The sequence below is a fragment of the Paenibacillus sp. MMS20-IR301 genome, from assembly GCF_032302195.1.
Lineage (GTDB): Bacteria > Bacillota > Bacilli > Paenibacillales > Paenibacillaceae > Paenibacillus_AQ.
Map to the genome: position 1 here is coordinate 3,055,644 of NZ_CP135275.1, position 57,671 is coordinate 3,113,314.

Sequence of the window (57,671 nt, forward strand, 5' to 3'; positions counted from 1 at the left end):
CTACACCCTTCCGCCTTGTTCTGATCTACTGGTTCATCTCAAGCTGAAACTGTAATATTTATTACAATTACTATCGGATTTCCCTTGAAAATAATTAATATTTTACGACGAATTTTTGAAAACAATATCGAATTTTGTCGAACTTTGCTTTTTGTTTCTAGGCAAAAAAGCCCGTACTCTCTGCTGCAAGCAGAGGCTGCGGACTTAAGCCGGATCATTATAAATAGGCGCGGTGTTCTGCAGCCCGGACTTTAGGCCCCCCGCTTCGCTGCCAGCTGCTCCGCTGCCGCTCCCGCCTGCAGCAGGCGTCTCGCCCGGCTGCGGATGAACATGCCGGAGCAGGCAGCGAGAATCTGCTGGAACAGCATCCCGGAGATAACCGGCAGGGCAACGGCCGGCGGGAAATATTTGACGGCCAGCACCGCACCTGCACTGAGGTTGCGCATACCCGAATTAAACTGTACAGCTACGGCATCTTCATCATTCCAGCGGAAACGGCGGGAAACTGCCGCGCCGATGACATAACCGAGAATTACCGTTACAAAGGTGACAGCAATAATCAGCGCCAGCTTCCCGTCCGGATGCTTCAGATAGCGGGCAATGCTGGCGCCATTGATGGACACCACGATGAACAGGCCGACTTTGACAAACGGCGCCAGCGGCGGGCCAAGCACGGCAGTGATTTTACCCTTGGAGAACTGGTTGAGCAGCATCCCGGCGACAGAAGGCAGCACTACCATCCAGAGCAGGCCGGTCATCATCTCGCCAATCTCCATCTGCACGCTTGCTCCCATCAGCAGATACAGCGTACCGGGCACAATCAGCGGGGAGAGTAAGGTATCAATCAGGATTAATGCCAGCGTAAGCGCCACATTCCCGCCATGCATCGACACCCAGACAACACTTACCACTCCTGTCGGGATTGCGAACAGCAGCACATATCCGGTCACTGTATACGGATCTCCCGGGAAGAAGAGCATTGCCGCCAGCCAGCCGATCAGCGGCATAGCTACATGCAGTATAATCAGCAGAATCATCAGCTTCTGCGGTCTTGCCAGCACGGCCAGCACATCACGGAAATTCGATTTCAGGCTGCCGATCAGCGTCATGAAAGCAAATATCCACGGCACGAGCCATGTAAACGGCAGCAGCGCCTTTTCATTCAGTACGCCAACCGCAATGGCTGCCGGAGTGAGCAATGGCATTATTTTCTCAAGGACAACGTTTGATGCGATTAACCCGCGTCTGATGGACCCAAGCATAATGTATACCTGTCTGTATGGCGTGCCATACATTCCTTTTCAGTAAATTACAGAGTCCCCTCCGGTACAGTGTTGATTATACCTCAATAAGCAGTGAACCCCCCACAAAGCGGAGAAAAAAAAGCAGAACAACAGCGGTTAGGCTGCAGTCCTGCTTCTTAACATCATACGCCTTGCGGGAATAAAGCATCAAGCGCCGGGCAAGGGCGCTTCTCCAGATATTTCTCAAGCGGTGCAGGCATATTGCTGTACAGATCTTTTAGCGAGGTGCCGTTATAAATATTGCCGATAATAACCGGATGGCACAGCTCGGAGATCAGAATATCGCCGTTGCCGTGCAGGTGAAGCTGCTTCATGCCCTCAATGCAGTGCGGGAAGTAGACACCAGGCTGCTCCTCGAAGCCCATCGCCTCCATGAACCGGTCCATACATGTGAAGTAGAGTGTTGTATCCTCGGGCTTCCGGGTAATCAGCTCATTCACGGCATTCTTCAGTTGTTCACGGGCCGCAATCGCCTTCCAGCCGGTGTGTCCCATAATGATGCTGTTCTGGATTTCGTGGGTTCTTACGCCCATCGAATATACATGCTCGCTGATCTCCCGCATATTATCCTGCGTTTCGTTGAACAGCAGCGTTTCGAGTACGACATTGACATCTGTTTTGGCGAACATGGTGATGTTCTCTCTGATTTTGTGATACACGCTGGTGTGAATATTGTAATACCGCGAGAAATCCTCAGCGTTGGTGAAATTAAAGGAGATATGGATCGTCGTCAGTCCGGCCTCAACCAGCTGTCCGATCCGTTCTTCATTCAGCAGGCTGCCGTTTGAATTCAACTGGGTCTGAATGCCACGCGAGCTGCAGTAAGCCACAATCTCCACGCAATCCTGGAATTTCAGCGTCACTTCACCGCCGGAGAGGCGGACACGCTTCAAATTAGGCAGATCCTCCAGAATGCGGATTACCTCCTTGCTGTTAATCATCTGTCCGTCATTTCTATTGTAGGCGCAGCAGTAGTCGCAGCGGAAATTGCAGTTTGAGGTGACCCCGACTTCAAGCCCTTCCAGCTCATATGTCATCGGCTTATCCAGTTCCAGTGCTTTGTATTTTGTGCTCATGCTCTATATTCCTCCCCTAAAATGAGATACTCAGTTCAAAAGTCAACCTTTAAAATTATACAGGTTAACCCGCCGGCTTAATGTGACATTTGGCATCGCCAGCCTGGCGCACGCAAAAAAGACCGCAGCAGAGCCGCAGTCTTCAAGCAGATATTTATATTAGTGATTATAGCTTATAATTCAATAGCTTCGCCCATCTTGCTCATTACCGGCTGGCCGATCAGGCCGAGGCGCCAGATCGCGATTCCCTTCAGGCCATAACGTTTGGCCAGGCCAATCTTCGTGTTCACGGAGGATTCATTCTCGCTGAACACGGAAATACCGAGAATCAGCTTGTCCTTGCTGACCTGCTGCAGGGCAAGCCGGATGCCTTCATCGACCTTGGCGGTAGGCTCAGGTCCCTTCTCACCTTCGTAAGCATAAGCCATAATTACAAGATCATCGGCAAGTGAACCCAGCGTCTTGTAATCGTAACCTTTGTAAGAGCTGTTGAGCGGATGCAGGATGACTGTCAGCTTCAGGCTGGCGGCACGTGCGGCGGCTGAGAGGTTCTTGACAAAAGCATTATACTGGCTCTGCACAGCTCCCTTGTCTCCGGTCAGGCCCAGCCCTTCCAGGTCCAGGCCGATGCCCTGAAAGCCCTTGGACGCTGCCAGATCAACGATACTTGCAATGGTCTGCGCCTGCAGCTGCGGGTCCTCCAGATTCTTGCTCAGCTCAAGCGAAGAGTCACTGGAATAGACCATCAGATAAGGCGCCGTACCGGTGGCGGCAGCATTCTGCACAATAGATTCCGGTGTAACGTCACCTGCAGCCTCCGGCCACCAGAAATCGGTTCCGGTTGTGGTGAACTGGCCGGTCTTATCAATCCGGCTCCAGCCGAAGGCTACAGCGTCAAAGCTCGGAATCAGGGAAACCTCGCTGTAGGCTTTCTGAGCGTAGAAGCCCAAAGTGTATATATCCCGCTTAGGTGAAGTAATCGACACCGTCTTGGCTGCCTGATTCCAGGCTACGGCTGCACCGAACTGCTGGCTGAAAAATTTGAGCGGAACCATCGTTGTGCCGCGGATATTTTGCGGCGCAGCCTCCAGCTTCACAGCCGTTCCGTTCACAGACGCATTAGTATTGCCGAGGGTCAGAATGACTACAGTCTTAGCCGCATCAGCCGCAGATTGCTGAGTAGCTGTGATCCGGCGCGCTGCCTGGTTCCACTCCACCTGTATGCCCAGTGCTTCAGAGATGGCCCGGAACGGCACCATGGTCGTTCCGCTCATTACCGCCGGCTCAACCGGGAAGGGCAGCGGATAGCCGTCCAGCTGAATGCTGACACTGGCAGGTGCAGCAGCCTGCGCACCGTTTACGGGCAGAGCAGACATGCCGCCAATTGAAATGGCAGCACATAACACAATTTTAGCCAAAGCTTTCATATCTATAATCCCCATTCTTCTGATAGTTTATGAGTCTCTCAGCCGTACATTCTCTACCATTTTACCAAAATAGATATTTTTAGCAAATTAAGAGATTGTCACTTTTGAGAGTACAGCTGCCAGTTGAACGTGGGAAGAACCTGCTGATGCCTGCTATAATCCGCTTAATTCCTGCTACATAAATGCACTCAAAAAGACGCCGACTGCACGTTCCGCCTCGACATCCACTGCAACTTCAATGAACGTCCCTTCCTTGGGCTGTGCCCGCAGATCGGCTACGACCATCCCGGCAGTGAATTCGCCCTGCCGCTCTACACGGACCTTCATCCGCCGCGTTGTCACCAGATCAGGATGCAGAGCCGCCATCAGTGCCAGCGGATCATGCAGCGGTGCACTGTTGATGAGATAATTGGCTTCCCGGTAAAATTTGAAATAGTAGCCGAGCGACTGTTCCATGAAATCAATAATCGCAGTATTCTCTTCCCGGCCGCAGCGCTTCAACAGCTCCAGATGCTCTGAAGTTATCCTTGTCTTCAGCGTAACATCGAGTCCGATCATCAGCACAGGCAGGCCTGAAGTGAATACCCGGTCAGCCGCTTCCGGGTCTCCCCACAGATTAGCTTCAGCCACCGGTGTCACATTGCCCGGTTTGAAGATCGTACCGCCCATAACAACTACCTTCTTCAGCTTAGAGACCAGTAGCGGGTCCATATCCAGCGCCAGCGACAGATTGGTCAGGCGCCCGAGAGTAACCAGTACGATCTCACCCGGATTCTCGTCAGCCATCCGCACAATAAATTCTGCCGCCGTCTCCTGAACCGGAGCCTGCCGGGAAGGTGCCAGCTGAACATCGCCAATGCCGTTACCGCCATGCACATGAGTGGAGAAGCCCGTAAGCTCCCGCACCAGCGCCCGTGAAGCCCCAAGCGCAACCGGGATATCATAGCCCGGATCAGCAAGCGCCAGCAGTCTGAGTGTGTTGTCCGCCGCCTGCTGCACATCAATATTGCCGAATACCGTAGTAATACCCTCCACTACGACATCCGGGGTCCGCAGGGCGTATAGAATGGCGAGCGCATCGTCAATCCCTGTATCACAATCAATAATCATCCGCGTTATACTCATTTCTTGTCTCTCCTACTCTCTGTTTCTTCTCTGTTGATCTTCAGCTTGCCGTAATGCCCATCTTAACACGGGCCGGGAAACGGCTCAATAAGCAGGCAGAATTATTCATTGTTAGCCAGACATGAATTTAGCACGGGATACTTTAAGGTGTATTTGCGGGAAAGAACGCCCATAGATAGAAATGAGTAATTGTATTTTGTGCATTAGACTCCTTGCTAAACGGCCGAAAAATCCATTCTATTGTATTTTGTACAATGATTTTCAGGGAAATGAGCATAAAATGCCTAAATCCAAAAAAACTATTGTACAAAATACAGTAGATTCAACTTCCAGGCGGTTTTAACCGTGTTCTACTGCACAAAGTGCAATAGAACACGCTACTCCCTCACCAATGATATTGTTGGATCAATTGCAGGCTGTCATTGACCAAAAACGCAAAGGGGCCGTCCCATAAGCCATAAAAACAGCTTTTGGGACGGCCCCATTCAGTGGATCACCCATCAATATATAGAAATTCAATGGTGAAGCAAATCCTAGATCTTGGCGGTATGCGCAGACGCGGCCCGGGTGAAATTCTCCAGTGCCCGGGTCAGCAGCGAACGCGGGCAGGCCAGATTAATCCGCAAATGGCCTTGGCCTTCGGTGCCGAAGACAGAGCCTTCGTTAAAAGCCACCCCGGCCTCAGCATACATCAGCTGCTTCAGCCCTGCCGCATCGAGGCCAAGCGCAGTGCAATCCATCCGCAGCAGATATGTCGCTTGCGGCTTCATCACCCGGATTGCCGGAAGCTTCTCCTGTAAGTATGCTATTGCATACTCTGCATTACCGGCAACATGCTGAACCAATTGCTCCAGCCACTCGTCTCCTTCGTTATAGGCAGCTTCCACCGCTTCCTGTGCGAAGAATGAAGCCATATGCAGGCTTAACGCCTTCAGCTTGCGTTCGAATTTGAGCCGCAGCGCAGGGTTCGAAGCTACAATATACGAGGTTTGCAGCCCCGGTAAATTGAACGTTTTGGTCGCAGCCAGCGTCGTGACTGTAATATCAGACAGTTCTGCTGACAAGGAGGCAAACGGAATATGCTTGTAACCGGGCATTGCCAGATCGCAATGAATCTCATCTGAAATGACCGTTACGCCATACTGCAGGCATAATCCGCCGAGTCTCAGCAGTTCCTCGCGTTCCCATACTCTGCCGCCGGGATTATGCGGACTGCACAGCAGCAGCAGCTTGGCCCCGTCCTTCATCAGCTCCTCAAGTCCCGCATAATCCATCTCATACCTGCCGCCCTTCAGCAGCAGCGGGTTCTTGGCTACCTTGCGGTCATTCATCTGAATGACATCATAGAACGGATAGTACACCGGCGACTGAATAATGACCGGATCTCCGGGTGCAGTGAACAGCTCAACCGCCAGGCTGAGTGAGGTCACGATACCGGGTGAATCTGTAATCCATTCCTTTTCGATCTTCCAGTCATGATGTCTGCCGTACCAGCTAAGGATAGCTTCTTTATAGGAATCGCTAGGCACACTATAGCCGTAGATTCCTTCCTGCGCACGGCGCAGCAGCACTTCCTTGACTGCCGGCGGACTTTCGAAATCCATATCTGCTACCCAAAGCGGCAGAATATCCTTGCGGCCGAACAGCTTCTCGGACTGGTCCCATTTGTAAGAGCGGGTATTGCTGCGGTCAATGATACGTTCGAAATCATATTTCAAAACAAGAATCACCTCATCCTTTCAGCTTGTCCGACTATTGTAACATGAGACGGGCTGATCCGGCAGCCTTCATGCCTGCCGATTCTTTAATTGTTCAAGACGTAGATTCATCCGCCCAGCAGCCCTTGCGCAGCCTTTCTAATGAATGGCCCAGCCGGACCTCCTCCAGCGGCTTCATGAGATAGTCCGCAATATTCTGGTCGAAGGCCCATAACGCATGCTGCTTGCTCTCTGTGACAACGACAATCTGGATCTCCGGCAGCTGTTTTTTTACATATTCAGCAATAATTACTCCTTGCATTCCAGGCAGCTGCAGATCCAGAAACAGTACATCGGGACGGAGCAGCGCAATTCTGTCTGTAACATTCTGCGCATGGACTGACATACCGATCACGCTGACCTTACCTGTGCGCTGCAGCATGGACGACAGCTTATAGAGATCCTTCTGGTTCACGTCCAGCAGGAATGCCTTAATCATGGGTTCCCTCCTTCCGTTCAAGTGACTTTAGCGGCAATTTCTTTAAAAAAAGTGCTGTCCCCGCGTTTACTCAACGTTAGAGGACAGCCATGGTCATCTTCATCCTGCAGCCATTATTTATCCAAGCCGCATTGCTGCCTGGAAGTTCTGTTACTTGAAGGAGGCCGGCAGCAGGCTGCGCAGGTCCTCCATGTTCACAATCAAGTGGATGTTATTCATCGTCCGCAGTGAACCGGAGATTACTCCGGCGAGCTGTCCATGCGTATCCAGCAGCGGACCGCCGGACATCCCGCTTGCCACCTGGGCCGATGTCAGAATCCGGCTTCTGCCATTGATCTCTGCATCCGGCGTGTTGACGATGCCCTCTGTGATGATTGCTGTGTTCTTCAGCGGATAACCGAGTGCAAATACAGCTTCTCCATGCTTCAGGGCAGCCGAGCGCAGCGGAAGATAAGCATACGCATTACCTTTCTGCTTCGCTGCTGCAGGACTTGGCAGTTCAAGGACTGCCAAGTCCTTAAGCTCATCGAATTTCGTGACTTTGATCGGACTGATGATGCTCCCGTCCGCCATAACCCCCTCCATCCGCTCCGCGCCTTTGACCACATGGTAAGCCGTTGCCGCTGTTCCGGCCGGGGACAGGATAATTCCTGTCCCCGTGGAACTTGCCGTGCCGTCACTTTTCAGCACCCGCAAATAGAACATAGCTTCACTGGCCAATTCATAGCTCTGCTCAGCATTATAGATGCCGGGGGCTTCAGCGCTGGTAGTTCCTTCATAGAAGAGAACCGCAGAGATCAGCGTGAAGATCAGGCTCACGGCCAGCAGTTTAACTCTCATCCGCCTTATCTCCCTTCTTCAAGTAACGCGATTATTTTACAGCTGCCATGATGTCTTTATAAGCCCAGTGTGTAGCAGGCAGGTCTTTGAAACGTACGGATGTTACAACCAGCTTCTTCGTGCCGGCAATCCGGTTGATCAGTACAACCGCCTGTGCACGGGTAATTGGTGTCCCCGGCTTGAAGGTGCCGTCAGGGAAGCCTTGGACATAACCTGCTTTGGAGAGGGCATTCACATATTTCTCTGCCCAGTGTCCCTTCAGATCTGATTGCTTCGTCACTCCGGCCTCCGTAACATCCAGCTTCAGCACGGTCGTCATGATTTTGGAGAACTCGGCTCTCGTCAGACCCTTCGTTCCTCCGAAGCCGCCGTCCGGATAACCTTCAATAATGCCTGCCGAAGCAAAGAATCCGGTCAGTGCTTCATTGCCGGCACTCACATCATTAAACAGATTGCCGACATTAACTTCTTCCATATCAAGCAGCGGTGCAAGGGCTTCAATCAGCTCATATCTTGTAATGGCTGCGTTAGGCATGAACAGCCCGTTCGGATAGGCAGCAATGTACTTGATCTCCCCGGCGTTGCTCTTCAGGCTGTACTTTGCATTCTCAACAACATACTCGATAGTAATGACTGTGTCATCCTTATCCGTAATTGCTTTGATCGTCGTATTCTTGGTAATCAACAGCTCACCGCTGAATTTCGGACTGTCCAGTGTCGGTATGCTGCCGTCCGTTGTGTAATAGACCGTTTGTCCTTCCGGAGCCGTCAGCTTCAGCTTGCTGTTCTTGGCAATCTTCACTGGCGCCTCGCTGTCTCCGTTCACTGTCGTTGTGCCGGCAACCGCAGTAACCGCTGGTACCGGGGCCGGGGTTGGGGTAGGAGACGGAGCCGGTGCAGTACCGCCACCACCACCGCCACCGCCGCCTGAAGGCATCCGCGTCCAGATCCACTCAGAGACTCCGCTGTACTCTTTGCCCGCAGCGATAGTGACCGCTTTAACAGTTGTCGTATTGTTTAATACGATAGCTTCTTTATATTGCTGTGATGTTTCGTTAGGCACCGTGCCATCGAGCGTGTAGTAGATAACGCCGCCCGGCTCCACTGTTGTCAGCTCTACTCTTACTTCAGAGGAGAAACTCAGTTCTGACGGAGTTGCAGCAGGTGCAATTGCTGATCCCGGATATTTCAGCGCTGCCGCATTAATAATAATGCTTCTGCTCTGTCCTCCGGCTGTTGCTCTCAGCTCAGCGCTGCCGCCTGTTGTCAGGCTCCCCGCAGCACCATTCACCTGTACTCCGGTTGAACCTACGCTCCAGCTAAGCGAGCTGCTGTTGCTTAGAGTAAACCCGTGGCCCACACGGTTAATCAGATCCTGCGGGCTTAAGATCAATGCTGCAGAAGCCAGTGTTCCTTCACTGGTTCCATCAAAGGCAGTTAGTACCGGGTAGAAGCTGCTTACAGCTTTCCATACTCCGGCATCCAGACCTGCTGGAACACTAGAGCCGGTAAGCTCCGCAGCCGTAAGACCTCTAACGCCATTATTATTACTGTCTACGGCTAAGCCATTTACATTGAAGTACGCAATATTATTCTTCAGCATCTGTCTGTTGAACAAGGACTGGCTGATTGCTGCATGATCCGACTTCTGTCCGGCAATTCCTCCGAAGAAGGCCTGCAGCGGCACAATTTTGCCCTTCACTCCGGCCTTAACTTCTCCGGTATTCAAGGAAGAAGTAATTGTTCCGCTCTCCGCCAGACCGGCGATACCGCCAGCCCATGCGGTAGACATGCCATCAGCAGAGACTGATCCGCCGGAATAGCTGTTCTTGATCTCTCCTGCGTTCAGGCCGCTGATCCCGCCGGCTATAGCCTGGGCCGAAGCCACATAGATATCGCCATAGGACATCGATTCAGTGATGGTGCCTTCCGCACTGTTCTCCCCGGCAATTCCGCCGGCTGCCAGTGTGGCGGTAACATCAATAATGCCTTTAGACACTGCCTGGTGAATAGCTCCGGCGTTGCGTCCGGCAATTCCGCCAATGCGGCTCTGCCCCGAAAGCCTAACTCCTTCATTAGTCACCTGCTCAATGGTTCCCTGATTCACACCTGCTGCACCGCCTGCTGCGCTGCTGCCGGCTACGGAGCCGCTGACTTTAACATTCTGGATTACTGCACCTTTGTGGTTAATCCCTGCAGCAATACCGGAATTTACTGCGCCGGAAAGTTCCGCTCCGGTAAAGGTTACATTCAGAATCCGGCCGTGGTTTTCTTTAACAAAACCGGCTGTCTGCTGTTCTGCCGTCTTCAGTGACAGTCCGCTGACTGTATGTCCTTGACCGTCAAATACGCCCTGGAAGCTATCGAAAGCGATCCATCTGCTTCCGGCAAGATTGATATCTGCCCCTAGCAGGATGGTACCCAGCTCCGGTTTGTTCTCAGCTGTTCTGTTGAACAGCTTGTAATAATTCAATCCTGTCTCGTTATAGAACATGACTGCACCCGCGAGCTGCAGCGGAGTCTGCACCGTAATCGTTCCGTCCGTCAATTCATTCAGGAATGTAGTGTCATAGTCCATGAGCCAAGTGTCTGCACTCAGCGGATTAAGCGCTTCTGTCTTAACCGCACCTGCCGCTGTGCCCGGGTTACGGCCTACAGCGCCCAATCCTGCCGTCAGCGTACCTGTCGTATATGACGAGCCGGATATTTTGCCATCCCGGAAGTTATAGCCGACGAGTGCGCCCGTGGAGACATTGCTGCCTGTTACACTCACTGAAATCTCCGGAACATTGGCGTATACGCCTGTCAGAGTCCCGTCGTTATACCCTGCGAAGCCGCCATTATACGAGCGGGTCGAAGATTTCACTCCAATTGTAGAGATCTTGCTCTGCAATGCATAAGAATTGCTGATGCTGCCGCTTCTCTCCACCTCTGCTGCGAAACCGCCGCTGCGGGTGTCGAAGCCTGTGTTGCTGATGTCACCGGATGCATAGGAATCTGTGATCAAGAAATGATCGACCGAACCTGCGAAGCCGCCGACATAGGAGCCCAGTCTGCCGCTGACATTCAGCTTGCCTGTTGCATAGGATTTCTGAATTTGTCCGCTGCGGGTATCGGTATCCCCCAGAAGTCCGGCAAATCCGCCTGCATAGATCGTATTGTCCTGATTGGTATCTGTAATCAGTACCGGAATATCCGTGTGGCTATGCGTGATTGTAATGACATCACCCAATCCAACAGCTCCGCCGGCACGGGTTGCCGGTACCGATTGCCCTAGCGTTAAAGCCGAGCCTACTGTAATAGCTTGTCCGGAGCCGGAGATTACTTTGCTGTAGTGAATTTCACCGCCGAATCCCCAGCCGACGAGTCCGCCGACATTGTACACTCTGCTGGTATCCGCCTGCAGACCGCTCCTCACGATTGTATCTACAATGATACCACTGCTGTATCCGGCAACTCCGCCGGCATTTGCAGTGTTTCCGCCGCTTACCTTCAGACCGGAAGCAATTTCCGAGCTGTAGATCGAAGCATGGGTGTTCTTGCCCGCGATACCGCCTGCATAAAGATCAGCAGTATTGTCTGTTCCTGCTACTGAAATATTGCCGTTATGAACTTTAGCCATGTAAATGCCGCTGTACAGCGGATAACCTTTACCGAAGTCGAAGCCCCGGTTAATGTCATCCGCGGAAATGGCACCGGCAATACCGCCGACTGAGACATCGCCATTTTTTGCCGCCGCCTGAAGATCAGATGACGCGTCCGCATTATACAGAATTGAATTATGTCCTTCACCCAGAATACCACCGGCTAAGATAGTTTCACCGGCTGCCTGAACAGCAGCATCTGAACGGACATCATTGATTGCTGTCTCTAATGTTCTGCCGGCGAGTCCGCCGATAACAGCCTTTAGGCTGTCACTGGTTGTAACCAGCTTCACACCTTGAACTACAGCATGATCAATATCAAAGCTGTTAGACTCTATAGAACGGGCCAGCTTGTTCCCGCCCAGTTTGCCTTCTTTAGCACCGACAACCCCACCGACAGTACCGTTAGCAGTCAGTTGAATACCGCTGTAGGACCCGCTCACTGTGACATTGCTGATGCTGTTCTCTCTATCTGACTGACCAATGATTCCGCCGAGGATGGAGTCGAGTCCGCTTGCCCCGATCGTGCCATCAGCGAAGGTCAGTTTCAGATCCGCAGCCCGGCCGGAAATGAACTGTCCGATCATTCCTCCGGTAACAGATTCCACACCTGTAGTAGAAATCTTATATCTGGAATTCACTTCGAAGCTCAGACCCGTTACATCGCCGGTCTGGACGCCGATAAGTCCTCCAACCAACGCATTGTCTGCTGCGGAACCGATACTGCCTTCTTTATCATGGAATACATAGTCGGCAGCTGTAAGATCCACGTTGTTCTCACCGATTAATCCTCCGGCAATACCGCCGTCAGCAATCGTCTCAATCCGGCTTCCGCCGTCCAGCGTAAGATTCAGGCCGGAGATTGGCCCTGAATTGCTGCCGATCAGCCCGCCGACAATGCCTCCGCTGACTTTCAGACCATTCAGCAGCTTCAGATCAGCATTCTTCACTGTACCGAGGTTTATTCCGGCAAGGACCCCGGTTTCCCCGTTACCCGCTACAGAGAGCGGCTCAAGATTGATGTTCTGCACAACAGCCTTTGTTCCGATCACTCCGAATAATCCGGAATAAGTGTATACAGGCTGCAGCGTCAAACCGTCGATCAAATGATTGCTTCCTTCAAAGGTTCCCTCAAAAGGATTCTCTTTCTTATCGCCGATAGGTACCCACTGTTTGGACTGGATATGGATCGGATTCATGATCGTCACTGTTCTGTCCGCAAAGTCGAATTTGCCTGCTCCGGCGATGGAGCCGTTGACGATGCCTGCAAGACCTGCAAGCTCCGCTTCCGTTGTAATCTGGAAGTTGATGGCGTTCTTATCTTTCATATACCAGTTGATATTGGCATTGACCTCATTGCCGATTTCGCCGCCGGTATTAGCTGTACGGTTTACTTCAGGATATTGATAGACTGCGTTCAGTGAGCCGTATTTCCAGGCGCTATCAAAGTCCCAGCCCGACAATCCCGGGAAGACCGTTCTGTCCTTGAGTGTCTCAGACAGGATGGTTGTCAGCCGGACATGCACGTTCAGCCAGCGGTGATTGCCTTCAGCGAAATCCGGCAAGTCGCTGTTGATGTTCAGTGCTTCATCTTTAATGTAGTAAGACTTGTAGAGCAGTTCCTTGCTTGCATTATCATAACGTCCGGCGAAACCGCCGGCATAAGCGCCGGAACCGGCGGTAACTTCCGCCGCCGAGTATACATTGCTTACTTTACCGTCTGTAATTCTGCCGATGAAGCCGCCGACGTAAGAATTAGCTTTAGTAGCCGCTACGCTTTTTGCAACATAAGAGTTCTTGATTGTCCCGCCGGAGAGTTCCCCGACCAGACCACCGACAATGGTGTAGGTGTTATTTCCTGTAACCTTGGAGGAAGAGTACGACTGCTCCACCGTCCCGGCCGTATTTCTGCCGATCAGTCCGCCCAGGTAGACCGGATTGGCTGATGTTCCTTTCGCATTACTGGTAACATCAATATCGACATAAGAGCCGATAACCACTCCTGCATTCTCACCGGCCAAGCCGCCGGCATGGGTACCGGTATTCTCAACGGTCAAGTTGGCATTGGAATACGTGTAGTAGAGCGTTCCTGATGAAGTATTTACACCGGTATGGCCGCCGATGATGGAGTTATTGCCTCTTGAAATAACTGTAATCTTATCAGTAATGCTGTTATTGGCAATCAGACTGTTGTTCTCCCCGACCATACCGCCCACGATCGAATTCAAGGATTCAGCGGATACAGAGCCGAGCGTACGTGTATTCTGAATAGTGCTGATTGCAGCAGCGGGATTCAGTACAGGGCCAATGGACTGGGCAGCATTGAGACCCACAATCCCCCCGATTTTGGAAGAAACCGCTCCTGCATTGGCTTTCAGATTCAGAGTACTGATATAACTGTTCGCAATAATTCCGGAAGCACTGCCATGGTTGTAGCCTGCAACCCCGCCGGCAACCGCGCGCGGTGCATTAATCGCCAGGTTAATTGTTGTTCCTACCAGACCCTCAAGTTTGGAAGCTTCATTATAACCTACCATACCGCCAATATAAGCATCCGTAGCGGCAGACTCGACCAGAATATTTGCACCCTCCAGATTGACTATTTTACTGTCGCTGGTGATACTGCTGTCCGTAAGCGTCCCTGCCAGGCCGCCGACAGATGGTTTAGCAGCCAGAACACGGATGTACATTTCAGACCCGTCCTCTGCGTTCACTTCCGGATTTTTAATATCGGTAGTTGTGGCAGTCCCTGCGATAGCTCCTGCTTTGGAATCTGCAGCGCTCAGAGTAATCATCGGGTCGAACCCTGGAACATTCAGCACAGCAGTTCTCACTAATGCCCGGTCTGCCGCTCCTTCTGAATGTCCGATAATCCCGCCGACTTCAGCGCGTACACCCTTCGCTTCAATAGACAGCTGGGTAACTGTAGCGTTAATCAGTTGTCCGGTACTCAGACCCGTGTTGCCGCCAAGCTGATTATCCGCACCTGTTGCAGTGATGATTACATTCTCGGCATGGTTGTATGGCTCTGCCGCTTCTGCTGAATGATTCTCACCGAACATCCCTCCGGCTTTTACCGAAGCGCCAGCAGCTTTAATATCAATACGGTTCGTGTGTCCGTTGAACTTGGCAGCCGAGTTATTCCCTGCACCGCCGCCGAAGCTTACCTTGTCAGCCTTCAGCTCAACCTTAATATCCTGGACCTCCACCGGTACGGCAACAGTGCCGATTACAGCATCTTTAGTAAGCGTTCCTGCTGCACCGCCGATCGTATATCCGCTTGTGCCCGTTTCATTCAGGAAGCTGATCCGCGCCGCCTTGCCGCCGGTCAGCGTCAGAGGTTTGGTGTTCACACCCACAAGACCGCCGAATGTGATATTATCCTGGCCTTCTGCCGGAGTGGTTACCGCAGCCTTCAGAATTAATGTGCTGTAGCTTTGCGAAGCAGAATCACCAGCGGTTACCCCGTTGATTGATCCCTGTGCATTCCCGGCAATCCCGCCGATCACACCGCCTGCTGAAGTTACTTGCAGCGTTGCATTTTTAACTGCGGCACCATTCACTGTGCCCTCCAGATAACCTGCAATACCACCGATGGTCCCTGGAGAAGTAATCGCCAGCAGAACATCTGCAGTCTTACCTGCCGTTGCCGAAGCAATCGTTCCGCCGAGCTCATAGCCGGCTATCCCGCCGGTATAGACTTCGGAAGAACCTTGTACAGTCAGCGCTCCCTTGGAGGAGACCTGATTCAGGTTGCCATCCTTATCGTAACCGGCAATCCCGCCGGTGTAGACTTTAGTGCTCCCGCTCGCAGTTATTGCAGCTGTATTCTCAAATGCCGCCGCATTGGCATGGGTAAGCACCAGTCCTTCTGCAGCGTATCCGACAAAACCGCCTGTCGCTACATTCTGCGTTCCTGTTGCTGAAACCGGCTGGGTATTCACGTAAGCATGAGTCCAGGTGAACTTGCTGCCTGTGTATCCGGCAATCCCTCCGGTGTAGACATTGTTCCGGCCATTATTGGTTACCGGAGCTGTATTTACAAACGTAATAGCAACCTCTTGGCTGGCAACAGTCCCGGTTGCGCCAACAAGTGCACCGGCTGCTGTGCCCTCTCCAGCAGGCGCATTAACCGTAACTGCACCAGTATTGGTAGTCATGTTGGAGAAAACTACCTTGCTGTCTATTTTACCGGCAATTCCGCCTGCCGCCGCCTGGCTGCCGCCAGTTATGGTAACAGCCGCATTATTGATGATTGGAGTATCCTCATCATTCAATTTAAGCAGACCTGCTGCATGACCAATGATCCCGCCTGCAGCAGCAAGGGTACCGCTTCCCCCCTGTGCTAGAACCGCACCGTTATTCGTAATTTTCTTGATGATGATGCCTTGGGAATCACCATAACCCAAAATCCCGCCGACATCAGCAGAACCTTGCGCCGCTGTAACGGCTCCATTATTAATAGAGTTGGAAATCATCCCTTCGCCCATTCCGACAATCCCGCCTGTATAGGAATGGTACGGAGCAGCGTGTGTGGTGATATTGATGTTGTTGGTAATGTCAAACACAATACTGCTGCCGCTCATTTTCCCTACTGCAGCCCCTGCATATACATCATAAGTAACTCCGGTGACGGAAATTGAGCCTGAGTTAAAGCTCAGACCGCCTACGGTACCGCCTTCCATATTCCCTACCAGACCCTGGTAAGATGAGTTCTCTACTACATTCATTCCTGAGATGGTCTTAATCAACCCGTCTTTAGTAATCAGCGTTCCCCGAAAGGGATGCTCAGCTGTACCGATAGGTATCCATACATGCTCCCCAAGATCAAGGTTATCTGTAATCTCGAGAATTTTCCCTTGCAGACCATCACCGGTACCTTCGTTCACCAGCTTGGCCACACCTGCAAGCTCAGCAGCCTTAGTGATTTGGTAGGTGTCGTTGGTTGGGACATACCATTTCGTGTCCGCTGAGCTTGTCCAGGTTTGTGAATCAGCCTTGGCCATGATTCCTCCGGTGACCGCCGCAACGGCAATTACCGCAAGTGCTATCAGATAACCTATTAATGATTTTCGTTTCAAAGCCATGATGACACCACCTAATAGTATTGTTAATTCCAGCAGAGTGCGCCCGTGCTTCACCTGGAAGCACGGGCGGCATTCTTTTATTGGCCGGCTGTAATTAATTGATCAAGTCTGATGGCAATTGCTGCCGCCTGCTCACGCGTAAGCGGATTGGACGGATTCACTTTATTGCCTTCACCAAGGATAATGCCATTCTTGATGCTCAGTGCTACTGCTTGTCTGGCCCAGGCCGGAATCTTATCCTTGTCGGCAAAACCTCCGAGAATCGTAGTGATTTCAGCCTCGCTGATCTCACTGCCTGCATTGACCAGATTCAGCAGTCTGCCCAGCATCGTCATCGCTTCAATCCGTGTCAGTGTATCCTGCGGCGCATATTTGCCGCCCGCGAATCCGGTGACAATACCCAGCTCTGCCGCAATAGATACGCTGCGGTTATACCAGCTGCTGCTGCTGACATCGCTGAACCCGGCTGCTGCTGCCTGCTTATTCATCAGACCTGCAACACGCAAGAGGATCGTCGGATACTCTGCTCTGGTCACTTTGCCTGCCGGATCGAAGGTGTCCGCTGATTTCCCTAAGACGAACAGCTTAGCAGAAGCTGCTGTAATTCCTTCTTTGCCCCAGCCTGCTGGCATATCCTTGAAGGTCTTCTCGTTGCGGATGAAGAAGAGACTTCCTTCTCCGGTCAGCTGTACATTAACTGCTGTACCGCTGCTGTCCAGTTTCCATGGCACTGTAGTCCAGTTGCCTGCTGCATCCTTCAGCACGATTGCTGTAATTTCCTTGCCGGAAACCGGCGACGGAATAGCAATCTTCGCTGCAAGTGCCGGTGTCCAGCTGCCTGCCGGCAGGTTGGCCGTAACCGATACACCCTGACCTGACGCTATTAACGAGAAGCCTTGCTGATCTGCAATAACCTTCATTGCCTGCTGGTCTGTACTACCGTTCTTCCCAATGCCTACCACAAGCTCGCCTTTCACTGCGGCAAGATTCTCAGGAGCAAGTACCAGACGTCCCATTGGAACTTCAATGATAAGTTTTTTCTTGGCTGTTACTGCCTGCTGTACCACATTCTGATCCACATGAATGCTGAATGCGCCCGCAGCAGGATCTGCAGAAGTTACAGTAATATCACTGTCTGCTGCCGCTTCTTTCTCCGTAATCCGGATTACTGCTGTAAGCCCGTTCCATTCAGCATTCACTGCCTGTCCGTTGACAGTCACTTGAGCGGCTGTGTCTGGAGCTTGCTCTTCGGTCTTGCCCGGTGCAGCTGCGCCGCCACCGCCACCGCCGCCTCCTCCGCCGCTACCGCTGCTGGCCCATACTTTGGCTGTAACCTGACCTGCTGCCATAACCAGCTTATCGGTAGATGTGCGCTTAGCCAGTACGATTACATCACCGGATGAAGCATTGATTATGCCATCCAGCGGCAGGAGCGTCCATGAGCTGACATTCTCCTTGAAGCCCGGCAGGACTGCGCCGGAACGGTAGATCTTGTATGCGATCTGCTGTCCGGTCATATCCCCTGAGGACGTAACTGTAATTCTGGTCCGTCCGGAGTCGGCATACACCGTATCAGACTCGGCTGTCAGATCCCCGCGGTCCGTTGGTTTCGGTACAGCTACTGTTGAAACAAGCATCCCCTGAAGTGTTACACCCTCTGATACTTTATACTCAGCTTCGATTAAGCTTGAGCCTGTAGCAAGTGCTGTAACACTGCCGTTTGGCGACAAGGAAATTGCATCGCCTACCGGAACAGTATAAGTCAGCTTCTTCAGATCTTCGCCGGTAATCGGCTGATTCTCAAATGCCGGCTTGCCGAAATCATCGACGATCACATTTCCGTCTTTGTCCAGGCCCTTTGAAACCCTGAGATAGGCCTTCACAGTGTCTACCGCACCTGGCAGCAGCTTCTCCGCTCCCTGTAGAACCAGGGCAACCGGAACCTTGTAGCCAGCGTTTGTAATATCCACAACCGCTGTATTCTGATTCTTGGCTTCGTCTGCAGCTACAATGCTAAGTGCTACTGAAGGGTCAGCAGAGTTGATTTTTACTGTTCCATCAAAGCTTCCCGTCAGTGGATCCACCTTAATTGACGTGGGAACCACAACTTCTTTATAAGTTCCGTTCGTCTGCAGTTCATTTATCGTATAGTTGGCTGTGAGCAGGGTTCCGGTTGTTGTAGTTCCGGCTACTCTGACTTCGCCGTTCGCTGTCCGGTCACCCGTCACCGGCTGATCGATATACAGCACCGGTGCGATTGTGTCCACAGTCATATACAGCATCGTAACCGAGATATCTTTAGTTACCGTATTTCTGGCTCTCAGTTCGAGAGCAAACGGCCCGTCTGTCTGGAACTGGTCCAGATTCAGGATGCCTTCGCTTCCGCCGCCCGCCTTATTCATCAACGCTACCGTCGCAATGGATTTCTCTGCATTGAACACTTCTACCGTCACATTAGACTGGGTTGAAGTTAGCGTCAGCTTCTGTTTCGTTTCACTTGTCAACAAGTTAATGTAGTTTCCGGTATCCTGCACCGTGCCTTTATTAAGTTCTACGGGTAACTTAAGATCCGGCAGCTTCGGAACCGGCAGCAGCTTCTTGCTGCTGTCCTGGCGCTCTGCATAATGGTAGTTCTGGTTCTTGTCAGCATCCGCAGTCGGAACTGTTGCGGAAGTAACACCAACAACATACTCCGTGCCGACTTCCAGGCCGACATAGCTCAACTTGGTCACATCTGTAACCGTTCCTTCAAGGCTGGTTGTATTCACTTCATCCGAAGTGGATAATGCCTTCCAGCCGCCGATCAGAATACCTTCATATTTACCAGTTGCTGCATTCCAGTAAGGCTGGAGTTCATCTTCGGTATACAGGATTTCGCCAAATGGAGCATAAGTCTCCAGCTTGCCTTTCACTTCAGCCTGCGCATCAATTACGAAGCTGTGTTCGTAACCGCTGTGTCCTGATTTCTTGGCTCCCGGTTTAAAGGAGAGCGAGAACAGTCCGTTACCGGCAGGTACAACCGAGACATCACTTACTGTCTGCGGTGCAAGCGGATCAATCAGCTCGAACTTCTGCGGAGAAGTCTTCGTGCCGAAGGTTGCGCTCGATTTCAGCTCAGCCCGCAGATAGTAGTTGCCTTGTCTGAGCAGCCCGCGGATATCCTCGGGATTGCCCATCAGCGTTACATTCGTTACATCAATGACTTTGCTGCCGCTGGTTACGCCGCCACTTACAGAACCTCCGGCACCAACCGGCACATCTTTGGCAATCAGCATTCCCGGATCTCCCGGTGACAGCACCTCCTGCCCTTCAATCACAGTCTTCTCTGTAGTCACCGCATCTTCAGCCAGATACAGGTTCACTGTATCTCCCTCTGCTGCATTCGCAACTTTCCATGAAGCTGTGAATTTATTGGCATTCGTGTTATCCTTCGCGAGATTTACTTCGCTGAGCTGAGGCAGGGTAGGTACATTCATCAGCTTAGTTTCCACAGGCGAGACTGCAGTAAGCTTCCAGGTACCGCCTTTTTTAGCCTCATTCTCAGGGATAATAACATAAGCTCTGCGGATATCCACTTCAGCATTAAGCTTCGATGGGTCCTGTGATTTATCACTGGCAGGTATATATTGCGTAAAAGCATTGGCGTTAGGATTAACCTTATCCGGGTTAGTGAAGCTTTCGAATACTACCGGGTAATCCTTGCCTGCAGCATCCTGCAGTTTGAACTGCGGCATATCCTTACTGCTGTATTCCATTTCAATAATCGCATTGCCGCTTGCAGCGCCCACCCCAATCTCATGGATTCTGCCGCCGTTCTTGACCGTAATGCCGCCTACGCCGACATTAACCGATCCGTTCTCAACGATTTTCACACCTTCTGCTACTTCACGGTAGATAATCTCCTGATTCTCTTGCTCAGGAGCAGCCACGGCCGAAGTGGCGAGTGTCTCCACTCCTTCACCAATGACCATCAGGCGTGGCCCAAGCTCGGGATCATCCACTACGAGCTGAATCATGCCGTCCGGCAGCTGATCACTCGAAGTACCGAATTCAATGCCCCCGCTCCAATAGTAGGTAATGCCCAGTGAAATGAAGAGAATACCGATACTGCCCCATACCTTATCATTGTTGACACCGAGGAACATACTGGACAACGGCATGCCGCCGACAACCGGAACACTGTTCGGTATCTGTATTTTGGAGCCGATATAGCCTTCAAAGTCCGTGCGGTTCTTCTCCAGGTTCTGTCCGACGAAGATACCCGCCTTACCAATGATGATATCCCAGCCGCCGATATCCATTGCCGCTTCTACCCGTACAAACCATGGAGTAACCCACTGCGCTTCGAGCAGTGCCTTGGTCAGCATTGGAAGGCGGTCACCCGGTTCGGAATCTGCATCAGCCGAGAAATCCAATTTCCCTTCGATTTTGAGACCCGTGCGTTTCACCGTCAGATCTATATCTCCGAAGAAGTAAGCCGGAGCTATACCGAACCGGAGCCCTACCCCTGCTTGAATCGTCAACGGGAACGGATCAGCAGCAGTACCGCCGGCAATCGTGTCGGCCAGTTCACGGACAGCACCGCGTATTTCGTTCAGGTAAGTTGCCCCGGTGATCAGGATACCCGGAGACGGCAGGGTTGCCCCGAAGCCGATGACATCCGGCAGAATCCGGCCGTCCTTAACCTTCTTAAGTGCGAATTCAATCTGAACTCCGAGCATGTTCTTCAGCTGTGCATCAAACTTCAGACCGTACGTATTTCCTTCACCGTCGCCCTGAACCACATGCTTAATCGTAATTTCTCCGCTCGGAGATTCCGGTTCATCTTTCTTTTTCTTGGCCGGTTCAAACAAGCCCATATTATTCTCCAGGCCGAATCCGAGAGATGCATCCACCCCGTAGAAGCCTGCACTATTGAAGATTACATTCTTGATTTCAGCACTTACTACCTTGAGGGACAGTGAACCTCCGAAGGAGATACCGCCTTCTCTGAGAATAAAGTCATTGAAGCTGAAGCCAAAGCCGTCAATGGCAAAGCTTGGTGCTCCAAACAGCGACTGCTTGTTAAAGTACACATCCTCGATCATGATCTGGCGTAACGGATTCAATCTGTCACCGACAGCGCCAAGGGCCCACTTCAGACTGCCGTTAAGACTGCTGTCCTCAGGGTTGTGCTTCGATTCATTGTCTTTTTTGGCAGTTGACGGTTTTTTGAGACTAGTAGGATTGAAGCCGCCATCGCCAAGGGATTTGGTGAAGCCGTTGAAGAAGTCAAGCGTCCATTCCCCTTTATGGAAGACGAAACCGCTGCTCGCCACGCTAAGTGTTCCATCCCCCTTGATGAACAAGGTATCAAGGAACGGCATATCCGCAGGCTGGGACTTCCCGAAGATATCCAGCTTACCGCGGACAAAAGCCAAATCCTTACCCGTATACGCTACTGCATCATTGATGATTGCCGGTTCGGTTTTGGTATCGACGACGACCTGCTCATCCTTACCGGAACCGACCTGCTTGATCATCCCGCGGATCGTAACCAGGATCTCACGGTCGTATTTCGCATCCTTCGAGTCAACCTCTTCTTGGAATTTCTCAAAGTCCTGCTCCGATGCGAACAATTTGTAAGTATACATCGGAGTCTTTTTCAGCGCCGCATCATCCATAAATTCCTTAAGATCAAAGGAAGGATCTACCGCTTTGCTCGCCGCTCCGATGAGTGCCTTGGTCTGTTTATAGCTGGTAACTGCGGAATACAGGAATGCCCCGTCTTTAAAAGGCTTGCTTGGGAACAGTGAATTCAGCTGAGTCAGCAAATCACCTTTCACAGAAGCTCCGTTTGACAAGCCGCTGACATCTACATACTCTCTGTACAGTGCCATAATTCCGGCTTCGCGGATCCGCGTTTCATTATTGTCTGTAACCAGGAAGGATTGCGGAGTCGTGATATCATAGAGGGCTGCAACTTCCTCATCGCCTCCGGCATCGCCTTTATAATCGATCTCTACCTGGTATTCACCCAGCGGAAGATCAGGCCCAAGCCCGCTTTTCAGCACGTTGCCGCCCTTATCCACCTGTTCGCCGCCGCGGTACGTAATCCGCATTGCGCCGGAGAAGCCGTCGTCAGTCGGCTGCATAACTACCGCATCCTGCACATTGACCTTGTACCGGTCCCCGTTCGCCTTATTCTTCAGGAACAGGTCAAAGTTCGGTGCTGTAGTGTCATTGCCTGTATTGTAGGCTTCAATGTTCGACAGGTTCACAGTCACATACTTCACATCTGTGCTGTAAAGCTCCTTCGGAGACAGTGAATAGGAATACGTAGCTGTTGCTTCGCCTACCGGCGGCAGCAGAATAAAGTTTGTACGTGTAGATTCATACTGTGCTCTGATCCCTTCATCCTCGACACCCTCAATTTTACCTTGTGTTTCAGGGCTTCGTGCAGAGATCATGTATTCCTTGGTGACCGGCCATGGTCTGCCTTTAGCCTGTACGCGGAAAGATGCAGTAACAGCATCACCCGGCTTGTACTTCGGCTCAATTCCCATAGCAGCTTCTTCCGGAGTAGCTGACTTTTTAAATTCCAGCATTTTGCTGCGGTCATTCTCCAGGACAGGCCTGCCGTTTGCGTCCAGAACATCCTGGCCGCGCTCATCCTGCCTGACGAAGCTGAGGCCGCTCTCGAGCGTCATCTCCACTTCGATCTTGGAATGCTCCATATTGTAAGCCTGCAGGTTCTCAACCTCAGCTGTGACGGTGAAAACTCCGTTATCCACATATTTCGACGGAACGCTCTCCCCTGCTGACAGGGGGGCAGTAGCCAGCTGCTGAATCTGATCTACATAGCGGATCGAGAATACTTTATCAGGCGCCGTAAGTTCTCCTAGCCCGTATACCGTCTCGAAGCTCTGGAAGCCTCCGGCTGCCAGCTTCTCCGGGTTCCAGTAGAAGGCAACGGCGGAATCCGCCGTGCCGTAATCATTGGTGTCTCTGGTGAAATCCAGGTTCGGATTCACTTGATAGTCCCATTTCGTGTTAGCCAGGCCGTTCCAGTGCCCGACAATCATTTCATCCACAATATTAATGTTCTGTTCAGCAAAGTTATTGAAGCCGTAAGCTACAACATTGGTTGCCTGCGGGTTACTAAGATCAAGCTTATCGCGCATTACCCAGTAAGCGGGAATTTTGTAATAAGCTCTGTCCTCTTCCGGAATATTGCCGTCAGCCTCCGGATTATGCACCAGCTTCCGCTCTAACTGCAGCGGAGACTTATAGGCTGTGCCAATCTGGAACTGCGGGCCGTCGTTTCCGCCGACCATCGTATCCAGCAGAATCCGGCTTCCGATCTGGACCTGTGCATTGCTCCGGTTGTTCACTTCATAGCGGATATTGACGTTTCCGGAATTCACAGCATCCTTGCTGTCGGTGTAGAGCAGCAGAATCTGCTTAATCTCCACGCCTTTAATCTTCCAGATCATCTCAAGCTGCTTAGTTCCATTCGAATTTTCAACCACTTTAGGTGCAGTAGTCTCTGAATAATGGCTGTTATCGAACTTGTACTTATTTCCGTAAATATAATCCGTTCCGTCAATCCGGAACGTCGTGAACGACGTTTCCGGATCATCTCCCTGGAACAGCAAATTTACGTTGTTATCATTTTTACGGATCGGCTGGCCATCTACTGTCCGTATTCCATAGCGCCCGGTTTCGTTATCCACAGTAACCTTAATAAAGTTATTCTGTATAACGGTTGTTTTCGTACTGCTGGCCGCCTCCACAAGGGCATGAAAGCTCTCGGAGGTGGACAGAAATACCATGATTAATGTGAGCATTACCGCCGTAACGCGTTTAAACAGCTTCACCTGGTGTTCCCCCTGTTCATCTTTCATTTATTTCGTGTTGCCAATAAAGAAGGTGGAGAATTCACGGTCACGCTCCTGGGTTCTCACCACAATGGTGTACCAGCCTGTTTTCGGGAAGGTGACCTTGAACTGTTTGTTCACGAGTTCGTTATAGGTCAATTTCTCCTGTACAAGCTTCAGCTGCCCTTCGCGGTATAGACCAGGGTAATACAGAATATCGAAAGTACCTGCTTGGTTGACTTTATCTACACCGGCAACCTTCATCACGTTATAACCCGTCACCTTGAACGTAAGGGTGTTGGTATTGAACAATGCAGACTCTCCGGAGGATGCAGAGATCAGGGTATCATTACCGAAGATAAGCAGGCCGCCATCCTTCACGACTACTACATCCTGGTAAACGACTGTCTCATTGCCTACCTGGTCAACAGCTGTGTAAGCTACACGCTGGCGTCCGAGCTTGCTGAGATCAAGTCCGCTGATAGACACCTTCACATCGGCTGCAGCCGATACATTATCGGAAACAGTGAAGCCGCCGAGATCTGTGCGGAAGTTGAAGTCTTTCTTGTTCTGGGCAATACCGGCTGTTTCATTATTCAGTGTCAGCTCAGGCGGTGTGTTATCAAGACCGGTAATGGTAACCGGAGCCTTGTTCACATTGCCCAGCAGATCAGAGATAGCAACCACTGTAGACCCGTTGCTCTCAAAAGTACGGTAGTAGCTGAACGTTCCATCAGCTCCGCTGATCTGATTCGTATAAGCTGCTCCGTCCAGAATTGGTCTGACACCGAAGAACATCTTGTTAGGAGCTGTAACGGTACCGCTCAGCGTAACCTTTACTTTACCTTTGGCATATTTCTGTCCGCCGATCGTTACAATCCGATCAGCCGGAACAGCTGCGCCAGCTGCATCCACGAAGGTATACGTTATCTTTCCGACTTCCGGTGAAGCGGAGAGAATATTATCAACCTTCTCTTTAATAACTGCCGTATTGCCGTAGTTATCAATCACAGTGAACGAGGCAGTGCCATTCTCAGTCAGAGTAATGCTCTTGTCCTGACTGGTAATCTTGATCTGCTTGTCCGAATTGTCTGCTTTCTCTACCGTTAAGGTAACTCCGGTGGAGAACAGTACATTTCCGCCGTTATCTGTTACAGTGTTGAACGTGCTGCCGCCATTCGTACCATACTGGTAAGAGCGGACAACCTTCACCTTCGGTGCTTCTTTGTTAATATTCTTGACCTTGGCTTCAACCGTATTGATATTCCCGGCCGCGTCCTTAATTTCAAAGATGAACGTGCCGTTCTCTTTGAAGGTGTAGGAGTTCTTGCCGCCGTTGTTCGTAATGGTTACCGGCTCAGAGGTGCTCTGGAGATAGGCGGTTACATTGTTATTGGTCTGGCCTTCGTTGGAATACTCAACCGTTCCTTCCGGGTTGGTTCCATCAATGTTCTTCACAACCAGATAGAGTGTATCTGTCCGTGTTGTGTCACTGAGGTCAGTCAGATCAAAGCTGTAGAAGCCATTCTCATAAATCTTGAATTTATTACCAGTACGCACAGGCTCCGAAGGGTTGATCTTCGAAGGCATCACGCGGATCCCCGGCGGTAGTGTAATTTCAATATCGGCACCAACCTTGGCATTTACCGGTCCGGTTGTACTAAGTGCAGCAAGCGCATAAACCGGCAGTACTGATGTAGATGCGTTTTTGATATCAAGTTTGGCTGGCTCATTGATCAAACCGCCTGGTGTTCTGTATTTCACCCATACCTGCAGCTGCTCAGGATCTCCTGTCGGAACCTTCACGGCTACAAAGTTGGTATACGGCTTCCAGTTGAGCCAGCTTGTCCCGTTATCAGGGGACACCGAATATTCATAACCCGTTTTGTCATCTGTCACGAGGCTAAGCTTCACAATCGCTGTGTAGCCATCCTCTCCATCCCCTGACAAATAGATGAGCGAAGAATCTGCGTTAGCCGGCGGCGTCTCCGGTTTCGAAGATGCGGATACTTTGAAGGTTCCTGTGCTTGCCGTAACCGAGCTATTGCCCGCTCCGTCCGTTGCAAGGACATATAATTTGAAATCCGCAATTTCTCCAGCTTCCAATGCCTTGCCGTCAACGGATACTGTTCCGCTTGATGGCACATCCTGCCATTTAGCTTGATCAGGTACTTCTGCACCTTTCTCTACTTTAACCCATTGATATTTGCTTATTAGCCCCTTTGTACTATAGAACTCCGACACGTTCACCCGGGTCTTATGTTCCGGAAGCGGATAAGTTATCGAATTGATGCTAAAGGTAACTGTTGGTGCCTCATTGTCAAAATAATAAGCTTTGGAGTAGTAGTAGGTTCTGTCGCTATGCTTCACCATAAGGTGAATGTATTGCGTACCGTTCACCAAAGGGTCAGCCGGAATGACATAGCTGTAAGTAGCTTCACTTACGGTTGTATTCAGACTCATTGCTGCTGGTTCCGGAACGGAAATTCCTTCTGCTGCTTCTGCATTGGCAGCAGGTGCCGGAGTTTCTTCTGCCGCCAGCGGCGTCAGTGAAGGTTCGGCAGGACCTGTGGATAAGAGCTTAAGAATCGCTACCGGTCCAATGTTTGCGGTAACTTCCGGTTCAGTTGTGACATCCGGCGCTGCAGGAGCAACAGGCTCTGTTGCTTCCTCCCCGCCTTCCGGGAGATTCTCGGCTGAACGCGACTGCATCCGGTTAGCGCTTTGCTGAATGCCGGTATATTCACTATCAGAATCCGGATGAATGGAGCTGCTGCTGATTGCATAGCCTACGAAACCAGGCTTAACTTTACTGATCTCGAAGGTTACTTCATGACTCTTCACATAATCCGGATTGGCTTCCGGTGTGAAGCTCGTTGGAACAGCCGCCTCGGAGCTTACAATAATCGCTCTTTCCTGCGGTGTTTTGACCGTCTCATTACCCGCATAGTCTGTTGCCTTCAGATAGAGCCAGTAGGCACCGTCTTCATTGATATCTTCATAGGTAGAACGGGTTACGGTTGTTCCGGAGTAGTCAGCAGGTGCCCAGCTGTTACTGTCCGTGTCCTGGCCATCCTTCACCCACTGATACTGTACCTCCTTGACTCCGCTTTCCGGGTCCTGTACAAGTGCTTGTACAGTGGCGATATCCTCAGCCGCCATCTTAATGGTAGGGCCCTGGTTATCCAGCTTGAGAATACCAACCTCATGCGTCCAGTTGGAATCATCCTTTTTGAAATCAGCAATACTCCAGACACTCAGGTCACCATATTGTCCGACAGCTGCCAGTGCCTGATTGTCGGCATAGAAGATTTTATCCGCTTCCGAGCCGGCAGCTTCTGCTTTCCAGGCTTCATATTGCGCCTGATGGCTAGCGACATAAGCTTTTTTCTTCTCATACTGCATCAGTTCCCGTGCCGAATCCCAGGTCATATCTGCAGTCCAGGTGTGTAAATACCATTCACCGCTGTTTCCGGCCTCGAACGCTTCAGGCGGAGGAGACAGCAGGTTTGTTTTGTTATTGACTACCGACAGCTGTACATTCTCGAAATCTCCAGGATACAGCTCCTCCGACGGCTGTTTGGCAGAAAGCGCGTACCGCTTGAGTGCCGCGTTATTATCTGCGGACACAGTGGCAAACGGATCAGCCTTATTCTTACTCCACCAGTAGTACACCAGACCTACCGAAGGAGAAGCTCCCCCGCTCAGATTGGACGGACGGTAGATTCCGCGGCTCGGCCGCTCTGCTCCGCGGTCTGCGATAGTCGGATCAAGGGAAGGTACTTTAATGGACGGATCATTGGCATCGATTGTGATCTTGCCTTTTTTCTTGTATTCAATATTGCTTGCACCGCCTGTCTCGTAGCGGTAACTGATAATCGGCTTCGTATTATCGATGAACAGGTTTGCCCAGTCAATCTTGGAATTGGCAAGCGAGGCATCTTGACCATATGGAAGGATTTCCTCCACATGCGTACCATCAAAGTTGGCCGGCTGAATCATCAGATTGCCTGCATAGTCCTGGATAACATCCGTATCCATTTCGATAGGCAAAGTACCGGGTTTAGCATCATTAGATACGGCAATCGCTTTGAGCAACGGCGTTTCCACAGCCAGCCCGTCAGGCACGGTCATGCGGAAGGTCCAGTTTTTTGTGTTCTTGCCTGTAACATAATAGGCTTTCATTCCGTTATTGAATAAGATGAAGGTTTTCTTCTCATCCCACCCGTTTTTGATCACGGCCTCTTCCGTCAATTGAAGGGTGAAATCGATGACATCTCCCTTATTCAGCGTGACATTGGTCAGAATCTCCGGCTGAATGCCGTTAGCGGTCTTGGAATACTTCGGCCGCACCGCATCGATGATCACCCGGAAGCCGCCTCTGTCGAAATCAAACGGATTTACATTTTTGCCGCTTAAGTGATCATTACTTCCGCTGCTTGGCAGATTATTAAGGTTTACGATTGCTTTATTCCCGGCCCCGTCACGGAATACCGCTTTTTTTAACTTATTTTCCATTGACAGATCCATCTGCGCCCCGCCATCAGTTTCACCTGTAATCAAGGGCCTCAAGGGCCGGTTGCCGCTATTGTGAAATGGCACACCTGTATATTTATAGCTGACCTTATTCTGATAGCTTGTCAGATTGTTATTATTGAAAGTTGTATTCGTCAGATACTGCTGCTGTCCGGCAGCCGGCAGCCCGGTCCCGTCCTCACTGATAAACAGTTTATGGCGCAGGAAATAGTCAGAGTCTGAAGATACTATCGCACTCGGCTGAACCGGCTCCGTAAAGTTATAGCTGAGTGTAATATTCTCATCTCTTTTTACATAGAGCTCTTTCTGATTAATGTTGGTGTTCAAGCGTTCCGCACCGTTACCGGTGAACGTATAGCTGTTCAGCACCGGGCGCTTCAAATCCTGGAATTTGAGGTAGAAACCGCGCACCCCTGCTGCTTCACCATCGTCATCGCCTTCGCCCCATACATAAATTTTAATTACAGAGTCAGGCTTAATAAGCGCAGTAGCGGATTTATTATATCTTTGGCTGCTGCCGGTTTTTTCATTGATCAGCATTTTTCCGTCGATGCTCACCTGAATCTCGGAATGACGTGTCCAGATGAACCCGGAGTGACGCCGCAGCACCGAAAAGCCTGTAAGCATCTCTGCTTGTCCGCTCTGCGCCATGGCTTTCAGAATCGGATTATCTGCCACACGAACCTCGAATCTGACGGTTGCTTCATTATCATTGACACCAGCGTAGATGTCCCCGTCTTCCCAGTTATACTGGGCATCTTTGTCTTTCTCCGTCTGTACAAACCCATCTACTTCGCTAAAGAAGTTAAGGAATGTATTATCAGCAGCGTAGCTCAAATTCCCGACATGTTTTCCGTTTGGAAACTGTACTTCAAAGTCATCACCCGCTGCCGCAGCCTGCCCGCTCCATGAGCCGGGTACTAATGACAGCAGTATGCTGAGGATCAAACTTAGCGAGATATACTTCTTCAATCTCCTGCTCATTAACAATGTGACGCTCCCCCTTATTCATTCATCATTTTCCGTCCGCCGCTTAGCAAGTGTTGCTGCAGTTCGTATATGCTCCCTTAGCCTTGCATTCTCCTTTCAGCCTGCTTTCCTGCGGACAAAAACAAATAAATTCTAAATAGCCTAATTTTCATATCTGCGATTCATTCTATCAGGCCGCTCTAAACAAACTCTTAACAAATCTCGACAAAACCCGTTTAAAAGTCCTAATATCGGGGTAATAGACTCAAAAAACGCAGAAAAATCCCGAATCCACAAAAAAAATGTCCCAAAAACAAAAAACGCATGGTGCTTTCGCCCGCACTGTGGAGGTGGGAGCTCCTTGGAAACTCTCCGGTTTAAATACAACCCAATTCTGATCCCTTATGGACACCACAGCCTTTATGCGCTCAAAATAGGTCCTTTGGTCGGTCTTACGGACATCACGGCCCTTATCCGCCGCTTTTCATGAGCTAACTCCACTTTTCCCGCGAAATAACGGCGCTGGTGTCCGCAAGTCCTGCACTCTAGTGCCTTTCCGCTGGCTTAACGTCTCTCCTGTCCGTAAAGCTTAGCTAGTCACTTGAACAACCGTTATGTGACTGGCTTCTTTCCTAACAGAGGGCCCATTCAGTCCATTTACCTGCTTTGAACAATGGCCTGCCGGCCCCACCTGAACGGCAAATCCGGGACAATCAGCCTGAGCGATGTCTATTTGACGAACGACAAGCTGATCTACAAGGTCTTTGTCCAATCGCAGCTTCCGAGCAGGATCATTATGAAATTGAAATGATCAATGCCGTAACGGAACGTGAGAACGTACTCGTTAATCAGGAGGTTGGGCTAAATTTGCGGTAAGCAGGTTAAGACGAGGGGTCACTCCCCCCGGTACTCCCCGTCTAACCGTGCACCAAAAAAGAGCAGCGCCCCCAGGCGCTGCTCTAATCACTTTATTCTACTTTTATATTCTTACTATATTATAATGTGCTGTCTTACTTCCCCACCGCAGTCCGGCCAATCGCCGCGCCAACCTTATCCAGGATATTCGCCATAGAGTCTGCATCCTTCACATCATATTCGTCGATGTTCAGCCGCAGCACCGGACAGGCGCTGAATTCGTTAATCCACTGGGAATACCGTCCGTGCATATGCTCCCAGTAAGAGACATCCGTCTGAATCTCCATCTCACGTCCGCGCTCGTTGATCCGGGTCAGGATCGAAGGCAGGCTGCCTTCAATATAGATCAGTACATCGGGATGCGGGAAATACGGCGTCATCACCATAGCTTCATAAAGACTCGTATACGTCTCATAGTCGGTCTTTGACATTGTACCCTGATCGGCATGCATTTTAGCAAAAATCCCGGTGTCCTCATAAATCGAACGGTCCTGCACAAACCCGCCGCCCAGCTCGAACATCTTCTTCTGCTCCTTGAAGCGTTCTGCGAGGAAATAGATCTGCAGGTGGAAGCTCCACCGCTCGAAATCATGATAGAACTTCTCCAGGTACGGATTGTGATCCACCTGCTCCAGTGATGTCTGGAAATTCAGGCGCTCCGCCAGTGCTGCGGTCAGCGTCGATTTGCCGACACCTACTGTGCCCGCTACAGTAATGATTGCGTTATCCGGGATGTTATATCTGTTCATTTCATAAGCTCCTTTAATTGTGCCGCAATCGCGGCGAAGTCTTCCGGGTTCTCTACAAAATCAACCTTATTGCCGTCAATGGTAATAATGACTGTAGAGGGTTCGCGGCGGGCCAGTGAAGCCATTGCATCATCATAATCCTCGATCAGCTGCTGCAGGTACGCAGGGGCAATAATCTCCTCGAACGTCCGCGCACGCTTGGCGATCCGGGCCAGCAGCGTATCCAGGTCGGCACGAATGTAGAAAATAATATCCGGCTTCGGAAAATCATCGGTCAGGATATGATAGATCTCCCGGTATTTGTCCCGTTTCGATCCCTTCAGTGTCCGTTCCCCAAAAATCAGATTCTTATAAATATGATAATCCGAAATGACCGGCTTACCTTTATCTATGTACTGGGTCGTAGTGTCTTCAAGCTGCTTAAACCGGTTGCAGAGAAAGAACATCTCCAGCTGGAAGCTCCAGTCGTCCATATTCTGATAGAACTTGTCCAGAAACGGATTTTCGTCGACGATTTCTTTAATGACCGGAAGCTGCATTTCACTGGCAAGCATAGTGGCTAGGGTAGTTTTACCGGCTCCGATCGGACCCTCCACTGCAATAAAAGGTGCATGTTTCATTAACGCTGATTTCCTCCTCAGATACGGACAATGCCGGGTAGCGCTTATTAATAGTCGGTACACAAATAGTATTCCAAAAAAACAGACTAAATCATTGTAACACACGAGCGCCTGCTATGAACGGTTAATTTTCAAAGAAACTTTTGGTCTGGAAGTAGCGTCTATATGGAAGGAAATATATCCTTTTATTTACCTATATCAGTAAAAATAACATTGAGGGTAGAGGTACTTTTATGAAAAAAAGAAATCTGCTTCTGAGCTTGATCATGGGTATGACCGCAATTCTGAGCATTTGTACTCCAGAGACCGGCTCAGCTGCAAGTGCCTCCGGAATCGCCTCTTACGGAGCCAATCATCTGATTAAAGATGACGGTTCTCTCTGGGTCTGGGGCGACACCAGATCTGTCCCTACACAGGTGCAGGGGTTAAGTGATGTGCAAGCTTCATTCCCCCTGCAGAACGGTGTGTTGGCAGTCACTAAGGATGGGAGCGTCTGGAAGTGGAAGAGTAGCCTCCAACTATCGGAAACAGCAGTTACGCCGGCTGAAGAAATGAGGAATGTTACCGGATTGCAAGGTATATACCCCCGTTATGTAGCAGTAACTGGAGAAGGCGCGGTTTATACTTCAGTTACATCATCAGACGGAATAACAATTCCCCCTTTTTCCGCGGTATCGGGTATTGATCAGGTCTCGGCTGTCTCTCAATATTACGAGAACAACAAGCTGAACAATAAGTACAGCAGCTGGCAGCGTTACCTGTTCCTGAAGACAGACGGTACAGTCTGGACAACCTATGATGAGTTCGCCAGCTTTAGTCCTGTTGCGAATCTCACAGATATCGTTAAGCTTGAGGGAAATTATGCGCTCCGCAAGGACGGCAGCGTCTGGACTTGGCCGATTCAGAATGTGTATGCACCAGAAACCTTGAGTGATCCCGCCGTGGTAACTGCCGCCCCGATGTCCGGCCTAACGGATATTCATGCTTTGTTTAACAACGGACGTACCCGGCTCGCGATTGACGGACAGTCCCGTTTATGGTTCTGGGGCTCTACGGTTACAGGATACTCAGATGGAACTACTTATGGCGATCAGCCTAATCCAGTAGTCTTTTCTAAGATCAGCAAAGTAACCGATGCCTACATCGTTGAACACTCGATTGTTGCGCTGACCTCGGATGGTAAGGTTTATGCCGCTTCCATTGAGACGGATAAGCTGCCCGCTGACGCCGCGTTCACCCTGCTCGCTTCCGATGTTCAGTCTATGAAGGGCGGCGGAAGACATCTTATTATGCAAAAGAAAGACGGAACCCTGTGGGGCTGGGGTGTGAACAAAAATGCCCAGCTCGGATACGCCACCTATGAATTCAGCTACCCTGCCCCTGTCCCGATGCAAAAGCCAATCTCCGTCACGCTGAACGGCGAGCCGGTCGCCTTCACTAACGGAGTCATTACCCGGGGCGGACAGAACTTCATCCCGCTGCGTTCGCTGTTCAGCAAGATGGGGGCTACTGTCGGTTATTCAGCGGACAAAATCGCGACGATTACCGGTACCACTGCGGAAGGTAAATCGCCAATAACGATTGTGATCAATACCGTTAATGGAAACACAACAGTCAATAATAAAAGCGTTAGGCTCGACAATCCCCCTTTTGTAGTCAATGGTGCAGTCTATCTTCCGCTGCGCTTCATCAGCGAACAGCTTGGGGCCACTGTGGAATGGCTGCCACAGGAAGGGCGGATCGTGATTAGTCTGAAGTAGCAGGAAGGTGAGATTGTGGACGTACAAAGCTGATTTCAATTATTTTCCGGAAAGGACTGAAGCAGCCTGAAGGATGTTACAGAACTAATTCAGCAAATTTCGGGCCTGCCTGACTGTAAAGTTATTTCAGCATCAGGTCTGCCCGTAACAGAAGGCTATTCGCTTCCTGCGGATGTTCGGAGATTCTATGAGCTTTGCGGGGGTATGCAACTTTTTGTGAGCAAAAATTATCACTGCCAGATCGTCCCACCGGACGAATTCGTCTTATCGAACCCCGTTATTATCGGTGAAGTCGTTGAGGATGATATTACCTCGGACTGGTTCATCGTTGCTCATGACGGCAATGGTGACTATCTTTCGATCGATCTGCATCCTCAGCGGCTAGGGAAATGTTACGATAGCTTTTGGGACAGACACGGGGTCGTTGGGGAGTGCCAGGTAGTGGCCCGCTCCTTTACGGAGCTCCTGAATCAGCTGGTGCAGAATAACGGCGAACGCTGGTACTGGCTGGATGAGGATTTCCCGCCGCTCGGAGATGCTTATGATGGAATTAGTGATGACCCGCTCGAGTAATGGATACAATTAGCTCAAATAGGCTTCCCCAGCCATAACCGCAAACCAAAAAGCGCCTCATCAGCCAAAGCCGATGAGGCGCTTCAATTATTTAAGACAAACGGCCGCTAAAGTCGCTGTACTCGAACTCGCGGATCACCTTGATGCCCTCTTCCTCATTGTAGGAAGCGATGGCCGGCAGGTTCACACCGTTGAACATGTGGTTCTTCACCATGGAATAATGCGCCATGTCGGTGAAGATGAGCTTGTCGCCGTATTTCAGCGGCTCCGGGAAGGAGTAATCGCCGATCACGTCTCCGGCCAGGCAGGTCATGCCGCCGAGCCGGTAGGTGTAGGCGAATTCGCCCGGCTGTCCGGCACCGATAATGCCCGGACGGTAAGGCATCGCCAGCACATCCGGCATATGGCATTCGGCAGAGGTATCGAGGATCGCGATATCCATCCCGTTATGCATGGTGTCCAGCACAGTGGCTACCAGATATCCGGTATTGAGGGCAATTGCCTCACCCGGCTCCAGGTAGATCTCCACATTGTACGTTTCCTTCATATGCAGAATGCACTTGATCAGCGTATCCAGATCATAATCGGGACGGGTAATATGATGCCCGCCGCCGAAGTTCAGCCACTTCATCCCGTGCAGATACTGGCCGAACTTCTCTTCCACAACCTTGAGCGTACGCTCCAGGGTATCAGAGTTCTGTTCACACATCGTATGGAAATGCAGTCCGTCGATGCCGTCCAGCTCTTCCGGCCGGAAGTTCGGCAGGGTCACGCCCATCCGGGAGTAGTTGTAGCAAGGATCATACAGCGGCACTTCAATCTCGGAATACTCCGGATTCACACGGATGCCGCAGCTGATCTCCTTCGGTGCGTTTTGCACCCGCTCCTTGAACCGGTTCCACTGGTCAAACGAGTTGAACACAATGTGGTCACTGTAGCCAAGCAGCTCGTCGAACTCGCGGTCTACATAAGCCGGCGCATAGACATGGACCTCTTTGCCCATCTCCTCGAAGCCAAGACGCGCTTCGAAGAGTGAGCTGGAGGTTACGCCATGCAGATATTTGCCGACCAGCGGGTACATGGAATGCATGGAGAAGCCTTTTTGGGCCAGAAGAATCTTTGCTCCGCTGCGCTCCTGCACGTAATTCAGCGTTTCCAGATTCTTCGTCAGCAGGCGTTCATCCACAAGATAGGCCGGGGACGGCAGCGTGCTGATATCGATATCGATTTCTTTTACCTTCATGATCCTGCGCCCTAATCCAGCAGCGTCGGCGAGAAATCTTCTTGCCAAGGCAGACCGTGTTTGTTAAGAGCTTCCATGAACGGATCCGGATCGAATTCTTCGATATTGTGTACACCCGGCTTATTCCAGATGCCTTTGATAATCATCATCGCCCCGATCATTGCAGGAACGCCGGTAGTGTAGGAAATGGCCTGGGAGCCAACCTCTCTGTAGCACTCCTCATGATCGCAGACATTGTAGACATAATACGTTTTAGGCTGGCCGTCTTTGGTACCTTGAATAATGCAGCCGATATTCGTTTTACCTTTGGTTCTTGGTCCCAGGGAAGCCGGGTCAGGCAGAATCGCCTTCAGGAACTGCAAAGGAATAATTTCTTTACCTTCATAGTTGATTGGCTCGATCGAAGTCATGCCGACATTCTCAAGCACCTTCAGGTGAGTCAGATAGTTCTGCGAGAAGGTCATCCAGAAGCGGATTTTTTTGACGCCAGGAATATTTACAGCCAGGGACTCCAGCTCTTCATGGTACAAAAGATAGATATCCTTCGGACCGATCTCCGGGAGATCGTATACTTTTTTCTCGGACAATGGTGCAGTCTCAATCCACTCGCCGTTCTCGAAGTAACGTCCGTTCGCTGTAATCTCACGGATATTGATTTCAGGATTGAAGTTGGTTGCAAACGGATAACCATGGTCGCCCGCGTTCGCATCGACAATATCAATCGTATGAATCTCGTCAAAGTAATGCTTCAGGGCATACGCAGTGAACACACCGGTTACGCCAGGGTCAAAGCCGCTGCCGAGCAGCGCTGTAATTCCGGCCTTCTCGAATCTTTCCTTATACGCCCACTGCCAGGAATACTCGAATTTCGCGGTATCCTGCGGTTCGTAGTTAGCTGTATCTACATAATGCACTCCGGTAGCCAGGCAAGCATCCATGATCGTCAGATCCTGGTAAGGAAGAGCCACATTAATCACGACATCCGGCTGGAAGCTCTTGATCAGCTCAATAACCTCTTCCGTGTTGTCCGCATCAAGCTGAGCCGTAGAAATCTTCGTCTGGCCGCCATCCAGTTTCTCCTTCAGAGCATCGCATTTCGCGACCGTACGGCTGGCAATACAGATTTCTTCGAATACATCCGGGTTCTGGCAGCATTTATGCACAACAACGCTTGCTACACCGCCAGCGCCAATAATTAACGCTTTTCCCACAATTAATAACCCCCTAAATTTGCTTAAGTTATTAGTTATTAGCCTTGCTGCTCTGGATCCGTTTCGTTGTCAGTCGTTTCGTTTCATCAAGCTTAGGCAGGCTACATCCTATGAAAAATCAACAACGCTGATTATACAGAAACATTCTCAATAAATCAATAAAATACGACAAAAATTGATATGTTCTCTGTAAAATCTGCGGATTTCTCCATTAATACTCTGTAATTCACAACAATACACGTAAATGCTCTGTTTTCCTTCGCTTATGAGTCTGGTTCCGGCAAGGCCGCCGCCTTAAGTCCGGATACCTCCTGCTGCACAAGGCCAACCGGATTATTGTATCACAGCAGAAGTCTTCTTCATACAATTTATTTAAAAATGAATGGAATCTGCTTACCTCCCGTTCAGCTCGGTAAAGATCCGCCGGGTCTCAGCTGCCTCCTTATGGTTGTATAACACATAGAGATCAGGCAGTCGGATCACAATATACGGCGGAGAATTCTTTGAGATATACAGCTTACTTTCGCCGAACTGATTCAACTCGAAATTACCGATAGCCACGGTGTCTGTTGCTATTCCATTCATTCTCCTTACAGCCTGCGGCAGCGATTCCGCCAGTGTCAGCTTCTGAACATCACTGAGAGAGAAACTGTAACTGTACATAGGAAAAGAAATTGTCGTTCTGCCATCACTCATCCGGAGGGCCGGAGAAGAGAAATCAGCCAGCACTGTGATCCAACCGGTCGCGGCCAAAATCACAGCCGCAAAGGCGCAAAGGCCGTAATATATCCTTTTACCTGCTTTTGTACCCAGGTTAACTGTAGAACCCGCTCCGTTCCGCTTCGGAACGAGAATGGCTCGGTCATTAGGATTATTATAAGTTGTCCCGTTTATCCAATACTCATCATCATCGGTATAGAAAATCTCCTGCTGCATGGCAAGTAACGCTGTCTCAAACCTGCTGAATATTTTATGTACATACAGAATGCCAAGTATAGGAATCAGCGAGCAGATAACTGTACCTGTGTTCCAGATCACAGCAGCGCTCCCAGGATACTTGGATGCTGTAAAAGCCATGATTAGAGTAAAGCAGCTGTCCGTTAGGGCAAGGCCCAACCATAATCTTGACCAGTACTGGCGATAAGTACGGTTAAGTAGCAAATTGAGTTCACTGTCCAGTGAGTACACCCTGGCTTTCATCCGGCTAAAGAAAAGTGTAACCAGCCAGAGCAGCAATGTCATACCCAGAGCAGACCAGCCTGCAATTCTCATGATGTTTCCATCATCTGCAAATATCCGCAATATAAAGACTACAGCAGCAATCAGGGCAGGCAGGATGAACCAATAGAGTGAGAGTTTCATTGTTTCTTTGTGTGCTGACAGCCTCGTATCCAGCCGGACAACCCTCTTGTCCCCTGCAAACCACTCCTTACTCCGTTTCATTTCGGTAAAAGATTTATGCGTTCTGACAAAGGAATGACGGAGTACCAGCAGCAGCAAACTGCCCCAGAGAAGCATGTAGATTACTGAAAGTGAGATATATGTGTCCAAGAACAGGATTGGCAGGAGTAAAGGAAGAGCGGCTAGTGTAGACTTCTTATAAATGTGCCGGTATGATTTTTGCAGTACCCGCAGTTCCACATGCTCAAGTACGTGAGCAGGAAGAGTAACCCCGAACCACAGGTTCCCGCTCGGCTTGCTCAGGTTCCAGTAGACTGTCACGATGATGACGTAGCCCAGCAAAGCCGTAATTAATACAATCGCAGTAAGCATTCTATCTCCCCCTACTCAAACACGGGCTTCGGCTGGTAAGCAACCGCCGCAAAAATTCCCGTACACAGTTGCATGAATTCTTCCCGGCCTACGCCCTTGAGCGCAGCTTCCGAGATAACTAGCCGCAGTTCGTTCTCAAGCTTAGCCTTAAATTCCGGCTGCCCGCTTGCTGCCGGAGACACCGTAGCCCCATGCCGCCGATCTATAGAGATGAAACCTTCATTCTTCAGGATGGCATAGGCTTTGTTTACCGTCATGGAATTAATGCCCAGATCCTCTGCCATCTGCCGGACGGTCGGCAGCCTCTCACCGTCAGCCAACTGGCCTGAGCCAATCCCGATAACAATTTCATTGCGCAGTTGAACATAGATGGGCAGCTCACTCGTGAAGTCCAGTGTCAAAATCATTGGTATCCTCCCATAAAGTATTATTTGTATTATATACATTAACACAAATAATACTTTTTGTCGTTATTTATGAAGGAAGGCGCATAGCCGAAGGCGGCACTCCGCTGAGCTGCTTGAAAGCTTTGCTGAAGTGAAATTCATCACTGTAGCCGCAGGACGCAGCAATTTCCTTCATCGATAGTCTGGTATATTCCAGCATTTTTCTGGCATGCCCGTAACGGATTTCGCTTAAATAGCGTTTGGGGCTCTTCTGGAGATACTGCTGAAACAGACTCCGCAAATACGAGGGGGATATGCCATAGCGCTCAGCCTGCTCGTGAATCAGCAGCGGCTCACTGTAGCGCCGCTCGAGCTCTTCCTTAATCCGCAGAAACAGCTCATACCCTTGCCCGCGGTCCTCACGGATATCTGCCTGCGCCTCTAGCATCCGGCAGAGCAGCTCATAAAGCAGTGACTGGGTCATCAGCTGGCTGCCGGTGCTGCCGGGTACCCAGTCGGCTGCAATCCTGCTGAACATTTGACCCAGCTGTCTGCCCCGTTCCCCCTCCGGCTTCAGAATAAACTGCAGCGGCAGAGCAGCAACCGGCTCAATAGCTCCCTGATTATCTGCCGAAGACGTCAAGGAATACAGGGAGAGCAGAATCATTGTAATCCGCAGCGGGTTCCCGCCTCCGCAGCCCATCTCCATGGACAGCCCCGGACGCAGATAGAAACACATGCCTGGTGAGACCTGTATTTCTTCGTCTGTGCGGAAGCTGCCCTCTCCCTCCTGAATCCAGTAGAAGCTGTGCACATGAATATTCTGCCGGATATCATTCCAGTGCGAATCAGTGATTTTATCATGAATCCAGTGAATATCAATCGCCAGGTTCTGCAAAGCTCCGTCCATCCGCTGCCTCCTCTGTACCTCCGGTTTTATCTGAGGTAAGCATAGGCTTCTGAAGCGTTTTTGACAAGTGATTCCTGTTCATAATACCATGCCCTTTCCGGCAGGCTGCTGGTACACTTAGAGCGTTAATGACTTGAACAGCGAAGGAGCGAACGGAATGCCTGATTCACAATCACCCTCACCCTCAATGAAGCCGCTGGATTATATGCCTTGGACTGAGGCCTCCGAGGAGGAGCGGCAGGAGCAATTACTGCATCAGCAGCGGTTATCTGCCGGATACCGCTGTACCTTCGGGGATGCCTGCTTTGTCTCCCCGCAGGCGGCTGTCCTGCCGGATGAGCTGCAGATGGGCGACCGCAGCTACATAGCCGCCGGGGCTATTGTCCGCAATACCCGGCTTAAGATGGGCAGTGACTGCTCCGTGAACAGCTATAGCATTCTGACTGGCGATATCACCATGGGCAATGGAGTCCGTATTGCTTCACATGCAAGCTTGTACGGGTTCAACCACGGATTTGAATCTACCGAGCTGCCTATCTTCCGGCAGCCGCATACGGTTAAAGGAATCAGCATCGGGGATGATGTATGGGTTGGGGCGAGCGCCGTTATTCTCGACGGAGTAAGCGTTGGTCCGCACAGCATCATCGCTGCCGGTGCCATCGTTACGAAGGATTTCCCGGCCTATAGCATTGTCGGCGGGAACCCGGCCCGGCTGATCCGCAGCCGGGCGGCTGAAGGAGCCAGTGCCCTTAAGGGGGACAGCAAGCAAGATAAGCTCCATCAGCGGCTTGCGGACTTCGGCAAGCAGGCGGAAGCTCAGCTGGCCCCTCTGCTGGAGTACTACTCAGAGACAGCAGACGGAGAGAAGCTGTTCCGCGACCGGCCCGGCTTCAAGCGCACTGTCAGGGCTTACTGCGATGCAGCCGAGCTTGCTGCCATGTTCGGCAGTCTGCCCCCAGGCTGGACACGTGAGGAGCTGATCAGCAAATTACAGGGCTTCCAGGATAGCCGGACCGGGCTGCTGCCTGATCCCTGGTCTCCTCCCGGGCCGGATGACCAGCCGGAGCTGTTATCTGACCATCTCTCCCGTTACCATCTGCTTGCAGCCGGATATGCGCTTGAAATACTCGGCTCCGCTCTGCCCCATCCGGTTGCCGTCTGCGATACGATGGAGACGGCAAAGCTATACGGGCAGCTGGATGCCCTGCCTTGGGAGGAGAATGCCTGGGGCGCAGGAGATTGGATCGACTGTTATGCCACCGGGCTGTATCATAACCTGAAGACCTTCGGCTCCGGCAAACGGCCGGATGATCTTTTCGGCTGGCTGGCGACGCATGCCCGCCAGGACTCCGGCCTGTGGGGGCTGCCTACGTCCGGTGAAGGGTGGCTGCAGCCGGTTAACGGCTTTTACCGGCTGACCCGGGCGACCTATGCCCAGTTCGGCCTGCCCCTGCCGTATCCGGAGCGCAGTATCGATACCATACTGGCCCATAGCAGAGACCGCCGCTTCTTCCGCCCGGAGGTGCTGAACGCCTGCAATGTGCTCGATGTCGTTCACCCGCTCTGGCTCTGCCTGAAGCAGACGGATTACCGCCGCCCCGAAATCCGCAGCTGGGCGGAAGACATGCTTAGTGAGGTGCTGGAATGCTGGGTTCCGGAGCGCGGCTTCGCCTTCCAGCTGTCCAGCCGGCAGGACACGGGCCTGCAGGGAACCGAAATGTGGCTGAGCATTATTTATTTGCTGGCTGATCTATGCGGAACCAGCGCTTCACTTGGCTATACGCCGCAGGGAGTCCACCGGCCGGAGCCCGCTTTCTCCTTATCTGCGCGTTAAGAGCAGCGCTCGCCCTACAGGCCGTGAACGGTCTCAGTACCGCTGTGCTGCAGCGGCTTTGAAATTCCCTGCAGCACCTCAAGACAGCAGCCCCGGTTTCTCTGCTACACAGAGAAACCGGGGCTGCACTCGCTTGTTTCCTTAAACTGAATTACTGCCCGAATCCGACACGCGGACGTTCGCGCTCCTTGGTCTGCACATCCACAGCCCGGATCGAGGTAACCGGGATATACAGTGTCTGATATTCCGTAGTGTATTTCACAAACCGCTCATCCGCTTCCTCCAGAACTCCGCCTCTGGTGCTTGTGCCATCCAGAAAATGAATCGTCACTTCTTGGCCTTTTAATGCTGATAGCATATCCATCGCTCCCCGCCTTAGAGATTGGTAATGATTTTGTCAATAATCCCGTATTCCAGCGCCTCTTCCGCTGTCATGAAGTAATCGCGGTCCATGTCCTTCTCCACCTTCTCTGGCGGCTGGCCGGTACGCTGCGCTGTAATTCCTACGATCCTCTGCCGGATCTGGAGAATCCGCCGTGCGCTGATGGCGATATCACTGGCCTGCCCCTGCGCCCCGCCATGCGGCTGATGAATCATGATCTCGCTGTTTGGCAGCGCGAACCGCTTCCCGGTAGCTCCTGCAAGCAGCAGCAGTGAAGCGAAGGACGCCGCAAACCCGGTACAAATCGTATTTACTTGCGGTTTGATTACCTGCATCGTATCATAAATGCCAAAGCCTGCGGTAGTCGAACCCCCCGGGCTGTTGATAAACATCTGAATGTCCTTGTCCGGCTCATCCGCCGCCAGGTACAGCAGCTGGGCGATAATGCTGTTAGCCAGGCCGTCGTCAATTGCCGCGCCTACGAATACTATCCGGTCCTTCAGCAGCCGGGAATAAATATCGTAGGACCGCTCGCCCCGTGAAGTCTGCTCAATGACATAGGGAATTACGCTCATAAGGTTGTGCCTCCTCTGGTCCCGCTTGGGGTGATATCCGGTAAACGGATGGGGGAGGGGTAAAAGATACGGGGAATGTGAATTAATCCGTACTTAGGCCCGCGTATCTTTTTCAAAGTGCAGTTCGTTTATATATAGAAGCAACTATCTGCTAAAGAAAGTCTAAATAACATAAACGAGCAAAGGAGCGAGTCCTGATGCTGACCCTTGAACAGAAAGTTATGCGGAAGCTATCCGCTGAAACACTCCCGCGAAATGCGGCCTTGCCCCCGGTGAAGGCTCAGATGCTTTACGGGAACCCCGAAACATTCGGATCGTTATGTCACCAGGAGCTTAACGCATCACTGCAGCGTTATTGCCTCTCCCTTACGCGGTCTGTCCCGGATGCTGAAGACCTGGCCCAGGAGACCTGGACCAAAGCGCTGGGCTACAGCAAATTCACCCATAGCCCCAATCCGGAAGCCCTGCTGCTGCGGATGGCCAAGAATACCTGGATCGATACCGTGCGGCGCCGGAGCTCCTTCATACGCGCACTTGAGCGTTCGTCTGCCGCAGTTCAGCAGACCGGCACTCAAACCGGGCTAAGCGGAATCTCTGACATTGAGCTGGCCTTCCAGGCTCTCTGCCGCTATCTTACTCCGCTGCAGCGGGCGGCCTTTGTCCTCCGTGATGTGCTGGGCTATTCTGCCGCTGAGTCTGCCGGATCCCTCGGAACCACTGAGGGTGCAGTCAAAGCTGCGCTTCACCGGGCCCGGCTGGCACTGGCTAAGGTTAAAGAAGAGCTCGGTGCCGGTGATGGTCCGGCCTTTCCGCTGGATGCTGATTACCGGGCTTATCTCCGGGCACTAGCGCTTGCTTATGAACAAGGTCAAATCCCGGTGATGCTGGAGCTGCTCCGCCAGGAGCATGCCGCCGAAGTGACTGTTGCCGTAAGCAGCAGTACGGTGCAGGCATATTACTCCAGCACAGGCAGGTCGTCTTCAGCTGCTGGAGGCAGTACACAACTTGTACTTCAGATGGCAGCTTAATAACTCAAGAATTCAAGGAGCGTGTCTGAATGAGAAAGATACTTGTACTCGGGGGAACCCGTTTTTTCGGCAAAAGATTAGTGGAGAAGCTGCTCCAGGACGGAGACAGTGCGGTTACTATTCTGACCAGGGGCCTCACTGGAGATGATTTCGGCGGGCGCGTAACCAGGCTGGCCGCAGACCGGACTGATGCCGAAGGTCTGGCCCGGGCAGCAGGAGATACCGATTGGGACGTCATCTATGATAATATCTGCTTCTCGCCGGATGAGGCTGCGGCGGCTGTACGGATCTTCTCCGGCAAAGTGAAACGGTATATCCTGACCTCCAGCTTGTCTGTCTACAATCCGCAGCCGGATATTCTCACGGAAGCTGATTTCGATCCTCTGCAGATCCCTTTGCAGACTGGCGGTAAGGAGAAGTTCAGCTACCAGGAGGGCAAACAGCTGGCCGAGGCCGTAATGCTGGGGGTTGCAGACTTTCCGGTAGCTGCGGTACGTTTCCCCATTGTGCTGGGTGTTGATGATTACACGCGCAGGCTGCATTTTCATATTGAGCATGTCCGGGCTGGTCAGCCGATCGGCATCCCCAATCCCCGGGCGGAGATTTCGTTCATCCGTTCCGATGAAGCTGCGGATTTCCTCTACTGGCTGGGCAGCTCCGAGCTGAGCGGTCCGGTGAATGCCTGCTCGGACGGTACGCTGAGCATCGGTGGTGTTATTACCGCTATTGAGGAAATAACCGGTATCCCGGCTGTGATCCGGCATGAGACTGCTGCTGCGGACCAGTCACCCTTCGGCATCGGGGAATCCTGGTTCATGGATACAGCAAAAGCCCGCTCTACGGGCTTCAGCTTCCTGTCATTATCCGAATGGTTTCCTGAGCTGGTGTCCTCGATTAACAGCTCACTTGGCAAGCACGAGTAATTTCTCCTCCAGCTCTTCCTCTACTTTGGCCGCCGGTTTGTTCACTGGCTCTTCCGCTGCCGGCATTACTCTGGGCAGCGGCCGGGGACTACCGGCTTTCTTCTCAGCTGGCAGGGTCTCCGGCTGCTGCTGCGGTGCCCTAACATCCGGCATCACTTCCGCCTCTACGGCTGGCTTTACTTCCGCTTTTACTTCTGCCTTTATTTCCGCTTTTATTTCCGGCATCATTTCCGCCTGGACTTCTGCTTGAGCTTCTGCCGCCTGCTCCTGCGGCTCCGGATCTGGTTCCGGACGGGACACTGCTGCGGTGCCTGCCTGCTCTTCACCTGTAATCTTGAATACATTAATCTCACGGAACAGCCGCTGTGAAATCTCGTTGATCTCCTCTGCCTGCCGGGCAATGTCATTGACCGCCTGATCCTGCTGTGTGCTGGAGGCGTTCACTTCCTGGACCCCGGCCGCAGTCTGTTCAGCTACAGCAGCCACTGAATGCACCGATTCCGCAAGCCGGGAGTTGATCAGCCGTGTCTCTTCAACCTTGTGATGGATCTGGCCGATCTGTGTGCTGATGCCGGCAATCGATTCGTCAATCGCCCCGAAGGAAGCAAGCGTCTCCTCTACCTGATGCTCCTGCTCTTCCAGGCTGCCTTTGGTTTCCATCATGTAACCCTGGAAATCAGCCATACCGGCCTGAAGCTCCTCAATAATCCGGCTGATATGGACAGAAGAATCGTTCGTCTGCACTGACAGATGTCTGACCTCGCCCGCAATAACAGCAAACCCTTTGCCGGAAGCCCCCGCCCGGGCTGCTTCAATCGCAGCATTAAGCGAGAGAATATTCGTCTGCTTCGAAATTTCCGTAATCGAATTGGTAATGCGTGAAATATCTTTGGACTGCTCTACCAGCTTCTCCAGCGCCTCATATACTTTGTTGATCGACGCCCGTGAATGAAGCGACATCCGGCGCAGGGCAGTAATTGTATCGGCCCCCTGCTTCGTATTCCGGTTAGCCGCCAGGCTGGTCTCCAGCATTACATCCGTATATTCCGTAATATCCTGAACCCCGCGTGCCAGCTCTTCGAGCAGCACCGTACTCTGTTCAGACTGGGCCGCCTGCTGGTCGGCTCCCAGCGAGATCTCTTGAATCGTTCTGACGATTTCACGGTTCGTATGCGCTGTAACCGCAGAGGACTGCTGGAAGGAATGTGAATATTCAGCGAGTGAACCTGCAGCCGACAGTGTCTGACGCAGCATTCCCTGTACACGGCTCACCATATGATCGAAATGATGGCTGAGGCGCCCAAGCTCATCATTGTAAGGTGAGTTAATCTGCTGGCGCAGATCACCGTCAGCAATCTTCCTGAGCGCTGTCTGCAGCTTACCGACCGGCGACAGGAACGAGCGGATCAGCAGGACGGCCAGCACCAGCATGAACAGGAATACGCCTCCGGCAGCATAGGCCACAATCGAAATCGTATCATCCAGCAGTGTAAAAGAAAGGCTCTGTGCCTGCTCGGCATTATCGGCAGCTGCAGTGTAGAGCTCGCTGTTGGTTTTGAGCATAGCCTGATTGAGTGCCAGCGCCTGCGTATGTATAACATCAATTTGTTCAAGGACCGTCAGCGGATCAAGCGTTTCATCCGACATCGTCGTGACCAGTTCATCCACATATTGGGTATATTCCCCCGCTTGTGTGCCCAGCAGCTCAAGCATGCTGTACGCAGGTGTATCCTGGTCGAAATCCACCTTTGCAAGCCCGGCTGACAGCTGCTGCAGCTTCTCCTGCAGAGGCTCTGCAAGCTCCAGGTCACTGGATTCGGCGAATGCGGTCTCCGCACGGTTCAGCTCCTGCAGCTGCCCGGTGATGGTTGATACGGTAATTCTTTTCTCCATTTCGCTCTTCTGCCGTTCCATAGAAAGCTCTACCTGGTTAATCTTATGACCCTGGTACAGAGCCACGCCAAGAAAGATTAGCGTAATTGCCGAGAAACTTAAGATTAGCTTCCATTTCATCGAAAAGTGTATCAGGTTCCCCTTCAAAGGTATCATCCCTTCATCTCAAACTAGTAATTGCGAATAGGTATATTTTGCTATTCACTTCATTGTAGAAGCCGGATATTAATTATCCTCTACCGTTATGTATGCGGAGCGTAAAGAAAATGTTGCGAAAGTGTTAACAAACACGAATTTCTTCCACGTTCTGTATAAATATGCAGCAGATTAGCAAAAAAGCCGGAGGAAAGATCCGACTTGCGAACCAGAAAGCAGACAAAAATAACCCCGCAAACTAAAAAACAAGCCTCCGGAATCCGGAAGCCTGTCCCTAATGCAGCTTGCTCTGCTAATGTTAATCTAATCTTTTATCACCAGGGGCTGTTCAGCAGCCCGGGTTACTCTGCACCTTGTTCCATGTACATAACTTCCCACAGATGCCCGTCGATATCCTGGAAGCTCCAGTTATACATGAAACCGTGATCGACCGGATCATTGAACGGTTTACCGCCGGCTTCCAGTGCTTTATGCACCAGCTCGTCCACTTCTGCCCTGCTTGCTGCGGAGAACGCAAGAATAACCTCCGTATGCCCGGCAGTATCAATAATTGACTTCGAGGTAAAGGTGCCGAAGAATTCTTTCGTCAGCAGCATAGCAAATGTATTGCCATTGATGATCATACAGGTCGCATTCTCATCCGTGTATTGCGGGTTGAATTCGAACCCCAAAGCGGTAAAGAACTTGATTGATTCCTGCAGATTATTCACCGGTAAATTGACAAAAAGCTGGCCTGCCTGGTATCCCATCATTATCACCTCTGCATGAAATGGAGTAACACCGCCCCATTATAGCATGGCAGAGGGAAATCACCAAAAGCCGGATTAATGCTGCGCTCCGGCCTTATTTCCTCGCCAAATGCAGATCAATTGTGTCATATACATGGAGAATATTTCCGGCATGTATTATGGCAGCAGCGATCTCTTGCTCAAGCCCTTCTTTGTCTGCAGATGGCATGGTTCTATGATCTGAGTATGTATTGAGTAATGCGATATAGTCCGGCGCAGTAAAACTTCTGGTCATATGATACAGCTTGAGCCGGACATCCTCGAACCCGTATGTACGCAAGCTGTTGCTGACAGCATCATATTTACTTGTATCATATTCTATTAATTTCTGGCCGGACGGGCGGTATTTGTGATAGATCTGCTGGATGCTCTGATGCAATGCATCATCCTCACGCCCTACATACGGCCGGTTCCAGAACAGCGCCACAGTGCCGCCGGGCTTAAGCAACCGGAATACCTTAGGATAGCCTGCCGATTCCGGGATCCAATGGAAGGCCGTAGCCGAATAGATAAGATCTATACTGGCTTCCGGGCATTCAAATGCTTCAAATGAAGTATGGGTCACCTTAAAATTGGAGAATTGCTGAAACTTTTGCCGGGAATACGCTGCAAGCTCCCCGCCCAGTTCAACTGCCGTCAGGCTGCAGCCGGTCCGGACAAACGGTCCGGTCGCCTGACCGGTTCCAATACCGATTTCAACCGTCTGGCAGTCCTGCCCAATCCGGGAGTAAGCCAGTACGTCCCTGAATAGTGCTTCACAGTAGAGGGGTCTCCACCGGTCGTAGTTCGCCGCATTCTCATTGAACGTTAGCCGCTTATCCATGTTCAATCCCCTTTCGCTTACATTTTATATCCGCATTCTAATGCTGCTTTAATAAACCGGCGTTACAATAATCTGTAAGACCGGCTGCACGGCAGCTGGCCAAGCTGAAGCTGTACCCGCAAATTCACGAGGAGGATCATAGATGCCTAATATTTGGATGCATATACAATACGGACAACAGCTGGCCGGGGAATTCAGCAGCCGTTTCCCGTTTCTCAGCAGCCTGGAGCAGTACAGTAAACTGTATAATCTTGGATGCCAAGGACCGGATTACCTATTATATCACAGCTTTCTGCCGTGGAGACAGGATATAGGCGCGCTTCATCTCGGGGACCTGATGCATTCACAGCACTGCGGCCCGGTACTCCTTGATTTCTGGAAAGCAGCCCGCATGCTGAAAGGGGAGGAGGCGGCTCAGACTCAGCTCTACTTCCTTGGTTTCCTCACTCACCATCTGCTGGACCGGAATCTGCATCCCTACATTAACTGGAAAGCCGGTTACAAATACCGTGACCACCAGCGGTTCGAAATTGATCTGGACATGTTGTTCATGAAGCGGCTGCGGGGTATCAACATCTGGCAGCATCCGGCCTGGACCCTGATTGACTCCGGCCCGCAGCTGGCGGCGCCTGTTCATCACATTCTTCATACTACTGCGCAGAACCATTATCCGGAGGCCATGCGCGGTCTGTCTGAGGAGATCTGGCACAGCTCGTACCGGGACATGGTGCTGGCCCACAGATACCTGTACGACCCTAAAGGCTGGAAAAAAGCCCTGACCTGGGGCAGAACCCGGCGGCTGTTCACACGCAGGCTGTCCTCCCGGGAGCAGCAGCTTGATTACCTGAATGAACAGCATGCCGAGTGGCGTCATTCTGCAGTGCATTCAGAGGTCCGGACGGAATCTGTACCGGAGCTTTGGGAGCAGGCGCTGGCCGAAGGCCGCATTGTACTGGGCGCGCTGGCTGACTGGCTGGACTGCACGAATGCCCCGGATGCACAGCATAAGCTGGAGCAGTTCAGCCTCTTGCTGGGCAACCGTTCATACGATACCGGCAAGGAATGCAGCCTCAACCTGCAGAACATTTATGCCGAACCTATATGGACAGCACTGGAAGACGGTTGTTCACGCAAAAAACGCCCGGTTTCCCGGACGCTCACTTGACAGCCTCTGCTCTGTCAGCTTCATGTTCCTGCAATTACTTTGGCTCCGGCGGAATGATCTCCGGCGGTGTCTGCGGTATGACTTCCGGCTGCTCCTGCGGAACAACCTCCGGGGGAATCACGGTGGGTCCCGGTTCAGGGACAACCCCCGGCTCCACTTCTGGAACGGTCTGCGGCGGAACCTCCGGCGGCAGGTCTTTATTCATAGTCTTGTACCTCCTTCATTCCTGATAGTACTGTATACCCTTTCCATTCTATTTTGAAAAAAATCCGGCTCTCCTCCCGCATTACTCTGAGGTTTAACCTGCGGTTAATCTCCGTGAAATATTCGCCTGTTATGCTCAGGGCAACAAGAATACTGGGAGGGATACCGATGCGTCTGGCAGTATTCACGGATACTTTTCTTCCGCAAACGAATGGTGTAGCCCGTACACTTGGCCGGTTAACAGAGCATTTGCACCGCCGGGGAATCGAGCATCTGCTGTTCACTCCTAGATCTGCCCCGGAGAACAGCTATCCTGACCCCGTCCGGCCCATTGCCAGCATCCCTTTTTTCCTGTACCCCGAGTGCAGGCTCGCCCTCCCGGGTATGTCTGCCATCCAGCATGATCTGAATGCTTTCGCCCCGGATTTGCTCCATTTGGCTACCCCGTTCAACATTGGCCTGGCCGGCCTCCGTTATGCCCGCAAGCGGCAGCTTCCCCATGTCGCCTCCTATCACACCCATTTCGACCGTTACCTGGAATACTACCGGATGCGGGGCATGATTCCGCTCTACTGGAAGTACATGAAGTGGTTTCACCGTTCCTGCGATGCTGTGCTCGCTCCCTCTGAGGAGACTATCGCCTCTCTGCGCGGAGAGGGGTTCAGCGGACTGCGGCTGTGGTCCCGTGGTGTTGATTGCCATCTCTACTCGCCGGAGAAGCGGAGCACAGACCTGCGGGAGCGTTACGGCAGCGGCGCTTCTCTGCTGCTGCTCTATGTCGGGCGGATTGCCCCGGAAAAAGACCTCACCACCCTGCTCGGCGCCATGCAGCTGCTGCCGGAATCCACGCGCAGCCAAGTGCAGCTGCTGATCGTCGGAGACGGGCCGCTGCTGCCCGAGCTGCGGCCGCAGGCACCCGAGAATGTCATATTCACCGGTGCGAAGCATGGCGAAGAGCTGGCGGAGCTGTACGCCTCGGCAGATCTCTTCGTCTTCCCATCGTGCACGGAAACGTTCGGCAATGTCGTGCTCGAAGCCATGGCTTCGGGCCTGCCGGTGGTTGCCGCAGATGCCGGCGGCACCAGGGAGCTGGTCGTTCCCGGTGCCACCGGGAGCCTGTTCGCCCCCCGCGATCCGGTGGCGATGGCGCACGGGATTGCTGAGCTGGCTGCTCAGCACAGTCGGCGGACATCCATGGGCCGCGAAGGGCGTCGCCTTGCGCTCAGACGCTCGTGGGACACTATTTTTGACGGCCTGATTGACAATTATGCCGAGGTGATTGAAAACCGCAGGATTAAGGGCAGAACAGATATTTTTACAGCTTAAGAGGCGCTATGTCCTCTCGGGTACTCAGATGTTCAGCTGGTATATTCAAGTATTCTGGAGACCGTATCCATTGGATGCGGTCTCTGTTTGCGTATGCAGGCACGGGCTTTTTGGGAAAGGATTCCGCATTTCCTGATGCTGTATAGATACTAAATAGATCACGGGGTTAATCATTTACTTTTTTACTAAGTTCACTGTTTCTACCTATCATTCTATTGACCAATGGTATAATGACTAATATCATACACTTATAAACTTAAGGGCCTAAAAAATGGAATTGGATTGGGTGGTGTTTTCTTGGAGCCTGCTACCACGATACGCGGTCATATTGAGGCTTATCTCTATTCACAACACATGTCCATCAATCAACTTTCCATTCAGACGGGCATTAACTCCGGAACACTCAGCCGTCTGCTTAGCGGCCAGCAGCCTTTTGCTATGAGCCATTTGGGGTTAATTACACAAGGAATGGGATTGCCGAAGGACTATTTCTACAGCCTGTACGTGGACGAATGCTTTTATTTCTCGGCACCGACCTGGCGGCGTCTGCACCCGTTCATTCTAAGCTGTGCTGAGCTGGGACGCCTCGACTGCATTGAACAGGTGGTCAAGCGTCTGCTCGATAATCTGGCCTATGCCCCCATGCTGTTTGAAGTGGCTGAAAGCCTGTTTCAGGAAGGACAATGGAAGGCAGCTGAAGTATTATACAGAAATGTGAGCACCAGCGAGAAGTATCAGCATTCCGAGCGGCTTGCCGTTTGCCAGTACCGTCTATTCCGGATTGCCCTCAGTGACAGTCAGAGCCGCAATTTACAGGCAGCGCTACTCTTCGAATGCTACCTTAACCGGCTGGAAATAGCCGATCAGCTTGACGGACTGAAGCACCTGATGCATGCTTACTATTCTCTGCATAAGTGGGCCAAGGTGGATGAGCTGGCCGTGGAGATGCACCGGCTGGCTGCGCTCAGCTACAATCATCTTCATCGCTCTGACCGCAAGGAACGTAAGGAGAAGTCCCCTGAGAAACCTCTGTATTTCTATATTCTGTACTCACATCTGATGCGTTCCAGTGTTCAGGAGGAGTACGGCAATTACCCCGAGGCGCTGAGGCTGATCCCTTTATATATGGATGGGAGCTGGATTCAGGAAGACAACGAGGAGGTACAGCGCACGCTGAATCAGTTTAACTTGTGGGGTACAGCCAATGAGTACCTTTACCGTGTTATGGCAGGAGAACAAGCTATCCTTCAAGAGTATGTGGAGTATATATCCGCCCATGAGGGGCAGATTTTTACAGCGGTCTACAATATTATCAAATCGGCAAACCGCTACGCCTGGAATATTGATGATATCCTGGAACGGTTCTCTGCATATGTTCCTTCCGGACCGGACCACTCTCTGTTTGGTAACTATACTTCGCAGATCATGGCGAATCAGCATGCCAGATTCCTCACGGAGCTGGCTGCGTACTATTTATCTCAAAATCATCCGGATGGAATTAAAGTAATATTAACCGGTTTGGAATCATCCGTTAAAATTAATAACGAAAGCCTGATAATTAAATGTGTCGATTTATTTGAACAGCACCGGCATCAAGCCAGCCAGCATGAGAAAGTATCCTACAAAAACCTAATCAGAGAGGTGCAGGAATTAAATGACCAAAAAAATCATCATGGCGATGGCTTCAGTTAGTTTGCTGCTAGTACTTATTTTACCGGCCGGAAATCCCCTTCTCCCGGCTGACAGATATAATCCGCCGTTGTTCCGTACCATGGGGCATGGTGCAGGTGAAGGCTAAGCCGGGAAATCACGCATTCCTTCCATAATAACAACATCAATTATAAGCGGCGCCTCCTTGCGGGGTGCCGTTTTTCTATCCTATTTCACGGGTCAATTTCTGCTACCTTAATCAAGGTCAGCCCGTTATAATAAAAAACCTGCCGGATATGATATGATCAGGCCAGAATTCAACGTTTACTCAAGGAGCTGATGCTGTATGACGAACACTAATCCGGAAGAATTCGTGCTCCGCACGGATTTCCCCTTCGAATCACATTATCAGGAAGTGAACGGACACAGGCTGCATTATATTGACCAGGGGAAAGGTGACCCTATTCTGTTTCTGCACGGCAACCCGACCTCTTCCTACACCTGGCGCAATATCATTCCCCGGCTTGAGGGTTACGGACGCTGTATTGCTGTAGACCTGATGGGAATGGGCCGCTCGGACAAGCCCGGTACCGGTTATAGCTTCTTAGTGCAAGCCGGATATATTGAGCAGTTCATAGAGAAGCTTAAGCTGAGCCGCCTGACTATCGTCGGCCATGACTGGGGCGCAGCCATCGGCCTGCATTATGCCATGCGCCACCAGGACAAAATCAGGGGAATCGCCCTGCTTGAACCGCAAGCACTCCGCCCCTGTGCAGACTGGTCGGAGTTCTCGCCGCCGGAAGCGGTGGAGCTGTTCCAGCAGCTCCGTGATCCCGGGCAGGGCTGGCCTTTCATGCGCGATAACAATGTGTTCATTGAAGGCATGCTTCATACGGTCATTAACCGCAAGATCAGCATGGAAGAGCTGGAGCATTACCGCGAGCCGTTCCTGGACCCGCAGACCCGTAAGCCGCTGTGGGTATTTCCGAACCAGATTCCGGTTTTCGGACAACCCTCCGAGGTTGTGCAGGCCGTAGAGGAACGCAATCTCTGGTTTACTGCTGCCGCTGTTCCGAAGCTGCTGCTCTATGCCGACCCCGGCTGTAATGTACGTGAACCGCAGGTCAACTGGTGCCGGGAGCATCTGCCGAATCTGACTGCACAATCAGTCGGCACCGGGTTTCATCACCTGGCCGAGGAGCAGCCGCAGGCTGTCATCGCCTGCTTGTCTGAGTGGCTGCAGCGAATGGAATAGAGGCAGCGCAAATAAAGCCTGTTTCACCCCTTCGGGGAATGAAACAGGCTCTATACATGTTCTGCCGGCTCCAGTCAAGCTTAACCTACCAGCTCACTGGTGTATCTATCAGCAATCTCCTTGAATTTATGCTTATTCTTCACGAATACCTTCACGATGTCCGGATCGAAATGCACACCGGCATCTCCGGTAATAATCTCTACCGCCCGCTCATGCGGCATCGCGTCTTTATAGACCCGTTTGCTCGTAAGCGCATCGTAGACATCGGCTATCGCCATCAGCCGGGCGGACAGCGGAATCTGCTCTCCGGAGATCTGCTCGGGGTAACCGGTTCCGTTCCATTTCTCATGATGACAGTATATGATTTCCTTTGCGAACCGCAGGAAGGTCTCCTCACGGTCCATCAGCCGCTCTGCCCGCAGAATAGCTTCCCGTCCGAGGGTGGTGTGCGTCTTCATCACTTCAAATTCCTCATGCGTCAGGGCGCCCGGCTTCAGCAGGATATGGTCGGGAATACCGACCTTGCCGATATCATGCAGCGGAGCCGAGGTTACGATCAGTCCGATCTGCTCCGGATTCAGCACTTCCGCATATTTCTCGGTTTTGGCCAGCTGGGTAGCCAGTTCTTCAATATACAGCTTCGTCCTTTGGATATGATTCCCCGTCTCCGAATCACGCATTTCAGCAAGCGCCGCCATCGCCATGATCGACACCTCCTGGATCAGCGAAATCTCTTTAATCCGCCGGGTAATTTCAGCTTCCAGAAAGGCATTTTTGTCTGCAAGGAAATCCTTCGTCTGCTTCAGGGCAAGATGGTTCTTGACACGCGAGAGCAGGATGGGCGAGCTGATCGGCTTCGTAATATAATCAACAGCTCCGAGATCAAAGCCCAGATTCTCATCCTCCACTTCTTCCTTCGCCGTCAGAAAAATTACCGGAATATCCCGGAGCGCCTCATCGTCCTTCAGTCTGCGGCAGGTCTCATAGCCGTCCATAACCGGCATCATAATGTCCAGCAGAATCAGATCAGGCGGCGCAGCCTTGGCTACCTGCAGAGCCTTCTCCCCATTGGTGGCAACCTTCACTTTATATTGCTCCTTCAGCAAGCCGCTGAGGAGTGAGATATTATCTGGTGTATCGTCAACAACCAGTATTACTGGTCTAGCATCCAGCATTTATATCAACCTCTGTTCATTATTACTTTCTCTGATGGCCGTTTCAACGATCTCAATTGCACTCTCATATTCGAACCGGTTCAGGAAGTCAGTGAGTTCCTCAAGCTGCCCCGGGATCAGGAGCTCTGCCAGCAGACTGCGTACCGAAATGAAGTAGTCGACCGCTTCACTGTCACTGTCCTTCAGCAGGCCAAGCAGCTTCCCGGCAATCTGTCCCGGCGGCTGACCGTCATTTACCGTTTCCTCTACTGCTGCTGCGGCAGCAGCCCTCACAGCAGATTCCCAGTGCCTGCGGATCGCGGTACAGCTCTCCTGTACCGCTGTATCCAGAAGCTGCAGCAGACGCTCCACCTTCTCCGGCTGATCCTGGTAGTTCGCCATCCGGCCAAGGGTATCCGCCAGAAACTGGACTTCCCTGACGCCTAAATTACCGGCTACCCCCTTCAGGCTGTGGGCCAGCATATATACTGCCGCATCATCCTCCTGCCTGATGAAGCTGCGCATCTGCTTCACCGTTCCCCGCTGGCTCTCTGAATATTTCACCAGCAGCCTGAGATACAGCTCCTCGTTATTTCCGACCCGGCGCAAGCCGTTCTCGGTATCAATGCCCTCCATAAACAATCCGGCAGCCCTCGGCAGCTCCGGCTGCTGAATACCTTCAGGCTCCGCGGTCTCCTGCGGATTCTCTTTGTGGGCATCTGTCGTCCATCTGCGGATCTTAGCGAACAGAATATCCGGGTCAATGGGCTTGGCAACATGACCATTCATTCCCGCCTCGTAGCTACGCTCCCGTTCCTCATGCATGGTCCGTGCCGTCATAGCGATGATCGGGAGGGCCGCCTCCGTTTCCCTGATCGTCCGCGCCGCTTCGAATCCGTCCATCACCGGCATCTGCAGGTCCATCAGCACCAGCTGATACGGCAGCTCCTCATGCATCTCGGCAATCCTCCGTACCGCCTCCGCTCCGTTGCCGGCGATGTCAACGACCATGCCTTGGCTTAACAGCAGCTCGGCTGCGATCTGCTGATTAATCTCATGGTCCTCTACCAGCAGTACCCGCACACCGCCCAGGCCGTAATCCTTGTCATGAACGCCCGCCTGGGGACCGGATAATCTTGAGCCATGCTCGGGTGCAGAAGGCATTCCGAACCAGGCCGTGAAGGAGAAGGTGCTTCCCTGCCCTTCCTCGCTCTCCACCCACAGGCTGCCGCCCATCACCTCGACCAGCTTACGGCTAATAGCAAGCCCGAGCCCCGTTCCGCCGAATCTCCGGGTGGTGGAGCTGTCTGCCTGCGTGAAGGCCTGGAACAGCTTGCCTTCCGTCTCCTTGCTCATCCCCATACCGGTATCACGTACGCTGAATTTCAGCTTCAGCATACTGTCTACCATCGTGATCCGCTCCACAATCACCACTACTTCACCTTTCTCGGTGAATTTGACAGCATTGCTAAGCAGGTTAGTAAGAATCTGTCCCAGCCGCAGCGGATCACCGCTCAGCTGGAAGGGAACCTCGGGAGGAATCTCGACCGACAGCCTCAGGCCCTTGTCCTGCGCTGACTGGCCTGATAGATCTATCGCATGCCCGATCACATCCGGCAGCTCGAAATCTATATTCTCCAGCTCCAGCCGGCCTGATTCCACCTTAGAGAAATCAAGAATTTCATTAATAATGCCAAGCAGCGAAGTACCGGCATTATGGATTTTAGAAATATAATCCTTCTGTTTAGGATCAAGGTCTGTCTTGAGTGCAAGATGGGCCATACCGATAATCGCATTCATCGGCGTCCGGATCTCGTGGCTCATATTGGCCAGGAACTGGGACTTGGCAGCTGTTGCTTCTTCAGCCAGATTAAGCGCGAACTTCAGCTCCTCCTCCTTACGCTTCACCTCGGTAATATCCTCGGATACACTTAGCAGATACAGCGGGGTGCCGTCCGAATCCAGCAGCGGTACCTTTGAGGTCAGGACATACTTCAGATTGCACAGCTCGGCATCGTCTGTATTAATTTCAATTTCACTGAAAAATTTACCCGTATCCAGCACTTTCCGGTCACTGCTGTTCAGCCTGCTCGCAAGCTCCCTTGGAAACAGATCATAATTATCCTTGCCTTCCATCTCCTCCGGAGTGAAGCCGACAAAAGCGGCCCCGGCCTGATTAGCCTTGAAGATCTTCAGGGTCTGCGCTTCTTTGACAGTGATCATGACCGGAATGTGGTTAATGATGGCATCGAGGAAATTACGGCTGTTAAGCAGCTCCTTCTCCTTGGACTTCATTACGCTGATATCCGTCA

Annotated in this window: 34 protein-coding genes and 1 pseudogene (1 of these 35 only partly in view); 10 read left to right on the top strand and 25 right to left on the bottom strand. The window is 51.7% G+C overall.

Going from position 1 to position 57,671, the window contains the following annotated elements:
* Window positions 1–251 precede the first annotated feature (251 nt).
* From LOS79_RS13590 to LOS79_RS13635, 10 genes are all read right to left on the bottom strand, one after another.
* Window positions 252–1,205, bottom strand: a complete 954-nt coding sequence (locus LOS79_RS13590) for a bile acid:sodium symporter family protein (protein ID WP_315420559.1) — start codon at window positions 1,203–1,205, stop codon at window positions 252–254.
* 221 nt (window positions 1,206–1,426) lie between these two features.
* Entirely contained in the window at window positions 1,427–2,380 is a 954-nt protein-coding gene (locus LOS79_RS13595) for a radical SAM protein (RefSeq protein ID WP_315420561.1), read from the bottom strand.
* A gap of 173 nt (window positions 2,381–2,553) precedes the next feature.
* A complete protein-coding gene (locus LOS79_RS13600) occupies window positions 2,554–3,807 on the bottom strand; it encodes a stalk domain-containing protein (protein ID WP_397386758.1) in 1,254 nt (417 codons plus the stop codon).
* A 174-nt stretch (window positions 3,808–3,981) separates the two neighbouring features.
* A complete protein-coding gene (locus LOS79_RS13605; RefSeq protein ID WP_315420565.1) occupies window positions 3,982–4,932 on the bottom strand; it encodes a nucleoside hydrolase in 951 nt (316 codons plus the stop codon).
* A 533-nt stretch (window positions 4,933–5,465) separates the two neighbouring features.
* Window positions 5,466–6,650 (bottom strand): MalY/PatB family protein, encoded by a 1,185-nt coding sequence (locus LOS79_RS13610; protein ID WP_315420566.1) that lies wholly within the window; start codon window positions 6,648–6,650, stop codon window positions 5,466–5,468.
* Window positions 6,651–6,744: 94 nt separating this feature from the next.
* Window positions 6,745–7,128, bottom strand: a complete 384-nt coding sequence (locus tag LOS79_RS13615; protein ID WP_315420569.1) for a LytR/AlgR family response regulator transcription factor — start codon at window positions 7,126–7,128, stop codon at window positions 6,745–6,747.
* Between the two features lie 150 nt (window positions 7,129–7,278).
* Entirely contained in the window at window positions 7,279–7,968 is a 690-nt protein-coding gene (locus LOS79_RS13620) for a S1 family peptidase (protein WP_315420572.1), read from the bottom strand.
* A gap of 31 nt (window positions 7,969–7,999) precedes the next feature.
* Window positions 8,000–16,699 carry a chitobiase/beta-hexosaminidase C-terminal domain-containing protein gene (locus LOS79_RS13625; RefSeq protein ID WP_315420574.1) on the bottom strand — a complete coding sequence of 2,900 codons (8,700 nt, stop codon included), beginning with the start codon at window positions 16,697–16,699 and terminating at the stop codon, window positions 8,000–8,002.
* 77 nt (window positions 16,700–16,776) lie between these two features.
* Window positions 16,777–24,558: an S-layer homology domain-containing protein gene (locus LOS79_RS13630; protein ID WP_315420576.1), complete on the bottom strand. Its 7,782-nt coding sequence runs from the start codon at window positions 24,556–24,558 to the stop codon at window positions 16,777–16,779.
* 27 nt (window positions 24,559–24,585) lie between these two features.
* Window positions 24,586–30,078, bottom strand: coding sequence for a hypothetical protein (locus tag LOS79_RS13635; protein ID WP_315420578.1), 5,493 nt, complete (start codon window positions 30,076–30,078; stop codon window positions 24,586–24,588).
* A 658-nt stretch (window positions 30,079–30,736) separates the two neighbouring features.
* Between LOS79_RS13635 and LOS79_RS13640 the strand changes: the two genes are divergently transcribed.
* The gene (locus tag LOS79_RS13640; RefSeq protein ID WP_315420582.1) at window positions 30,737–30,874 is read left to right on the top strand and encodes a hypothetical protein; all 138 of its coding nucleotides are present in this window, start codon (window positions 30,737–30,739) and stop codon (window positions 30,872–30,874) included.
* 199 nt (window positions 30,875–31,073) lie between these two features.
* Here LOS79_RS13640 and LOS79_RS13645 read toward each other — a convergent pair whose 3' ends face one another.
* Both LOS79_RS13645 and LOS79_RS13650 read right to left on the bottom strand, forming a co-directional pair.
* Window positions 31,074–31,727, bottom strand: coding sequence for a deoxynucleoside kinase (locus LOS79_RS13645; protein ID WP_315420585.1), 654 nt, complete (start codon window positions 31,725–31,727; stop codon window positions 31,074–31,076).
* Complete coding sequence (locus LOS79_RS13650) at window positions 31,724–32,347, bottom strand: deoxynucleoside kinase (RefSeq protein ID WP_315420587.1); 624 nt, start codon at window positions 32,345–32,347, stop codon at window positions 31,724–31,726. The genes LOS79_RS13645 and LOS79_RS13650 overlap by 4 nt, the downstream gene beginning before the upstream one ends.
* Window positions 32,348–32,580: 233 nt before the next feature.
* Here LOS79_RS13650 and LOS79_RS13655 point away from each other — a divergent pair, with 233 nt between their 5' ends.
* Window positions 32,581–34,107, top strand: coding sequence for a stalk domain-containing protein (locus LOS79_RS13655; RefSeq protein ID WP_315420589.1), 1,527 nt, complete (start codon window positions 32,581–32,583; stop codon window positions 34,105–34,107).
* A gap of 66 nt (window positions 34,108–34,173) precedes the next feature.
* Complete coding sequence (locus LOS79_RS13660) at window positions 34,174–34,680, top strand: SMI1/KNR4 family protein (protein WP_315422208.1); 507 nt, start codon at window positions 34,174–34,176, stop codon at window positions 34,678–34,680.
* A gap of 91 nt (window positions 34,681–34,771) precedes the next feature.
* On the opposite strand, the gene nspC is transcribed toward LOS79_RS13660, so the two are convergent.
* The 5 genes from nspC to LOS79_RS13685 all read right to left on the bottom strand — a co-directional run bounded on the left by nspC (window position 34,772) and on the right by LOS79_RS13685 (window position 40,203).
* Window positions 34,772–35,908, bottom strand: a complete 1,137-nt coding sequence (gene nspC / locus LOS79_RS13665; RefSeq protein WP_315422210.1) for a carboxynorspermidine decarboxylase — start codon at window positions 35,906–35,908, stop codon at window positions 34,772–34,774.
* Window positions 35,909–35,934: 26 nt separating this feature from the next.
* On the bottom strand, window positions 35,935–37,134 hold the full coding sequence (locus LOS79_RS13670) for a saccharopine dehydrogenase family protein (protein ID WP_315420592.1): 1,200 nt from the start codon (window positions 37,132–37,134) through the stop codon (window positions 35,935–35,937).
* Window positions 37,135–37,527: 393 nt separating this feature from the next.
* Window positions 37,528–38,907 (bottom strand): DUF5808 domain-containing protein, encoded by a 1,380-nt coding sequence (locus LOS79_RS13675; RefSeq protein WP_315420594.1) that lies wholly within the window; start codon window positions 38,905–38,907, stop codon window positions 37,528–37,530.
* Between the two features lie 11 nt (window positions 38,908–38,918).
* Window positions 38,919–39,314, bottom strand: a complete 396-nt coding sequence (locus tag LOS79_RS13680; protein WP_315420596.1) for a GntR family transcriptional regulator — start codon at window positions 39,312–39,314, stop codon at window positions 38,919–38,921.
* A 67-nt stretch (window positions 39,315–39,381) separates the two neighbouring features.
* A complete protein-coding gene (locus LOS79_RS13685) occupies window positions 39,382–40,203 on the bottom strand; it encodes a helix-turn-helix transcriptional regulator (protein WP_315420599.1) in 822 nt (273 codons plus the stop codon).
* A 157-nt stretch (window positions 40,204–40,360) separates the two neighbouring features.
* Here LOS79_RS13685 and LOS79_RS13690 point away from each other — a divergent pair, with 157 nt between their 5' ends.
* A complete protein-coding gene (locus LOS79_RS13690) occupies window positions 40,361–42,037 on the top strand; it encodes an acyltransferase (protein WP_315420602.1) in 1,677 nt (558 codons plus the stop codon).
* Between the two features lie 151 nt (window positions 42,038–42,188).
* Here LOS79_RS13690 and LOS79_RS13695 read toward each other — a convergent pair whose 3' ends face one another.
* Complete coding sequence (locus LOS79_RS13695) at window positions 42,189–42,401, bottom strand: hypothetical protein (RefSeq protein ID WP_315420605.1); 213 nt, start codon at window positions 42,399–42,401, stop codon at window positions 42,189–42,191.
* 11 nt (window positions 42,402–42,412) lie between these two features.
* A pseudogene (locus tag LOS79_RS13700) lies at window positions 42,413–42,997 on the bottom strand (ATP-dependent Clp protease proteolytic subunit); the annotation flags it as partial.
* Between the two features lie 194 nt (window positions 42,998–43,191).
* On the opposite strand from LOS79_RS13700, the gene LOS79_RS13705 reads away from it, so the two are divergent.
* Entirely contained in the window at window positions 43,192–44,022 is an 831-nt protein-coding gene (locus LOS79_RS13705; protein WP_315420608.1) for an RNA polymerase sigma factor, read from the top strand.
* Window positions 44,023–44,051: 29 nt separating this feature from the next.
* Window positions 44,052–44,945, top strand: coding sequence for an NAD-dependent epimerase/dehydratase family protein (locus LOS79_RS13710; protein ID WP_315420611.1), 894 nt, complete (start codon window positions 44,052–44,054; stop codon window positions 44,943–44,945).
* On the opposite strand, the gene LOS79_RS13715 is transcribed toward LOS79_RS13710, so the two are convergent.
* The 3 genes from LOS79_RS13715 to LOS79_RS13725 all read right to left on the bottom strand — a co-directional run bounded on the left by LOS79_RS13715 (window position 44,925) and on the right by LOS79_RS13725 (window position 48,605).
* Window positions 44,925–46,958, bottom strand: a complete 2,034-nt coding sequence (locus LOS79_RS13715; RefSeq protein WP_315420614.1) for a methyl-accepting chemotaxis protein — start codon at window positions 46,956–46,958, stop codon at window positions 44,925–44,927. The two genes, LOS79_RS13710 and LOS79_RS13715, sit on opposite strands and share 21 nt — an antisense overlap.
* Before the next feature lie 377 nt (window positions 46,959–47,335).
* Window positions 47,336–47,743 (bottom strand): VOC family protein, encoded by a 408-nt coding sequence (locus tag LOS79_RS13720; RefSeq protein ID WP_315422212.1) that lies wholly within the window; start codon window positions 47,741–47,743, stop codon window positions 47,336–47,338.
* Window positions 47,744–47,837: 94 nt separating this feature from the next.
* Complete coding sequence (locus tag LOS79_RS13725; protein ID WP_315420617.1) at window positions 47,838–48,605, bottom strand: class I SAM-dependent methyltransferase; 768 nt, start codon at window positions 48,603–48,605, stop codon at window positions 47,838–47,840.
* Between the two features lie 142 nt (window positions 48,606–48,747).
* On the opposite strand from LOS79_RS13725, the gene LOS79_RS13730 reads away from it, so the two are divergent.
* Window positions 48,748–49,770, top strand: coding sequence for a zinc dependent phospholipase C family protein (locus LOS79_RS13730; RefSeq protein ID WP_315420619.1), 1,023 nt, complete (start codon window positions 48,748–48,750; stop codon window positions 49,768–49,770).
* 34 nt (window positions 49,771–49,804) lie between these two features.
* Here LOS79_RS13730 and LOS79_RS13735 read toward each other — a convergent pair whose 3' ends face one another.
* On the bottom strand, window positions 49,805–49,975 hold the full coding sequence (locus LOS79_RS13735) for a hypothetical protein (protein ID WP_315420621.1): 171 nt from the start codon (window positions 49,973–49,975) through the stop codon (window positions 49,805–49,807).
* 167 nt (window positions 49,976–50,142) lie between these two features.
* On the opposite strand from LOS79_RS13735, the gene LOS79_RS13740 reads away from it, so the two are divergent.
* The 3 genes from LOS79_RS13740 to LOS79_RS13750 all read left to right on the top strand — a co-directional run bounded on the left by LOS79_RS13740 (window position 50,143) and on the right by LOS79_RS13750 (window position 54,205).
* Window positions 50,143–51,300 carry a glycosyltransferase family 4 protein gene (locus LOS79_RS13740; protein WP_315420623.1) on the top strand — a complete coding sequence of 386 codons (1,158 nt, stop codon included), beginning with the start codon at window positions 50,143–50,145 and terminating at the stop codon, window positions 51,298–51,300.
* Window positions 51,301–51,654: 354 nt separating this feature from the next.
* The gene (locus LOS79_RS13745; RefSeq protein ID WP_315420625.1) at window positions 51,655–52,992 is read left to right on the top strand and encodes a transcriptional regulator; all 1,338 of its coding nucleotides are present in this window, start codon (window positions 51,655–51,657) and stop codon (window positions 52,990–52,992) included.
* A 304-nt stretch (window positions 52,993–53,296) separates the two neighbouring features.
* Window positions 53,297–54,205 (top strand): haloalkane dehalogenase, encoded by a 909-nt coding sequence (locus LOS79_RS13750; RefSeq protein ID WP_315420627.1) that lies wholly within the window; start codon window positions 53,297–53,299, stop codon window positions 54,203–54,205.
* A gap of 80 nt (window positions 54,206–54,285) precedes the next feature.
* On the opposite strand, the gene LOS79_RS13755 is transcribed toward LOS79_RS13750, so the two are convergent.
* Together LOS79_RS13755 and LOS79_RS13760 are read right to left on the bottom strand one after the other, a co-directional pair.
* Window positions 54,286–55,380 (bottom strand): response regulator, encoded by a 1,095-nt coding sequence (locus tag LOS79_RS13755; protein ID WP_315420630.1) that lies wholly within the window; start codon window positions 55,378–55,380, stop codon window positions 54,286–54,288.
* Window positions 55,381–57,671, bottom strand: the 3' portion of a protein-coding gene (locus LOS79_RS13760) for a PAS domain S-box protein (protein WP_315420633.1). It continues 1,693 nt past the right edge of the window; 2,291 of the gene's 3,984 nt are visible here — the last part of the coding sequence; the start codon falls outside the window, past its right edge; it ends in the stop codon at window positions 55,381–55,383.

Bases quoted from the DNA above. Each gene is read 5' to 3' on its own strand.
- LOS79_RS13730 (WP_315420619.1), top strand. From the start codon at position 48,748: ATGCCTAATATTTGGATGCATATACAATACGGACAACAGCTGGCCGGG.
- LOS79_RS13595 (WP_315420561.1), bottom strand. From the start codon at position 2,380: ATGAGCACAAAATACAAAGCACTGGAACTGGATAAGCCGATGACATAT.
- LOS79_RS13755 (WP_315420630.1), bottom strand. From the start codon at position 55,380: ATGCTGGATGCTAGACCAGTAATACTGGTTGTTGACGATACACCAGAT.
- LOS79_RS13625 (WP_315420574.1), bottom strand. From the start codon at position 16,699: ATGGCTTTGAAACGAAAATCATTAATAGGTTATCTGATAGCACTTGCG.
- LOS79_RS13690 (WP_315420602.1), top strand. From the start codon at position 40,361: ATGCCTGATTCACAATCACCCTCACCCTCAATGAAGCCGCTGGATTAT.
- LOS79_RS13710 (WP_315420611.1), top strand. From the start codon at position 44,052: ATGAGAAAGATACTTGTACTCGGGGGAACCCGTTTTTTCGGCAAAAGA.
- LOS79_RS13590 (WP_315420559.1), bottom strand. From the start codon at position 1,205: ATGCCATTGCTCACTCCGGCAGCCATTGCGGTTGGCGTACTGAATGAA.
- LOS79_RS13640 (WP_315420582.1), top strand. From the start codon at position 30,737: ATGGCCTGCCGGCCCCACCTGAACGGCAAATCCGGGACAATCAGCCTG.
- LOS79_RS13720 (WP_315422212.1), bottom strand. From the start codon at position 47,743: ATGGGATACCAGGCAGGCCAGCTTTTTGTCAATTTACCGGTGAATAAT.
- LOS79_RS13645 (WP_315420585.1), bottom strand. From the start codon at position 31,727: ATGAACAGATATAACATCCCGGATAACGCAATCATTACTGTAGCGGGC.
- LOS79_RS13745 (WP_315420625.1), top strand. From the start codon at position 51,655: ATGTCCATCAATCAACTTTCCATTCAGACGGGCATTAACTCCGGAACA.
- LOS79_RS13600 (WP_397386758.1), bottom strand. From the start codon at position 3,807: ATGAAAGCTTTGGCTAAAATTGTGTTATGTGCTGCCATTTCAATTGGC.
- LOS79_RS13675 (WP_315420594.1), bottom strand. From the start codon at position 38,907: ATGCTTACTGCGATTGTATTAATTACGGCTTTGCTGGGCTACGTCATC.
- LOS79_RS13655 (WP_315420589.1), top strand. From the start codon at position 32,581: ATGAAAAAAAGAAATCTGCTTCTGAGCTTGATCATGGGTATGACCGCA.
- LOS79_RS13650 (WP_315420587.1), bottom strand. From the start codon at position 32,347: ATGAAACATGCACCTTTTATTGCAGTGGAGGGTCCGATCGGAGCCGGT.
- LOS79_RS13680 (WP_315420596.1), bottom strand. From the start codon at position 39,314: ATGATTTTGACACTGGACTTCACGAGTGAGCTGCCCATCTATGTTCAA.
- LOS79_RS13685 (WP_315420599.1), bottom strand. From the start codon at position 40,203: ATGGACGGAGCTTTGCAGAACCTGGCGATTGATATTCACTGGATTCAT.
- LOS79_RS13620 (WP_315420572.1), bottom strand. From the start codon at position 7,968: ATGAGAGTTAAACTGCTGGCCGTGAGCCTGATCTTCACGCTGATCTCT.
- LOS79_RS13605 (WP_315420565.1), bottom strand. From the start codon at position 4,932: ATGAGTATAACGCGGATGATTATTGATTGTGATACAGGGATTGACGAT.
- LOS79_RS13740 (WP_315420623.1), top strand. From the start codon at position 50,143: ATGCGTCTGGCAGTATTCACGGATACTTTTCTTCCGCAAACGAATGGT.
- LOS79_RS13695 (WP_315420605.1), bottom strand. From the start codon at position 42,401: ATGGATATGCTATCAGCATTAAAAGGCCAAGAAGTGACGATTCATTTT.
- LOS79_RS13615 (WP_315420569.1), bottom strand. From the start codon at position 7,128: ATGATTAAGGCATTCCTGCTGGACGTGAACCAGAAGGATCTCTATAAG.
- LOS79_RS13735 (WP_315420621.1), bottom strand. From the start codon at position 49,975: ATGAATAAAGACCTGCCGCCGGAGGTTCCGCCGCAGACCGTTCCAGAA.
- LOS79_RS13725 (WP_315420617.1), bottom strand. From the start codon at position 48,605: ATGGATAAGCGGCTAACGTTCAATGAGAATGCGGCGAACTACGACCGG.
- LOS79_RS13715 (WP_315420614.1), bottom strand. From the start codon at position 46,958: ATGAAATGGAAGCTAATCTTAAGTTTCTCGGCAATTACGCTAATCTTT.
- LOS79_RS13635 (WP_315420578.1), bottom strand. From the start codon at position 30,078: ATGAGCAGGAGATTGAAGAAGTATATCTCGCTAAGTTTGATCCTCAGC.
- LOS79_RS13750 (WP_315420627.1), top strand. From the start codon at position 53,297: ATGACGAACACTAATCCGGAAGAATTCGTGCTCCGCACGGATTTCCCC.
- LOS79_RS13705 (WP_315420608.1), top strand. From the start codon at position 43,192: ATGCTGACCCTTGAACAGAAAGTTATGCGGAAGCTATCCGCTGAAACA.